This is a genomic window from Azonexus sp., assembly GCF_030824335.1.
Lineage (GTDB): Bacteria > Pseudomonadota > Gammaproteobacteria > Burkholderiales > Rhodocyclaceae > Azonexus.
In genome coordinates this window covers 1-55,490 of the sequence record NZ_JAVBXX010000010.1, presented here as the reverse complement: position 1 = coordinate 55,490, position 55,490 = coordinate 1, and the positions used below count along the sequence as shown (strand labels likewise).

Genomic DNA, 55,490 nt, shown 5'->3' with positions numbered 1-55,490 from the left:
ACACCGTCTGGTGAGGGAATCTCGACGCTCAATTCCGGATGCAGGGCAAGCAGCGTGTCGAGTACCCAGGGATTGGCCTCGTAGGTGAACTCGCGCGCTTCCAGCGGTGCGCCGGAGAAGGCTTCGACAAACAATGCGACGGCAGCCGAGCGGCTGACGCCGTATTCGCAATGCACCATGACCGACATCTCGAACGGTGCTGCATGCACTTCACTGACAAAATCATCAATGCTTTTGGCCAGCGAACGATTGAACAGGCCGGGCAGCATCGGCTGGTATTCATCGGCCGGGATGGCATCGAAGAAGGAAAGGCGCAGCACGTGCCGGAACAGCGGGTCGAGATTGGCTTCCGGGGTGGTTGGGTCGGTAATCGAAATGACCGCCATGTAAGGATTGCCATTCAGCGATTCAGCCAGCTTGCGGGAGGTAAACAGAACTCGGTTGATGGTCATTTTGCGGTCGACAGGTGATTTATCGGATTTTTCATTCCATGAACACCGGGTCCGAAAAAACCAGTGTGCCGTCCTTGCGCATCATCAGATTATCGGCCTTGATCAGGTCGGGCAGGGCGCCGTATTCGCCGGAGAAAGTTTCCAGCGCCTGCAGCGACTGCTGCACGGTATCTGCCCAGCCCATCGGTGTAACAGCCAGATGATGCAGGGCAATTCGCCCCATGTCCTGGGCCAGATTGCGCCACATCATGCAGGCATCGAAATACGAGGTGGAAATCTTGGTCGCTACCTCGGCGGCATCGCCGGAGCCGGGTAGCGGATAAAGCCGTTCAACTTCGACCACATAAAACGGGAATCCGCGGCTGGAGCGGCCCACTTTGCCATGGTCGGCGAAAACGATCGGGAAGTGCCGGCCGGTCGGACGATCCGGTGCCGTGTAATAGGCATAGTCAGTGGGTGAGGAGAGCACCTTGTACACGCGTTCCTGACCATCGACCGTGTCGGCCTCCAGAACGATGGTGCTCTCACCCCGTCCGATTTCCGGTCTGCCGTTGAGCAGCGGGTGGTCGGGTACCGGGTCGGTGATGATGCAGGCTGGATTCTCGTCCATGTTTGCTCCCTAGCTCGCCAGTTTTCATACGAGCATACCGCAAGTCGGGCGGGCTTGCCCCGACTTGCGGCCTTCGGCTTAGGCGACGATATGCGCACCGCCATCGACATAGACAGTCTGGCCAGTCATGCCCGAAGAGCCTGAGGTACACAGGAAGGCGGTCAGTGCACCGACTTCCTCGATGGTCACGGTGCGGCCGAGCGGCGCCTTCTGGGCATCGGACTCGAGCAGGTTGTTGAAGTTGGCAATGCCCGAAGCGGCACGGGTCATGATCGGGCCGGGCGACACGGCAAAAACGCGGATGCCCTTGGGGCCGAGGTCGTAGGCCATGTAGCGGACGGCCGACTCAAGTGCTGCCTTGATGATGCCCATCACACCGTAATTGCGTACGACGCGCTCGGCGCCGAGATAGGACATGGTGATCAGCGAACCGCCGTGGGCCATCAGCGGCTCGAGGGCCTTGGCCATGCGCAGGAAGCTGTGGCAGGAGACGTTCATTGCGGCATCGAAGCCTTCCTCGGTCGCATCGATGACGCGCCCGTGCAGGTCGTCGGCGTTGCAGAAAGCCATCGAGTGAATGGCAAAATCGAGTTCGCCAAAGGTTTCGCCACATTGGGCGATGACGCTTTCCAGGCTGCCTTCTTCGGCGACGTCGAGCTTCAGGAACAGCTTGGCGCCAAGTCCTTCAGCTAGCGGCTGGGTGTACTTGGCGGTTTTTTCATTCTGGTAGGTGATGGCGATTTCGCCACCCAGCGCGACGATGGCTTTGGCCACGGCGTAGGCAATCGACTTGTCATTGGCAACGCCGGTGACCAGGCCTTTTTTGCCGGCGAGGGGGAGATGTGAGGAGTTTTCTGTTGTGCTCATGCCATTTTCCTTGGTTTTGATTTTGCTGCGCTGCGGGAAGCTGGTAAGCGGCTTTCCGTAATCGAAAGATAGATTTTATGCTGTGCTGCAACATGATTCTTGCACATAATTGTTGCGCTTTGTTGACGGCGATCCGTATCCGGATTTGATCTGAGACAAAAAAACTTCACCCAGCGGTGCTAGTCTGCACAAAGATACTTCTTGCTTTTGGGAGCGAATGTGACCGCTAGCGCCAGATTGAACGAAATTGTTCGAGCCGTCGTCGATAGATACGGATGCGATTCATCCTGCATGGTGCAGATACTGCGCGAGGTGCAGGAGGCGCTGGACTGGATTTCGCCGGAGGCCATCGACCTGCTGGAAGCTTTATTGCAGGTGCCGCGCACCAAGATCGAAGGTGTCGCCGGCTTCTATTCCTTCCTCTATCTTGAGCCGCGCGGGCGTTACCGGATTCTCTTTTCCGACAACATCACCGACCGCATGCTCGGTAACCAGGCATTGCTGGAGCGCTTGTGCAACAGCCTGTGGATTGAGCCGGGCAAGGTGTCGGAAGACGGGCTGGTCAGTGTCGATCATACGTCGTGTACCGGCTTGTGCGACCAGGGGCCGGCCTTGCTGGTGAATAATCTGGCCATCGGGCGGTTGACCGCAGAACGCATCGACCGGATTGCCGAACTGGTGCGTAGCGAGACGCCATTGGTCGACTGGCCGGCCGAGTTTTTCCTGATCGAAGATAACATCCAGCGCGCCGACATCCTGCTCGCCAGCGACATCAAGCCCGGCGATGCCTTGCGTGCCGCGCGGGCACTGGCTCCGGACGAAGGTTTGCTGGCCTCCAACATGCGCTCCTGGCGCGAGGGCCTGCCGACCGGACTGGGCGGGCCGGCGGCGGTGCTCGACGAAATCAAGCGGGCCAATTTGCGCGGCCGGGGCGGCGCCGGGTTTACGACGGCGCTGAAGTGGGAGGCCTGCCGCAACGCCCCGCTGAAAGCCGGGCAGCAACGGATCGTCGTGTGCAACGCGGATGAAGGTGAGCCGGGTACTTTCAAGGATCGTGTCCTGCTCACCCGTCAGGCCGATCTGGTCATCGAAGGCATGACCGTAGCGGCCTATGCCGTTGGCGCCACGCGCGGCTTCATCTACCTGCGCGGCGAATATCGTTATTTACTCGATGCGCTGAATGCCGTGCTGGCGCGCCGGCGGACAGAAAACCTGCTGGGGGCGAACATCCTGGGCATCCCCGGTGCCAATTTCGATATCGAAATTCATCTCGGTGCCGGCGCCTATGTCTGCGGCGAGGAATCGGCGCTGATCGAGTCGCTCGAAGGCAAGCGCGGTACGCCGCGCAATCGGCCGCCTTTCCCGGTGACCAACGGCTATATGGACCAGCCGACCATCGTCAACAACGTCGAAACCTTCGCTGCCGCAGCACTGATTGCACTGCACGGGGGCGACTGGTACGCCGCCATCGGTACCAAACATTCGGCCGGTACCAAGATTCTGTCGGTCTCTGGCGACTGTGCCCGGCCCGGTATTTACGAGTATCCCTTCGGCGTCACCGTGCGCCAGGTGCTGGAAGATTGCGGCGCCAGCGATACGCAGGCGGTGCAGGTCAGCGGACCGTCCGGTGTCTGCATCGCGCCGGCCGAATTCGATCGCATCATCGGCTTCGAAGATATTCCGACGGCCGGCGCCTTCACGATTTTCGATACGTCGCGCGACATGTTCGAGGTGGCGCGCAATTACGTGCATTTCTTCCAGCATGAAAGCTGTGGTTTCTGCACGCCGTGTCGCGTGGGGACTTCGTTGCTGAAAAACCTGATGGATAAATTGCACAAGGGTTGCGGTTCGCCCTACGACTTTGCCGAGATCGAGAAGCTGAACCAATTGTTGCAGTCCATGAGTCACTGTGGCCTTGGCCATACGGCCTGCAATCCGGTGCTCGACACGATTGCCCGGTTCCGTCCGGCCTACGATAAACGCATGATGCAGCAGGATTTCACGCCGGCTTTCGATCTCGATCAGGCGTTGTCGCAAGCGCGCCAGATGACCGGTCGCGACGATGCTGCCGCCCACCTGAGTACCGAACACGGAGGTGCCGCATGAGCCAGACTTTCAGCCTGGATGGTCAGAGCATTGCCTTTGAACCCGGGCAAACCATCCTGCAGGCCGCAGAAGCGGCCGGTGTGTTCATTCCGCATCTTTGTTATCACCCGGAATTCAAGCCGCATGGCTCGTGCAAATTATGTACGGTGAAGGCCAATGGCCGACAAACGGCGTCATGCACGATGCGCGCTGTGCCCGGCATGGTGGTTGAGAGCAATACCGAGGAAATCAACGCCGAACGTCGGGCGCTGACCCAAATGCTGTTCGTCGAAGGCAACCATTTCTGCCCGTCGTGCGAAAAGAGCGGTAATTGCCAATTGCAGGCAACGGCCTACCACTTGGGCATGATGAGTCCGCATTACGACCATTTTTTCCCGAATCGTGCGGTCGACGCGTCGCACCCCGAGGTTTTGCTCGACTTCAACCGTTGCATCCTGTGTTCCCTGTGCGTGCGCGCCAGCCGCGATGTCGATGGCAAGAATGTCTTTGCCCTGTCGGGACGCGGCATCAAGACGCATCTGATCGTCAATGCGAAATCCGGGCGTCTGACCGATACCGACTTCACACTCGACGACAAGGCAGCGCAGGTTTGTCCGGTCGGCGTCATCCTGAAAAAGCGCCAGGGCTTTGCTGTGCCGATTGGCGAACGCAAGTACGACAAGGCGCCGATTTCAGCGATGACCGAGCAGAACAAACTGACGGAGGAGGGCTGACATGAGCGAAAAGAAAAAACTCAAGGTCGCGACCACCTCGCTGGCCGGTTGCTTTGGCTGTCACATGTCCTTTCTCGACATCGACGAACGGCTGTTCACGCTGCTCGAATACATCGAGTTCGACCGCTCGCCGCTGACCGATATCAAGCACGTCACGCCGGGTACGGATATCGGCATCATCGAAGGCGGGCTGTGCAATGCCGAGAACGTCCATGTGCTGCGCGAGTTCCGGGCCAACTGCACGACGCTGATTGCCATCGGCGCGTGTGCGATCAACGGCGGTTTGCCGGCACAAAGGAATCATCTGCCGCTGACGACGATTCTGGAAGAGGTTTATCACACCAGCCCGGGGGTTCGGAACGGCATGATCCCGAACGACCCGGAGTTGCCGCTGCCGCTCAACCAGGTGCACCCGATTCATGAAGTGGTCAAGATCGATTACTTCATTCCCGGTTGCCCGCCGTCGGCTGACGCCATCTGGAAAGTGCTGACCGATCTGCTGGCCGGCAAGGAACCCAGCCTTGAACATGGCCTGATGCATTACGACTGAGGTAGCAAATGACTTACAACCTGGAAACCGCCCAGCATCCCGAAAACCTGCGCCGCGTGGCGATTGACCCGGTATCGCGGGTTGAAGGGCATGGCAAGGTCACCATCCTGCTCGACGACCAGAACAAGGTGCATCAGGTGCGCCTGCACATTGTCGAGTTTCGCGGCTTCGAAAAATTCATCCAGGGCCGGCCGTATTGGGAAGTGCCGGTCATGGTCCAGCGGCTGTGCGGGATTTGTCCGGTGTCGCACCATCTGGCGGCCTCGAAGGCGCTGGACATCATCGTCGGTGCGAAAAAACTGACGCCGGCGGCGGAGAAGCTGCGTCGCCTGATGCATTATGGCCAGATGTTGCAATCGCATGCGCTGCATTTCTTCCATCTGTGTTCGCCGGATTTGCTGTTCGGTTTCGACAGCGACATCACCAAGCGCAATATCGTCGGCGTGGCCATGGCGCATCCGGAAACCGCCAAGCGCGGCGTGCTGCTGCGCAAGTTCGGCCAGGAAGTCATCCGCGTCACGGCCGGCAAGCGAGTCCATGGTACGGGGGCGGTGCCGGGCGGCGTCAACAAGTCGCTGACGATTGCCGAGCGCGACGAGTTGCTCAAGGATATTTATCACATCGTCCAGTGGTCACGCGAAGCGGTGCACATGATCCAGAAGGTGCACACCCAGGACCCCGGCCTGTACAACAGCTTCGGTATCTTCCGCTCGAATTTCATGTCCATCGTCGGCAACAACGGCGATCTCGATTTTTATCATGGCACCCTGCGCGCCCGCGACGACAACGGCAAGCTACTGTTCGACCATGTCGATTACCAGCAGTACAACGATTACATCGAAGAAGAAGTCCGGCCGTGGAGTTACATGAAATTCCCGTACTTCCGGTCTATCGGCAAGGAGCATGGCTGGTACAAAGTTGGTCCGCTGGCGCGGGTGCAGAACTGTGACCAGATATCGACGCCGTTTGCCGAACACGAGCGCAAGGAATTCATCGATTACGCCGGTGGTACGCCGATGCACGCGCCATTGGCCTATCACTGGACGCGCATGATCGAGATGCTGCACGCGGCTGAGGTGATCAAGGAGTTGCTGCACGACGACGATCTGTTGTCGGACGACCTGATGGTCAAGGGCGAGCGTCAGATGGAAGGCGTTGGCGTGATCGAAGCGCCGCGCGGCACGCTGTTCCACCACTACCAAGTGGACGAGAACGACATCGTGACGATGGCCAACCTGATCGTTTCGACCACCAACAACAATCAGGCGATGAACGAGGCGATCCGCCATGTAGCCCGTCGCTATCTGAACGGCCGCGAAATCACCGAGGGTTTGCTCAATCACATTGAAGTGGCGATTCGTGCCTTTGATCCCTGTCTGTCGTGTGCGACGCACGCCCTGGGCAAGATGCCGCTGACCGTCGAACTGGTCGATGTGGAAGGTGCCGTAGTGCACAGCTTGAGTCGTGATTGAGTTGTGGCCGAGTCTCTGATGCTGGCGCCGGTCGCGATTTTCTTCGTCGGCAATCCGAGCCGGGGCGATGACGCCCTCGGCCCGCTGTTGTGCGGTCAACTGGCGAAATTTCTGGAAAATGCCGGCTTGGCCGAGCACTTCGAACTGCTTGAGGATTTCCAGCTGCAGATCGAGCATGCGCTGGATTTGTCCGGCCGTCGTCTGGTGCTGTTTGTCGATGCGGGCGAACGCACGCCGGCGCCCTTTGTTTTTCAGCAAATCCAGCCGTCGACCGCAATCGCGCATACGACGCACGCCTTGTCGCCGGAAGCTGTCTTGCAGGTTTACCGGCAGACCGAAGGCGAAGCTCCGCCGCCAGCTTTTGTGCTGTGCATTCGTGGCGAGGAATTTGAACTGGGCGAAGAACTCAGCGCGGGGGCCACACAACACATGGCAGCCGCGCTGGCATTTCTGACCGAGCTATGTCGCCAGCCCGATCCGGCGGCCTGGCTGGCGAACTGCCAGCCCTAGGCCTTGGGCGATAAACCCTTAGCGATAGACCAGCACCGGCACCTTGGAGTGGGTCAGCACCTTGTTGGTCTCGCTGCCCAGCAAAAAGCCGCTGATCCCACGCCTGCCGTGCGAAGCCATGAAAATCAGATCGCAGCCCGAAGTTTCGGCGGCATTGATGATGGCTTCGTAAGGAATGTCGCTGGTCGCGGCAATGGTGCTGCATTCGACGCCGGCTTCCGCACACCAGGCAGTGACTTCTCCGAGATATTCGGTGGCCTGCTGATCAGCCATTTCGGCAAATTTGTCCGGCGTGGTCGGATCGATCAAGGCACCTTCGCCAAAGTAGGCAATCGGATACTCCGGCTTGGCGTAGAACGCTGTAATGCGGGCACCGTTTTCCTTGGCAAAGGTGATGGCGCGTTGCGCCGTGGCGCGGGAAAGTTCCGAACCATCGGTCGGAACGAGAATGTGCTTGAACATGCTTTACCTCCTGAAATGGTCTGCTGGCGTTGCTTTCCGCCTGCTTGAGGTTCATGCTACGCCAAGTCTTGAGGATTTTGAACATGCGACTAGGCTTTTTCGGTGCGGCCGGTGAAGTGACCGGTTCCTGTACGCTGGTGGATACCGGCGAGTTCCGCTTTCTGGTTGACTGCGGCATGTTTCAGGGTGGAGCAGAAGCGCGACAGAAGAACGAACGCGCGCTGAATTTCGGCTTCGATGTGCGTCGGCTGGATTTCGTTCTGCTGACGCACGCCCACATCGATCATTCGGGGCTGTTGCCCCGTCTGAGCATGCTCGGCTATCGCGGTCCGGTTTATACGACACCGGCGACCAAGGCCTTGATCGAGGTCTTGTTGCCCGATAGCGCACACATTCAGGAAAAGGAAGCCGAGTGGCAGTTGCGCAATCGGCATCGGCGCGGGCGCAGCGAACGCGGCATTCAGCCGCCGCTCTATTCCGTGGCCCAGGCGCTGGCTGCCTTGAAACTATTGCACACGGTGAATTACGGTGAAACCCTGCGGCCGGTCGAGGGGATCAGTGTGCGGTTTCACGATGCCGGGCATATTCTCGGTTCGGCTTCGTTGGAGATTTCCGTCAATGCCGGCGGTCGACCGCGAAAATTGGTCTTTTCCGGTGATCTCGGCATGCCGGACCGGCCGGTGCTTAACGATCCGGAACCGCCACCCGGCGAGGCCGATGTGTTGTTGATCGAATCGACCTACGGCAATCGTCAGCATCGTCCATTTGCCGAAACCGAGGACGAAATTGTCGCGGCTTTCGAACGTACCCGGGCGGCTGGCGGCAACTTGATCATTCCAGCGTTTGCTGTTGGGCGTACGCAGGAAATTCTTTATCTGCTGGCTGGCTTGGTCCGACGCGGTCGCTTGCATCCACTCAAGGTCTATGTCGATTCGCCGATGGCCAATTCGGCGACCCGCATTACGCTGGAACACCGGGAATTGCTCGATGCGGAAACCTGTGCGCTGATCGACTGGCAGCAGGCACATCCAGAAAAGATGCACATCGAGTTCGTCGCCGATGTCGAGCGCTCGCGGCAACTGAACGACATTCGCCACGGTGCCGTGATCATCTCGGCCAGCGGTATGTGCGATGCCGGACGGATCAAGTATCACCTGCGCGAAAATCTGCCGCGCAGCGAATGTACCGTCCTGATCGCCGGTTTCCAGGCGGCTGGCACACTAGGGCGCAGGCTGGTCGATGGCGCACGCGTAGCCCGGATCTTTGGCGAAACGGTGGCGGTCAGGGCAAAAGTCTGCACGGTGGGTGGCCTGTCGGCACACGCCGATCAGGATGCGTTGATTGCCTGGTTGAATGGGTTTCACCAGCCGCCGGGAAAAGTTTTCGTCGTCCATGGTGAGGCCGGTGCATCGGCCGATTTCGCACAGGCGATCAAGGACCGTCTCGGCTGGTCAGACGTGCATCTGCCACAACCCGGCGAGTTCATCACGCTGTAAGATAGCAAAAGCCTTATGGATCGGAGAAATTGCAATGTCCGGAAGTTCTGTCGCCAAGCATGGCAGTATTGATACCAGCACTCAGAGTCTCGTCGAGTCCTTGACCAGTTCGGTCAGCAAGGCGGTTGATCCATTCGGTGTCACCACCTCGCTGCTCAATGCCCAGGTTGCCTGGCTGATGCATCCGCAGGAACTGGTGCGCACCATCAACGGTTTGTCCGATGATCTGCTGGCGCTTCAGTCGCACGTCATGCGCCGGGCCATGGGAATTCCATCCGAAGACGTGATCCAGCCGAACCCCGACGATGCCCGTTTTGCCGACCCGATCTGGACCAATTCGGCGACTTGGGACATCACCAAGGAATGGTACCTGGCATTCACCCACCGTCTGCAGGACATGTATTTCGAAACACCGGGTTTGTCCACCAAGGAGCGTCGGCGGGCTGCCTTCTGGCTGCGCGAATGGCTGAACATGGTCGCACCGACCAATTTTTTCTGGTCGAATCCGGCCGCCATCGAGCGTTGTGTCGCCACGCAGGGCGAAAGCCTGAAGCAGGGCTGGGAAAACTTCCAGCGCGACGTCAAGGCCAAGAACATCCTGATGGTCGAGCCCGATGCCTTCGAGGTCGGCAAGGACCTGGCGACGACCCCAGGCAAGGTGGTGTTCCGCAACCGCCTGGTCGAACTGATCCATTACACGCCGACCACCGAAAAGGTGCGGGCAACGCCCATCGTCATCATCACGCCGTGGATCAACAAGTTCTACATCCTCGATCTGAATGCCAAGAAGAGCATGCTGAAGTACCTGACCGATCAGGGCTTCTCGGTTTTCGTGACGAGCTGGAAAAATCCGACGCCGGACATGTCCGAAGTCCGCTTCGACGACTACCTGCTGGAAGGCGTCAACGAGGTGGTGCGCGTGGCCAGCGAATTCTGCAATGTGCCGAAGGTGCATCTGGTCGGCTACTGCATCGGTGGCACGCTGGTATCGACCTACATGGCCTGGGCGAACAAGCGTTTTGGCAAGGACAAGGTGCCGGTGGCGCACTGGACCCTGTTTACGACCCTGACCGATTTTTCGCATCCGGGCGACATTGATGTGTTCATCGACGAGGCCTGCATCGGTGCGCTGGAAGAATCGATGGCCAAGAAGGGCTATCTCGATGGCAGCGAAATGGCGACTTCCTTCCGCCTGCTGCGTTCGAATGGCCTGATCTGGAGTTACTGGGTGAGCAGTTACCTGCTCGGCCAGCCGCTACCACCGTTCGACGTGCTGTACTGGAACGTTGATGCGACGCGCATGCCGCAGGCGATGCATTCCTTCTACCTGCGCGAGATGTACCTGCACAACAACCTGATCAAGCGCGACAAGCTGACGATTGCCGGCGAGTCTATCGATCTCGACCGCATCGTCCAGCCGCTCTACGCCGTGACGGCCGAGGACGACCATATCGCGCCGTGGAAGCAGTGCTACCGCATTCGCAAGTATGTGAATGTCGCCGCGCCGGTACGTTTCGTCCTGTCGACTTCCGGGCACATTCTGGGCGTGGTCAATCCGCCGGTTAATCCGCCCAAGCGGGCTTACTGGATTGCCGAACCGGAACGCAACGAGCATTGGGAACAATGGCTGGATCGTGCCGAGAAGAAACCCGGTACCTGGTGGGAAGACTGGACGGCATGGTTGGGGGAAAGGACCGGTGAACTGGTCGAAGCGTATCCGGCCGCCAACCGCAAGTTCCCCGCGCTGGCCGATGCACCCGGTACCTACGTGCTGGAAAAATGAGCCCGATGAACCCGTCGATTGCAGCAAAAGAACCGCAGGCCGGGATTGATCTGTTGCGCATTGTGCGCATTAACGAAGAAATCAAGGCAGTTGTCGGTGTTGCGTTCAAAATCAACATCATGGCGCTGAATGCCATTTTCCTCGCCAAGCGGGCCGGTACGGCAGCGCTTGGCTTCGGCGTGCTGTCCAACGAGTTGCGCACCTTTTCCCAGGATTTGCGCAGTTGCATGGGGGCGCTGACGGTATTGATCCATCGCTGCGTTACCGAGGTTTCCGTTGTTCTGCAGGACATCCGGAAAACGCGTTTGCTGAGCGAGGCAGTCAGCTTGTCGGCGCTGAGCAAGTTGAACCCGGTGGTGGTTCGACGTGAGCGGGAGAATATCGAACATCAGGAGCGTCTGGCCGCATTGCGGCGCCAGTTGCTGCGCGCGCTCGACGATGCCTTTCAACTGGTCGAATTGGGTGGCGTGCTGGCCAAGTCAGCCAAAATCGAAGCCGCTTACGGGCAATCCTTTGCCGCTTCGCTGGCTCAGGTGTCCGGTGAGTTTGACGGGGTGGTCGAGGAAATACGCAATTCCTTGCTCGCACTGCGGCATTCCGAGTTTTTCAAGTAAATTCATTACAGTCCGGGGGCGGTGTGAAAAAAACAAATACCATTTTTCAGGATGGCGATCATAAGTGGGTGGCCATCGTGCGCGATCCGGATCGCCCCGGGCATCTGGTGGATACGAACGAGTATCTGGTAACGCATGGTGGGCAGGGGATGTTGCTTGATCCAGGTGGCGCAGAGGTTTTTCCTGCGGTGTTTTCCGCACTCTCCGGCGAGTTCGATCCCTCTGCCCTGAGTGCTGTATTTGCTTCGCACCAGGATCCGGATATCTGTTCGTCGCTGGCGCTGTGGCTGGAATTCAATCCGGGCATGCGTTGCTACGTCAGTTGGCTATGGGAAAGTTTCATCCCGCATTTTGGCGGAACGAAAGAGACCTTTGTCACGATTCCCGATCCGGGCATGGATATTTTCCTCGGTGGTTTGAGCCTGCAGGCAGTTCCGGCGCATTACTTGCATTCTTCGGGTAATTTCCATTTGTATGATAAGCAGGCCAAAATCCTGTTTTCCGGTGATGTCGGTGCCGCCTTGCTGCCCGCCGGACAGGATGCTTTGTTTGTCGAAAATTTCGATACCCACATCCGTTATGCCGAAGGTTTTCATAAACGCTGGATGGGTTCCAACGACGCCAAGCGGCGCTGGTGTGAGCGCGTTGCGTCCATGGAGATCAATCTGCTCTGCCCGCAGCACGGGGCGATTTATCAAGGGAGCGATGTGCAACGCTTCATCAACTGGTTTGATGAGTTGCAGGTTGGTGTGCTGGGGAGCTAGTTTCCGCCAGCGGCTTTGATACCGATCAAGGCTCCGGCGGGTGTGGCAGGCAGAAAATGCCCTTACTCCTCAACTTAGCCGGATAGATAAAATGACCATTCGAGATTTCCTTGCAACAGATCATCGCCATTGCGACGATCTGTTTGCCGCTGCCGAACAATCGGCCAACGCCGGTGACTTGGCTGCTGCCGGTGCATCATTCGGACAGTTTCGCGCGGCCATGCTGCGGCATTTCGCGACGGAAGAACAAACGCTGTTCCCTGCTTTCGAAGCACGTACCGGCATGAGCATGGGGCCGACCCAAGTCATGCGCATGGAACACGGACAAATGCGCGAATTGATGGATGCGGCGGCAGGCGCCTTGCAGGCGGGAAATACCGACGATTTCTTCGGCCAGACCGAAACCCTGTTGATCATGATGCAGCAGCACAACATGAAAGAAGAAAACGTGCTTTACCCCATGTGCGACCAGCATCTGGCAGACGGCAGTGCCGCATTGATCGAACGCTTGCGTAGCGAATTGAAGGAAGTTTGATGGATTTTCCTGCCGAACGCATCGTCGACGCACGCTACATGGAGCCGCCACAGCCGTTTGTCGCAACGATGGAGATGCTCGATACGCTACAGCCCGGTGAAGAGATGTTGCTGCTGCTGTATCGCGAGCCGCATCCGCTTTACAGGGTGTTGCAGCAAAACGGACACGACTGGAAAAGCGAATTGCGCCCGGATGGAACGTTTGCCGTCGTGATTACCTGCTGAGTCTTGCTGATGCAGGCCTTGCTGTCTTTTGACCAGAGCCCCCCCCTGACGGCGCCGCTGCGCTTTCTTCTGACGGCGCCGCTGTACGGTGTGCTGGCAGGGGCTTTGCTGATGATCGAAGGTGCTGATTTGCTGGCATCGCGCTGGACGCCGGCAGCGCTGGCAGCGACGCATTTGCTTACGCTGGGTTTCATGTTGCAGATCATGCTCGGCGCCTTGATCCAGATTCTGCCCGTAGTCGCTGGCGCCAATCTGGCGCAGCCGGCCCGGCTGGCCGCTCTGGTTCATCCACTCCTGAATCTTGGCTGTTTGTTGCTGGTGGCCGGCTTCCTCGCGGCTGCGCCGGGTCTGTTGCAAGCGGCCGGGGTGTTGCTGCTGCTCAGTATCGGTGGTTTTTTGTTCGCCGCTGCACGGGCTTTATTGCATGTGCCATCGACCAGCCCAACCATTCGGGGACTGAAGCTGGCTTTGTCCGGCCTGTTGGTGACAGCTGCCCTGGGGCTGGTTTTGCTGCTGGCCTTGAGCCGGGGCTGGTCCTTGCCGTTGATGCCACTGACCGATCTGCACGCCGGCTGGGGTTTGGCCGGGTGGACCGGTATCCTGCTGTCGGCCGTGGCGTATGTCGTTGTGCCGATGTTCCAGCTTACGCCTGGTTACTCGGCCCGCTCAGGGTGGGCCTTCCCCTGGCTGATCATTTTCCCCTTGCTGCTCTGGAGTCTGGCGTTCTGGTGTGACTGGGTATGGCTGGCGGCAATCAGCCAATTTTCTCTGGCACTGGTCGGCATCGCGTTTTGCCTGCTGACGTTGCGCTTGCAGTCACAGCGACGGCGGCCACGCCCCGATGTCACGCTGCATTACTGGCAATTGGGGCTGGGATCGTTGATTTCTGCCTTGTTGATGCTGTTGACCGCAGCAATCTGGCCCGCACTGTCGCAACTGCCGATGTGGTCACCACTGTTCGGCGTGCTGGTGCTGGTTGGCGGATTCATCGCCTTTATCAACGGCATGCTATACAAGATTGCGCCGTTTCTCGCCTGGTTGCATTTGCAGAACAGAGGTTCTTCTGGCGGTAGCTTGCCGGCCATGAACAAGTTTCTGAGCGAAGCCGAGATGCGCCAGCAGATGCGCGTCTTTTTTGCCGCGTTTGGCTTGTTGACCGCAGCATGCTTGTGGCCCGAAGCGCTAGCACGTCCTGCCGGCCTGGTTTTCATGCTGGCCAATGCCGGCCTGGGCTGGAATCTGTGGCGTGTTGTCCGGCGTTATCGCCGGTTTTGCCTGCCCGTCAACACGGTGCCGGCCGTATGAGCTACCTTGTCCTGAAGCATGTACACGTGACTTGCGTGCTCCTGAGCGGACTCGGTTTCATCTGGCGGGCCGGTTTGATGTGGCTCGAGTCGCCAGCCCTGAACCATCGCCTGGCGCGGGTGTTACCGCATGTGATCGACTCCCTGCTGCTGGGCAGTGCGCTGCTGCTGGCCTGGATGAGTGGGCAATATCCATTTTCCGCCGACTGGCTGACCGCGAAATTTTTTGCCCTGCTCGCCTATATCGTATTTGGTGCCATCGCCCTCAAGCGCGGGCGCACGCTGGGCATGCGCCGGGGTTTTGCCATCCTGGCCTTGCTGACCTACGCCTATATCGTCAGCGTTGCCGTACAGCGCAGCCCGTTGGCCGGCTGGTAGGCCGGCCACCCCAATTCATAGTTTGCCCAGTTTGCGGTACAGCGTATTCCGGCTGATACCCAATTGACGGGCCGCTGCAGAGATGTTGCCGCCGACGGACTCCAGCGTGCGCAACGCCGCCAGACGGCCAATTTCTTCCAGGCTGCCGGGTTCGTTGTCCAGCGGGGCCGGTGCCCAGGGGTCCCGGCCACTCATCAGGGGGGTGGCATTGCCCGGGCTGAGTGGGGCTTCGAAGAGTTCCTCGGGCAGGTGACTTTCGGTAATCAGCGTTTCACCCTCATCAAGCAAGGCAATGGCGACCCGAACGACATTGAATAGCTGGCGAATGTTACCGGGCCAGTTATAGCGCTCAATGGCCTGCATGGCACTTTCCGAGAAGCGGATTGGCGTGCTTTGGCGAACTTCCTCTGCTGCCAGTTTAGCCACCAACTGACGGATATCGGTACGTTCGCGCAGGGCCGGGAGGGTGACGCTCAGACCATTCAGCCGGTAATACAAATCCTCGCGGAAACTGCCACGGGCCACTTCCTCACGCAGGCGGCGGTGCGTTGCACAGACCAGAGAAATATCAACCTGGATGGCACGCGTGCTGCCCAGCGGGGTGACGCTACGCTCCTGCAGGACGCGCAGTAGCCGGGCCTGCAGGTTGAGCGGCATATCGCCGATTTCATCGAGGAACAAGGTGCCGCCATGCGCCTGCTGGATCTTGCCTGGCGCTCCTTCCTTGCGGGCACCAGTGAAGGCGCCGCCCTGGTAGCCGAAAAGCTCCGACTCGATCAGCGTTTCGGGAATGGAGGCGCAATTCAGGGCAACAAAAGGTTCGGCATGGCGCGGCCCGCTGTTGTGGAACGCCTTGGCAAACATTTCCTTGCCGGCGCCCGATTCGCCCTGGATCATGATCGGGATGTCGCGTCCCAGCATGCGGCGAACGCGGTCGATTGCAGCTTGCAAACGGGGGTCGCCGGTATTCAGGGTATCCAGTGTCAGCAGCGGACGCGGCGTAGCCTCCGGGCGTTGTGTCGCCGGACGTGCACTTGGGGGGTCGTCGAAAACGCGCCCTGCGGAGGCCGCCGCAGGCAATCGGCCACGCAGTTGCAGGCTGACCATCCGGCCGTTGATTCGCGTCTCTAAACTGCCTTGCGGGTTCAGGCGTTGACGGTCGATCAGGCTGGACAGCGCGGATTCGAAGACCATGGAAAAATCACGGCGTACCGCGTCGACCCGGCGAATGCCGAGAATTTCCAGGCCGTTGTAGTTGATTGCCAGTACCTGTCCATCCGGTGTCACGGCTGCCAGTCCCTCTTTGGGACTGCCCAGATAATCGGCACGGCCATGGAAGCTGACGATGATGTCGTTGGCGTGCAGCGATTCGAACAAGCGCTTTTCGGCAATGGCCGTAGACAGTCTGGCCAATCCGAGCGTGTGCCGCTGGGTGGCGCGATAATCGCCGGAAATGTCGAGTACGCCGATCAGGCGGCCATCCGGCCCGAAGATCGGGCTGGCGCAGCAGGTCAGGAAACTGTTGTGATTCAGGAAGTGTTCGGCCCCCAGAACCTCTACCGGCTTTTCTTCGGAGAGAGCGGTACCGATGGCGTTGGTGCCGCGCTGGTTTTCATCCCAGGAGGCACCCGCACTCAGGGCGATGCGGTCGGCACGGTCGACAAAATCGGGATCGCCGACCGTTTCCAGCAGCAGACCGCTGGCGTCGGCCAGGATGACCATGCTGCCCGACTCGCGAATCTGCTCGTAGACATGCTCCATGATGGGCCGTACTTGCTGCACCAGGTAGCGATTGCGTTCCTGTTCGGTTTTCAGGGCCATGCGATCAAGCGACTCTGCGCCGGGTTGGGCGTGATGTTCGGTCAGCCCGAAGCGTCGGCAACGTTCCCAGGAGCGAAGAATCATCGGGTCCACCAACCCGGCCGGCAATTCGCCGCGATCAAAAAATATTTGTCGGGCTTCTTGCAGTCGCGGACCGTGAACGCCGGTCAAGATTTGTAGTTGTCCCATCGTCTCTCCAGTGATTTGTAATATTTATTATTTTTGTACTGTTTAATAATTTAACACATTGCTTAATTTATCAGCAATGTGCAGCACAGTTTCTGTCTTCCCATTCGCAAGGGGCGTGCCAGGAACCCTTGTGGCGATGTTGCGGGATCGTCTGCGCCAGAACGTTGCGAGTATTGATTTGAGCTTGGGCGAATTGTACTGGCACGGGGATTGCAGACGAGTCCGCTTACAAGCAGTCAGTCACAATAACCAAAGGAGCCCTCTGTGAAGCATTCAATCAATCCTCTTGCCGCGCTGTTTGCCGCGCTGGCTTTCGCACTGCCTGTGCCGCATGCCATCGCGCACGGTGATGTCGTACCGCAGGCGGTGGATATTACCGGTCTGAAAAATCTTGGTAACGACTGGCAGGCAGCCAATCCTTACCGCCAGGACAAGACGGCAATCCGGATCGGCGATTCGGCCTTCAATCAGAACTGTGCGCGCTGTCATGGTCTCGGGGCGGTTTCCGGCGGCATTGCCCCGGATCTACGCTATTTGCCCAAAGGCGACGAAGGCGACGAAATCTTCATGCAGCGTATCCGGAAAGGCGCTGTGCGCGATGGTCGTGTTTACATGCCGCCGTTCGAAGGAACGCTGAGCCAGGAAGCCATGTGGGCCATCCGGGCCTGGCTGGAGACCGTCCATGAAGAATGATCGTCGTCGCTGGCTCAAGGCGCTGGCCGCCTTGCCCATCGGTTTTGCTCTACCGGCCTGGGCCGAGACGCTGGATCTCATTCGTCAGCGCGGTCGCTTGCGTGTTGCGGTCTACAACGATTTTCCGCCTTATTCGCTGCCGGGCGGCAAGGGGATTGATGCCGATATCGGGCGGGCCATTGCCAGCCGTCTGGGGGTGACGGCTGAAATCGTCGGCTTCAATGCCGACGAGGACATGAATGACGATCTGCGCAACATGGTCTGGAAGGGGCATTACCTCGGGACCCAACCGGCTGACCTGATGCTGCATGTGCCGGTCGATGAAGTTTTGGCCCGCGCCAATGACAAGGTACGCATTTTCGGTGCTTATCACCGCGAGACGCTGGCGCTGGCTCGTAATCCGGAGCGTGTGCCGGCCGTGTCGGGTTCGGCCGCCGTGGCTCTTGAAGTCTTTACCCGGGAAAAAATCGGCGTTGAGACTGCGTCGCTGGCCGACTCGTTTTTGCTCGGCGTGCTGAACGGGCGTTTGCGTGAAAACGTCGTGCATTTCACCAGTGTGACCGATGCTGGCAAGGCCCTTGCGCAAGGCAGCATTTCGGCCATTCTGGCGCCGCGTGCCGAGCTTGAATCGGCGGTGCAGGACAAAAGCCGCTTCCCGCTGGATGCCGTGCGTTTTGCCGAGTTGCAGGTGGATAGCTGGCCGGTGGGTATGGCCGTCAAGGCCGAGGAACAGGCGCTGGCAACGGCCATCGCCAGCATTGTCGCCGAGCTGAAACGGGATGGCAGCATTGCTGCGATCTTCCGCCAGTACGGTGTAACTCACACGTCTGCTTGAGGCCATCATGCGACTGAAAATGCTCTCCCTCTTGCCCCTGCTGTTTGCCGGCACGGTCATCGCAGGGCCACTGGCTTACGTCCCGAATGAAAAGAGCGCCAGTATCAGCGTCATCGATACGGCGACCGACCAGCGTCGTGGCGACTTCCCGGTCGGTCAGCGACCGCGCGGCATCGCGCTGGATGAAACCCGTCTTTATCTGACGGATGGCAAAACGGGCAGTCTGCTGGTGGTAGACAAGGCGACGGGTAAGCTGGCGCGTTCGGTGCCGGTCGGCGATTCGCCGGAGGGGGTGAGTATTTCCCGTGATGGCAAGTTGCTGGCCGTGGCCGTCGAAGACGACAACAGCATCCTGTTGCTGAGTCTGCCGGCGACTCAGGCGCTGGCACGCATCAAGGTCAGCGGGCGTAATCCGGAACATGCCGTATTCAGTCCGGACGGCCGCTGGTTGTATGTCAGTGCAGAGGAAGCCGAACAGGTTGACGTGATCGATGTCACGGCGCAACGCCAGGTCGCCAGCATTCCAGTCGGTCTGCGGCCACGCGGGATCGGTTTCCTGCCTGATGGTAGCCGCGCCTACGTGGCCAGTGAATTGGCCGGCAAGGTCTACGTCATTGACGTTGCCCAGCGCCGGACGATTGCCGAGATTCCGGCCGGTCAGTATCCAAACGGGATTGCCGTGCATCCGGATGGCAAGCGGGTCTTCGTGTCGAACGGGCGTGACGCCTCGGTGATGGCCATCGACGTGGGCAGTAATGCGGTGATTGCGACGATTCCGGTCGGCAAACGCCCCTGGAACATGGCATTGACGCCGGATGGCGGCAAGCTTTACGTCGCCAATGGCCGGTCAGGCAGCGTTTCGGTGATCGATACGGCAAGCTTGCAGAAGCTGCGTGATATCGCAGTGGGTGAATTGCCCTGGGGGGTTGGCATTCAATGAGCCAGCCACGCTATACGCTGACGGCGATGGCCTTGCACTGGGGGCAGGCCATCCTGATCGTCTGGTTGCTCTGGCTGGGCTGGACGATGACCGACCTGCCGAAGGGGGCGGAGCGCAGCGCCGCCTACGGGCTGCACAAGTCGCTGGGCTTGCTCGCCTTGTTGCTGGTCGGCCTGCGCCTCGCCTGGCGTGCGCGTCATCCGGCACCGCCGGCCATAGGCCAGGGCCGGGAGGCTTTTCTGGCCAAACGCGTGCACGGCGGCTTGTATGTTTTCCTGCTGTTGGCACCGCTGGCCGGTTATCTGGCTTCGGCTTTCACGCCTTATGCAGTCAAATTTTTCGGTATCGAGTTACCGAAATTGTTTCCGGCCGATGAGTCGTTGAACGCCCTGTTCAAACAATTGCATCTGATTGTCGTCTGGGGCGGAGCCGGCTTGATCGCATTGCATCTGCTCGGTGCGCTGAAACATGTTTTTTTGCGTGACGGGACATTGAGGCGAATGTTGCCTGGTCGGCGTGATCAATAATTGAACACCTGTTGTTTTGTGGAGCACCCGGTGCTCCACAATATTTTTGAAATGCTCCGGCTTGCCCGCCGATAATGATCCCTCCCGCACAATTAAGTGAGGCCGAGATGATCAATCGAGCGTTCCATCATTTGTTTGTCTGCTGTCTGAGCTTGTCCTGTGTCGCAGCACAGGCTGCGCCGCTACCCATAGGCAGTGAAAAAGCGAGTTTTCGCGTTGAGCAGGTGGCTGGCGGCCTGGTGCATCCGTGGAGCCTGGCATTTTTGCCGGACGGCCGTTACCTGGTGACTGAACGGGCTGGACGCCTGCGCCTGCTGGCCGCTGACGGTACGCTTGATCCGCAGCCGGTAAGTGGTGTCCCTGCCGTGGCGGCTGTTGGTCAGGGTGGTTTGCTTGATGTGGTTTTGCATCCGGAGTTTGCCGCAAATGGCTGGGTCTATCTGAGTTATTCGGCCGCCGGGGCAGGTGGCGTGGGGACGGAAGTGGCACGCGGGCGCTGGGTGTCGGATCGTGCTGGCAATCGTCTGGAGGGCCTGCAGGTCATTTATCGGCAACAGCCGAAATCGAATGGCGGCGTCCATTTCGGCTCCCGTCTGGTGTTTGATCGGGCGGGCTTTCTCTACATCACCCAAGGGGATCGCGGCGAGATGGCCCGCGCCCAGAAACCGGATGATCTGGCCGGCAAACTGGTGCGCCTGCATGACGACGGTCGCGTGCCGCAGGACAATCCCTGGCAAGGCAAGCCCGGTGTGCGGCCGGAGATTTTCAGCCTGGGCCATCGCAGCGTGCAGGGGGCGGCCCTGCATCCGGCGAGCGGCGAGCTATGGACGCATGAACATGGCCCGCAGGGGGGCGACGAGATCAACGTGGTGCGGGCCGGGCGCAACTATGGCTGGCCGACCATTACTTATGGGGTCAACTACGGTTTTGGGACGAAAATTGGTGTCGGTACTCAGCAGGCCGGTCTGGAACAGCCGCTGCATCAGTGGACGCCATCAATCGCACCGTCCGGTATGGCCTTCTATACGGCCGATCGTTTTCCGGCCTGGCGCGGCAATCTGTTCGTCGGGGCGCTCAAGTTCCAGATGCTGGTTCGGCTGGAGCTCGACGGCGAGCGCATACGGCATGAAGAGCGTTTGCTGGTCGGGCAACAGGGGCGTATCCGGGATGTCCGGCAGGGGCCGGATGGTTTGCTCTACCTGCTGACCGATGCGCCAGATGGCAAGTTGCTGCGTCTGACGCCGGTAGGTGGCAAGTAAATCAGCCCTGAAGGAAAGGCTGGCTTGCGTGATGCAGCAAAGCCAGCCTTGGGGGGGGGCTTATTCCAGCGAGAGAATCCAGGCGACGGCGGCCTTCAGGTCGTCATCGCTGATCTTGTCGGCCGGGTGCGGCAGCATCGGTACATTGCCCCAGTTACCCGAACCGCCGTGACGAACCTTCTCGAACAGTTGCGCGGGCGCTTTGCTGTCGCCCTTGTACTTGGCGGCAACTTCTTTGTAAGCCGGGCCGACGCGCTTGCTATCGACGGCATGGCAGGCCACGCAGCGGGCCTTCTTGACGATGGCTTCGCTCGCGCTGACCGGCGCGGCGTTGATCAATAGTCCAGCCGCCAGCAGCGGCAACATCAGTTTGGTGAATTGTTTCATGATGATTCCTTGCAATGTCAGACGAGTCCGGCGGCCTGCAGTTCGCGCCATTCGCTGTCGGTGAACAGTCGCGAACGGGTGTGGAAAGCCTTGCCGGTATTGCCTTCGAGTGAAAAAGTACCGCCCTGGCCATCGATCACATCGATGATCAATTGCGTGTGCTTCCAGTATTCGTATTGCGAGGCGCTGATATAGAAAGGCACATCGCCGATATCACCCAGATGCACGTCGTAGGGGCCAATGGTCAGGTCGGTGGGCAGGTAGCAATTGGCTGCGCTGTTGTCGCAGCAACCACCGGATTGGTGGAAGAGCAGGGCGGGGCCGTAGCGCTGTTTCAGGAGCGCGATCAGTTCCAGCGTAGCCGGGGTGGCAATAACGCGGTCGACCATGGTTTTCTCCTAAAAAAGGGGGGCGGTTGCCCGCCCCCTAAGAGTTGCCCGCAAACTGGGCCAGTGGAGGAGATACGCGGTTTAGAAGAAGCCCAGCTTGTTTTCGCTGTAGGAAACAAGCAGGTTCTTCGTCTGTTGATAGTGGTCCAGCATGACCTTGTGGGTTTCGCGACCGATGCCGGATTCCTTGTAACCGCCGAATGCTGCGTGTGCCGGGTAGGCGTGGTAGCAATTGGTCCATACGCGGCCGGCCTTGATGGCGCGACCCATGCGGTAGGCGACGTTGCCGTTGCGGCTCCAGACGCCGGCGCCGAGGCCGTACAGGGTGTCGTTGGCGATGGCCAGGGCTTCGGCTTCGTCCTTGAAGGTGGTCACGGCCAGAACCGGTCCGAAGATTTCTTCCTGGAAGATGCGCATCTTGTTGTGGCCCTTGAACAGGGTCGGCTGGATGTAGTAGCCGCCGGCCAGGTCGCCTTCGAGGATGGCACGGGCGCCGCCGATCAGGCATTCAGCGCCTTCCTGCTTGCCCACGTCGAGGTAGGACATGATCTTGGTCATCTGCTCTTGCGATGCCTGGGCACCCATCATGCAGTCGGTGTCGAGCGGGTTGCCCTGCTTGATGGCGGCAACGCGGGCCAGCACGCGTTCCATGAACTTGTCGTAGATCGATTCCTGGATCAGCGCGCGGCTCGGGCAGGTACACACTTCACCCTGGTTGAAGGCGAACAGCACCATGCCTTCGATGGCCTTGTCGAGGAAGCCATCATCCTTGTCCATCACGTCGGCGAAGAAGATGTTCGGCGACTTGCCACCCAGTTCCAGCGTGGCCGGGATCAGGTTGTTGGCAGCGGCTTGAGCGATGACGCGGCCGGTGGAGGTCGAGCCGGTGAAGGCGATCTTGGCGATGCGCTTGCTGGTGGCGAGCGGCATGCCGGCTTCGCGACCGAAACCATTGACGATGTTCAGGACGCCCGGCGGCAGCAGGTCGGCGATCAGTTCGGCCAGGATCAGGATGGAGATCGGGGTCGATTCGGCCGGCTTCAGGACCACGCAGTTACCAGCACCAATGGCCGGGGCCAGTTTCCAGGCCGCCATCAGAATCGGGAAGTTCCAGGGGATGATCTGGCCGACGACGCCGAGCGGCTCGTGGTAGTGGTAAGCGACGGTGTTTTCGTCGATGTCGGACAGGGCGCCTTCCTGCGAGCGCAGGCAACCGGCGAAGTAACGGAAGTGGTCGATGGTCAGCGGGATGTCGGCGTTCAGCGTTTCGCGGATGGCCTTGCCGTTATCGACGGTTTCGGCGTAGGCCAGGGTTTCCAGATTGGCTTCCAGGCGGTCGGCAATCTTCAGCAGCAGGTTGGAACGTTCGGCGACACTGGTCTTGCCCCAGGCATCAGCAGCAGCGTGAGCGGCGTCGAGGGCCAGCTCGATGTCTTCGGCGGTGGAACGGGCGGCCTTGGTGTAAACCTTGCCGGTCGTCGGGGTGACCACGTCGAAATATTCACCCTTGACCGGGGCGACCCACTGGCCACCGATGAAGTTGTTGTACTGAGCCTTGTAGGCGATCTTTGCGCCAGCGGCGCCGGGAGCTGCATAAATCATATTTGTCTCCAGTATTCTTGAACGAAGTTGCGAACGGGGTAACTCAAGGCCGGCAGATTCGGTTGTTTCGTGATGACGACCTGCCGTGACTCGTGCCGTCTTATGTGCATGCCGTGTGCCAGCCATGCCAATTCTGCGGTCAACCGGATAAAACGACTAATTTTCAAAGGCTTGGGTTTTGTATGCCGGGTTCGTTGTTGTCTCTCGCGGGCAGTCGCGTGATCAACGGCTCAACAGGTGTTCAGCAATGGAGCAGTCGCTTGCTGTCGGCTTGCCTTTGGTTGGCGGGCGCCTGTATGCTCGTTATCCATTATCAAGGATGACTCCGCGTGCCTTCCTTCTTGAAACGCCATCAGGCCATGCTCTTGCTTGGCTTGCTCTGCCTGCTGGCCGACCTGCTGCTGGTCGCCGATCTGCGTCGCAGTCATCACGAAACGCTCAGCAGTGCCGAGCAGGCGTTGCAGCAAGCCGTGGAAGGTGCCTTGCGGCGGACGGAATCGCAACTGGACAAGGTAGACCGGACGCTCTCCGGTATCGCCGAGGCCGTGCATTTTCATGGTCAGCCGCTGCGCATCGACGATCTCGAAGTGCATCGGCTGCTGGTTCGACGCCATGGCATTACCCCTTCGCTTAACTGGCTTTCTCTGATTGCACCGGATGGTTCTTTGGTGCTGCATAGCCTGGCCTTCCCCGCGCCACAAATCGACTTGCAGGATCGCCCGCATTTCCTCGCTCACCTGGATGTACCGGATGCCAGTCTGCTGTTCATCGGCAATGCGCAAAACGGTCGGACAACGCAACAGCCGTTCATCCCGGTCAGTCGGGCTATCCGCAACCGCGTTGGAGAATTGGTCGGTGTGGCTTCTGCCGGTATTGCCCCGGATCGATTTCACGAAGCCATATTTCTGGCACCGTCGCCGACTCATGACATCAAGGTCTTGCTCGATTCGGGCCATGCGCTGGTGTGTTCGGCCATCCTGCCGGATTGTCTGACTAACAGATGGTCGTTGCCCGACGAAGCTGACAAGACCATCCGCCAGCTCCGCTCGGCGCGCTATCCGGTTCACGTCATCGGTCGCCTGGATCGCCAGGCCACGCTGGTTTCCTGGCAAGGCCATACGATCACCACCCTGGTTTTCGGTTTGCTGGCCAATGGCGTGATTTTGCTGCTCGGCCATATTGCATTGCGTGAGTTCCAGCGCCGGCAAGCCGCTGCCGAGGCGCTGCGGCAGAACAACCAGATGCTGGAAACCCGGGTCGCCGAGCGTACTGCCGAGTTGTACGAAAGCGAGGCGCGGACCCGGGAAATCCTGCTGGGTACGCCGGTTGCCATGTTGTTGGTCAGCGAAGATGGCAGCATCGTGATGAACAACAAGCATGCCGAAACCTTGCTTGGGTCCGGTGAGGACAGCCTGGTCGGCCGCTTGGTCGAGGAGTTGGTACCTATTCCCATGGCCGCAACTCACGCCCAATTGCGTGCCGGCTATCACGCTACACCGGCCAATGGCCGGATGAGCGCTCGTCGTGATATCGAGGCCAGAGCCTTGAATGGCAGGACCTTGCCGGTCGAAATCAGCCTGAGTACGCTGCACTTCGATGGCGAGCCTTTCGTGATCGTCGCCCTCAACGATATTTCCGAGCGCAAGCAACTGGAGCAAAGCAACCTGGCGCTGTTGCATCGCCTGGAACTGGCGGTGGAAGCGGCCGATATCGGCATCTGGTCCTTGAATTTGCAGGACAACAGTTTGCTCTGGGACGAACGCGTGCGCCGCTGGTACGACGCACCGCCGGACCTGGCCGATGCCGATCTCGACTATGCCCTCTGGCGCAGCCGCGTTCACCCGGATGACATCGTTGCCTCCGAGGCCCGCCTGGCCTGGGCTCAAGTCAATCCAGGTGTACAAACCGATGAGTTCCGGGTGCTTGGCCGCGCCGGCGATATCCGTCACATCCAGGCGGCTTACGTTCTGGAGCCGGGGCGCGATGGCCGCCCGAGCATGATGATAGGCATCAATCGTGATATCACTGCCCAGCGGACGCTCGAAAGCTCATTGCAAGCTGCCCGTGAAAGCGCTGAAATCGCCAGCCGCGCCAAAAGCGAGTTTGTCGCCACGATGAGCCATGAAATCCGCACGCCGATGAATGCCATCATCGGCATGACCCAGGTGGTGCTGGAGACCGACCTCAATCCGGTCCAGAAGGATTATCTGCAGAAAGTACGCCGCGCCGCCCGGACCTTGTTGCGCATCCTCAATGATGTGCTGGATTACTCCAAGATCGAGGCCGGTCAAATGCCCATCGAGACGACCGCCTTCCCGCTGCTTGAGCCCATCCGCAACGTCGCCAGCCTGTTTGAACTGCCCTGCCAGGAAAAGGGCTTGGCCTGGAGTATCAGCCTGGCCCCCGATTTGCCGGCCAATGTAGTCGGTGATGCCTTGCGGCTTGAGCAGATATTGATGAACCTGATCAGCAACGCGATCAAATTCACCAGTGCCGGCCGGATCAGCCTCGCCGTCAGCGCGCTGCCAGTAACGGCAGCGGGGCTGCCGCTGCGTTTCTCGGTGTGCGATACCGGGATTGGTCTGGAACCGGCGGCAATCGCGCAGCTATTTTCTGCCTTCGTCCAAGCCGACAGCTCGATCAGCCGGCGTTTTGGCGGCACCGGGCTGGGCCTCTCCATCGTCAAGAACCTGGTCGACTTGCAGGGGGGAACGATCACGGTGGATAGCGTACCGGGCGAGGGGAGTTGCTTCCACATCACCCTGGTTTTTGCCGAATACAGCGGGTCGACCGCAACATTGCCCGAATCGCGGGAAAGCCTGTCCGGCGCAGCGCCCAATGCCCTCCAGCCCACGCTCGTACAGCCCGCCACGCCGGCCATTCCGCTGGCGCCGGCACAACAGGCCCGGCTGGCGCCCGAACTTGCCGAATTGGCCATTCAACTGGCCGGCAACAAACTGGCGGCCCGTGCCCTGCTGCACGACATTGAAAGTCAGTTGGCGGAATCCGGTAGGATGGATGCCTTCCAGAACGTCAGCCATGCCACGCGACAGCTACGTTTTCGGGAAGCCGAAGCGGCCCTGGCCGAATTCCGAACCCGGTTTTGCCCCGACCTGGAGGCCAACTGAACATGCTGACATCCCTGCGTCCCAACCTGCTCATCGTCGACGACGTTGCCGACAATATCGAACTGCTGGCCGCCTGCCTGCAGGATTTCTGTGAATTGCGCTTCAGCCTGTCCGGACCGGAATGCCTGGCGATGGTCCAGGAGAGCCCCCCCGACCTGATCCTGCTCGACGTGATGATGCCGGGCATGGACGGCTATGAAGTCTGCGATCTGCTCAAGCACGATCCCAAAACCCGCGAGATTCCGGTTATTTTCGTGACGGCCCGTACCGATGCCGAAAGCGAGAGCCGGGCGCTGGCCGGTGGCGCCATCGACTTCATCCACAAGCCGATCAATCGCGACGTGGTCCGGGCACGGGTCCGCCGAACCCTGGAGCTGGAAGAAGCCAAGGGAGAATGCCTGAATGCCCGCAACACCCTGGCTCAGCAGGTAGAGGAGCGCACCGCGGCACTGCGCGATGCCCTGAGCCGGGCCGAAAAAGCGAACGAGGCCAAGAGTGATTTTCTCGCCAACATGAGCCACGAGTTGCGCACGCCGCTCAACGGCATCCTGGGCATGGCCAATCTGCTGGGACGCAAGTTGCAGGATGCAGCGCTGCTGCCCTACGTCACACACATCGATACCTCCGGTCAACGACTGCTCAACGTGGTCAACAGCATGCTTGAGGCGGCCTATCTGGATGCCCGGCGTTATCAGGTCGATGCCCAGGATTTCAACCTGCTCTCCATGCTGGAAACCTGTGAGCGGCGGATTCAGCCGAAGCTGCAGAAAAAGGATCTGCTGCTGGTCCGTGAAATCGACCCGGCCTTGCCGCTGGGATTACATGGCGACCCTTTGCGCATTGCCCAAGTGCTCAATCATGTACTCGACAATGCCGAAAAATTTTCCGAGCGCGGTTGCATCACGCTGCGCTGCCGCAAGCGTGGCGATAGCGGGCACGGCATGCTGGTGGTTTTCGAGATCGAGGATCAGGGGGCCGGCATCTCGACCGAGCAACAGCAGCGCATTTTCAATCTCTTCGAGCAGGGCGACAATTCTTCGACCCGGAAATTTGGCGGCTGTGGCCTGGGTTTGGCCATTTCCCGCTGTTTGGTCGAGTTGATGTCCGGTCAATTGACGCTCAGCAGCCAACCCGGCCAGGGGTGCCTGGTGCGCATTGTGCTGCCTCTGGAAATGGCGCGTGGCACGGTGAGCGAGGTCGTCGGTCCGCCGGCCGTCGCGTCGGTGCAGCAGACGTTGAACTATCTGCAGCGTCTGCTTGCCGAAGACGACGTTGCTGCGGTTGGCGTCTGGCAGGGACTGCGTTCCTTGCTGAATGTGCCGGATGTCGCCGTGCTGGATGTCATGGATTCGGCCATTGAAGCTTACGATTTTGACGCGGCCCGACAGGCCTTGAATCGTATTCTGGTTGACTGCCCCCGATTCACGATGGATTGCGCACCAGGCGCCCGATGATTTCACCGGATAAAAATATGTTGATCACCGACTTCGCACAGGAACTGCCGGCCCGCCTCAAGGAATTGCAGACCTTGTGGCAAGGCCATGAGCGGGGTACCCAAGCCAGTCTGTTGCGCATCAAGACGATCGCCCACGAACTGAGTAGTCTGGGGGCCGCACATGGTTATCTGGCGCTGGCCGAAGTGGCTACCCTCGTTGAGGACAATGTTGGCTCGATGCTGGAAAATTTCGGGCATAACGACAGCGCTCGGCAACACGCCCTGTATCAGCATCTGAACGCCCTGGGTGCCATGCTGGCCCGTCCGCAGCCGGACAAGCCGCTGGTGCCAGGCGTGCCGATGGCTAGCGGCGCTGACCCACTGGCACGCCGCATCGCGATCGTCGACAGCGATGCCGACTTTGCCCAGTTCCTTGCCGCCGAAATCGCCCATTTCGGCTTTGCGGTTGACCATCTGGCATCGGCCCAGGATTTTCGCGCCTACCTCGCGACTCACACCCCTGACTTGGTGGTCATGGACATGCTGCGTCCTGAAAACCAGAAGGGGCTGCAAGTCGTCGAACAGAGTTACCTGGCGCCGGGGAACTCGACACCCGTCATTTTCATCAGCGCACACGACAGTCTGGAGAGCCGGTTGGCGGCGATCCGGGCTGGCGGCCATGCCTTTTTTCGCAAACCGTTCAAGGTCACTGATCTGCTGGATACGGTGGACCACGTGCTTGGGCTGGAGCGGCGCGCGCCGTACCGGGTCTTGATTGTCGAAGATGCCCCCTCGCTGGCCCGACTCTATGCCAGCACGCTCACCGGCGCAGGCATGATTACCGAGGTGCTGACCCAGCCCATGGCACTGCTTTCGGCGCTGGATCGTTTCTGCCCGGACCTTATCCTGATGGACATTTACATGCCGGAGGTCAACGGCATCGAGTTGGCTCAGGTGATCCAGCAACATCGCAGCTATCTCGGCGTGCCGGTCATTTTCTTGTCGGCAGAACGCGATCCGGCCAAGCAACTGCTCGCGCTGGGGCAGGGGGGCGACAACTTCCTGACCAAACCGGTGGAACCCGACAACCTGATCAAGGCAGTGACCATCCGGGCCAAGCACTACCAGTCGCTACGCGCGCTGATGTTGAAGGACAGCCTGACCGGTCTGCTCAATCACGCCCGCCTGCTCGAACAACTCGACCATGAGATTGATCGCGCGACCCGGCGCGGCAGCCCGCTGTCGGTCGGGCTGATCGATATCGATCATTTCAAGATGGTCAACGACCGCTGGGGACATGTCGTCGGAGACAACGTGATTGTCAGCCTGGCCCGCCTGCTGCGCGAGCGACTGCGCGTGGTGGACATCATCGGCCGCTACGGTGGCGAAGAGTTTCTGGTCGTTTTGCCCGACACGGCGCTGGCCGATGCCGTACGTGTCCTGGACGACTTACGCACCCGTTTCGCCGCCCTTCACCAGCATGCCCGTGAGTCGGTCTTCCAGGTAAGCTTCAGCGCCGGGGTGGTTGAATTTTGCCCCGCACAGGGTGTTGATCGCAATATCGTCGAACAAGCCGATAGCGCGCTGTACAGCGCCAAGAGAGCCGGGCGGAACTGCGTTTTTACGACTGCTGGTATGGCGGGTTGAGTCCTTCTCACCCCGGAAAGCTACAATTGACCGACCCAAAATTCCCGCCCCGCGTAGCTGGGTGGGAATTTTTTTAATTAAATTTTGAGTCAGAACAGCAACATCTGGTTCGCCGCAACCTTTTTTCCTGAAAAAGTGGCATGCCGACCAGGAGGCGAATACCGGCGAATTGTTTTTCCGTGACGGTCATGCAGCGAATGGGGCCGGCGGGGGGAAGGCTGTCGACCGGACGACCAGGAAAAAACCAATCCTCGCTGAATTGTTTTTTCTTGGTCGCCGGGAACTATTTTTGCGCAAGGTGTACCAGTACATTTAAACTGGCAGCCTTACTGAGATCGTGGAGTGCGAACGTGCCAATCATTTCAATGTTCTACGGCATAATCATCCGCCTGTACTTGATCGACAATCAGCATCATAACTTGCCCCATATCCATGCCAAATATGCGGAATTCGAGGCGTCCATTTGTCTCGGAGACGGTGAAATTCTTGCGGGTGAATTGCCCCGCAAACAATTAAGATTGGTGCAGGCTTGGATAGAACTTCATCGCGACGAACTGGTGGCAGACTGGGAACTCGCAGTTCTTGGCGAAACCCCCTATAAGATCGAACCGTTGTGAGCTTGCCATGTACTGGGATGTAAAAACCGTCAAAGCGCTGCCGAATTTCCGGGTTTATTTCGAAATCGAAGATGGGCGCAAAGGGGTCTTCGACTTGAGCCCCTATTTAGATCGCGGCGTTTTTCGTGAACTGCGGGATGTGCATTATTTCAATCGGGTGGGGATTCAGTTTGGTGCGATAACTTGGCCTAACGAACAAGATATTGCTCCGGAAACCTTATTGGCTGAAATGCTGCCAGTGGAATCAGCTGTGTGTGAGGCTGTGCTTCATCAGGTGCATGGCGATCAAGCGGCGTATTCGCGCTGAGTTTTTGTGCTGCTAGCGCCTCGTTTGTAAAGCTCTTCAAGGCTTTAACCACTTGGCAACAAGGGCAAACAACTTCTCGGGAATCACCGGTTTGGCCATGAAGTCGTTCATTCCCGCCGCCATGCATTGCGTCCGGTCTTCAGCGAAAGCGTTGGCGGTCATGGCGATAATCGGCAAGTCAGGCTGCTTCAATTCGGCGCGTATCCTTCTTGTCGCTTCCAGGCCGCCCATTTCAGGCATCTGCATGTCCATCAGCACCAGGTCGTAAATTTTGCTGTTGAGCATTTCCAGTGCCTCCAGACCGTTGTTGGCGACATCCACTTGCAGTCCGACTTCCTCCAGGAGTTCCCGGCCGATTTCCTGGTTCACCGGGTCGTCCTCGACCAGAAGGAGTTTGCGTCCGGCATAGGATTTGACCAGCAGTGCTGCCGAGGCGTCGGTTTCCACAAACTGCGCAACATGAGCCGGGGCAGTGACCGATGCCTGCTTCAGCACGGCCGTGAACCAGAACTTGCTGCCCTGGTTGGGCAGGCTTTCCACGCCGATATCGCCGCCCATCAAGTTGGCCAGCTTCTTTGCGATGGCAAGGCCAAGCCCGGTGCCGCCGTATTTTCTCGTGGTCGAATTGTCTGCCTGCTCAAAGGGCGTAAACAATCTGGCGATTGCTTCCGCGTGAATTCCAATCCCGGTGTCTTCGACCTCGAAGCGCACCAGGGTTTTTTGCTGGCCAATATCCTGCGTATGGGTGCGGATGGTTACCCGCCCATGTTCGGTGAACTTGATCGCGTTGCCGGCATAGTTCAGCAGCACCTGGTGCAGTCGGGTTGGATCGCCCAGCAGACGCAGGGCGGAGGGTTCGATTTCGGTCTTTAGTTCAAGCTGTTTCTCGGCGGCTCGGTTTTGCACCATGGAGATTACGTCGGCGACCACAGCCTCGATTTTTACTTCCCGCTCCTCCAGGATCAATTTTCCCGCCTCGATTTTCGACAACTCAAGAATGTCATTGATGATTTCGAGCAGATGACGATTCGCTGTTTCTATCTTGTTCAGTTTGTCAGTTACTTCATCCGAGACACCCAAACGGCGAATCAGGAATGCCATACCCGAAATGGCGTTGAGTGGTGTCCTGATTTCATGGCTCATGTTTGCCAGGAATGCGCTTTTGGCTACATTGGCCGCTTCGGCGGATTCTCGCCGCACGCGATTACGCAGCGACTGAATGCCGAAAGACACATTGGTCGCCAGTTCTTCGAGCAGCGTGACTTCTTCGTTGGCGAAGGCGTTGGCATCGCTGGAATAAATCATCACGGCGCCAAAGCATCGTCCATCGACCAGCAACGGCAGGGCGATGCTGGCGCGATAGCCGTGTCGAATTGCTGAATCACGCCACGGCAGCATGGCGGGATTATTCAGAATGTCTGAATTAACCTGCGCCTTGCCTGTCCGGATCGCTGTACCGCTGGGGCCGCGCCCGGCTTCCCGTGATGCGTCCCAGGAAATGTGGATGTCGTCCAGATAGCCTGTTTCGCATCCGTAATACGTTTCCGGCCGCACGCGCTTTTCTGCATCGTTTTCGGCAATGCCCACCCAGGCGAAAACATAGCCGCCCGTTTCGACCAGCAGGCGACAAATATCCTCGAACAGTTTTTTCTCATCCTCAACCCGGACCAGAGCGAAATTACACTGGCTCAGCAGACGCAAGGCACGGGAGAGTCTTTTTTGTTCCTGCGCTGCGTGCATCCGTGATGTGATGTCCTCGAAGACTGTAGCAAAACGGTTTTTCGCATGACAGAAAACGGAGATTGAAAATGCCTTCCCCATAGGCTCAAACCATTGGTCAAAGTGGTCTGCATTTTCACTCAGCGCAACGCGGGCGTAGATATCCAGAAATGGCGGTGGTTGCATGCCATAGACCTCACTGGCCAAGCGCCCGACCACCCGGTGCCGGGCCAGTCCGGTCAGCGACTCGAACATCGGATTGACTTCCAGGATGCGGTAGTCGACAGCCCGTTCCTGGTTGTCGAAGACCATTTCATGGATGGCCAAGCCCTCCGACATCGACTCGTAGAGTGAGCGGAAGCGATGTTCGCTGTCTCTCAGTTCGGTGGTCGCCGCATCGTTTTGGCGATAAGCACGGGCCAGCACAACGGCAACGGCGATCAGGCTGATGCAGAAAATCGAGGCCAGCAGCAACGTGATTTTGACTTCCGTGTACCAGTCGGTCAGAAACTCGTCGCGGGCAATGCCGGTATTGACATAAAAACGGTATTTTTTGTGCTGCTGGTAGGTGTGGACTCGGGAAGTGCCGTCAATGCAGGTACTTCTGCTGATGTAGGTGCCGCCCGATGGGCCGGCATCGAGCGCAGCCCGGAAGTCGGTAGAGATGACGTTTGATTTGATCGCCGTCTTGCCACCGACATCGGGGTGGCGCGCGATGATGCCGAGCTTCTCATCCCTGAGTGCCACAGAGCCTTTTTGCCCCAATTTGACGGCTTGGAAGCGTGCCATGAAGTAATCAAGTTTGACGTTGGCAATGATTACGCCGGCGAAGCTGCCGTCTGCGTGGGACAGACGGCGGGAGAATATGACGCCCCACTTGCCACTGATTTTTCCCTGCAAGGGTTCACTGATGAGCAGCCCGGCATTCTTGTCGTTCAAGTGCTGTTGAAAATAACTCCGGTCGGTCATGTCACTTCCCGGCGGTGCTTTTTCGCCGTCAAACCCGTGGGTGATTTCACCGTGTTGATTCCCTATGCGGATGGATACCAACTCAGGGTGCAGTGCCAGATGAAATTTGATCTGTTCATCCATGTAATGCCTGGATGCCCGTTTGTGCTTTTCCCAATGTGAAAAATCGGAAACCAGGGTCAATAGTGCCCGGTCGACTTCGTCAAAAATCCCGCCGATCTGGTTCACCACCAGCAGGGTGACATTCTGCGTGGCGGTTTCGGCGCGTTCCTGGTGGTTGTCGAAGCTTCGTTGCAAAGACCAGGCAGCCAGTAGCGCAACAATGAAACACAGCGTCACGACGATGGCCGAAAGCTTGCCTACGTATCGCTGGTAGACACTCATCGCGCCAGGTCGTTTGAGTTGCATTGTTGTTGCTCTGAGTTACCGATGCCAAGTGGAAAAAAAGACCGTGTTTCTTGCAAACAAGAATACTCCACCGTTTTCATCACCGCACCTGAAAACCCGAAAAAACAAAACCGGCCACGCGGGCCGGTTTGCTTGCCGTTATTGCGGTCAACGCCTATTTCATGGCCAAAATCCAGTTCACCAGCAAGCGGGCGTTGCCTTCGGTAATGGCGACCGCGTTGGGTGGCATGGACAGACCGCTGACCTTGCCTTTCCAGTGGCTGCTGTACGGGTTGGAGCCTTCAAGGACGACGCGGGTGAGGAATTCGGTGGCGCCGGGTTTGCCGCTGTATTGCTTGGCGACATCGAGCCAGGCCGGGCCGATGGGTTTCATGCCGTCCGGGCCGGGTTTGCCCGATTCGATGCTGTGGCAGGTCATGCAGCCGCTGGTCGAGGCCAGTTTCTGCATGTTGGTATCGGTCTTTGCATCGGCCAGGGCGAGCGGGCTGAGCAGACTGCAACTCAAAAGAGCGATCAGACGGGAATGGCGAAGCATGGGTATTCTCCTGTTGGGGTGAGGTCGTTGGGGGCTTGTTCAGGTGCCGAGGGCGTGCTGGATATCCACCAGTCCGTGCCGGGCAGCCAGGTGCAGCAGTTTGAAATCGTTGTCGGCGTCGAGTTTTTGCCGAATCAGGGACAGGTAGTTCAAGACAGTTTTCGGACTGAGGTGCATGGAATTGGCGATCCGGTTGGCTGACTCGCCATGTGCCAGCATGCGCAGCACTTCGAACTCACGCGGGGTCAGGTGGGTCAATGCGCCGTCGCCGTCGATCGCTTCCTCGGCCAGCACCTGGGCGATCTCCGGCGAAAAGACGCGCTTGCCGGCGGCAATGCGCCGGATGCCGTCGATCACCTCGTCGGGTTCGCTGTATTTGGTCAGGTAACCAAGCGCACCGCTGCGCAAGGCCTGGGTGACGTGTCCGGCGCCGTCATGCATGGATAGCACCAGTATCTTCAGCATGGGCTGACGGACCAGCATGCCGCGGATGGCTTCAATCCCGCTGCTACCGCGCAGGCTCAGGTCGACCAGCGCCACGTCGGCCACCGTGCGCAGCACCAGGGCGTTGGCCTCATCGGCACTGGCCGCTTCGCCGACCACCTGCATGCCAGGCTCGGCATCGAGCAAGCGCCGATAGCCGTTACGGACGACGGCGTGATCGTCAACCAGAATGATGCGAATCATGTTGTGTCTCCTTTTTTTCTGTTTTTTCAAGCGGCAAACTGGCGTCAACTTGCAGGCCCTGACCTGCCGCGCCGGTGATGCTCAGGCGACCGCCGATCATCTCCAGTCGTTCGGTCATCCCGAGCAGGCCGCTGCCCATCCGCGGTGGTGCCGAATCCGGCAAGCCTTTGCCGTTATCTCTTATGTTCAGGTGCAAGCCTTCATCGTTGATGTCGACGTTGATCCAGCAATTCCGGGCGTCGCTGTGGCGTACCACATTGGTCAGGGCTTCCTGGGTCACCCGATAAGCGATGAGACAGACTTTTTCGCTCAGGCCGGGTAGTTGTGCCGGCATGGATAACTGGAAATCGATGGTGGCGGCCCGTTGTTGCCAGCTACTGACCAATTCGCGCAAGACATAAGTCAGTTCGGTGGCATCAAGGCCGTGTGGTCGCAGTTGTTTAAGCATGTTTTTCAGTTGGATGTTGCCGTTACGGAGATCTCGCCGCAGGTCAGCGGCGCATTCGGCGACGCGTACCGGATCAAGCTGGCTGGCATTGCGCTCGATGAAGGCGGCGGTAACGCCAATCGCGGTCAGGGTCTGCCCCATCTCGTCGTGCAATTCTCTTGCCAGGCTTTGTCTTTCTTCTTCTTGCACGGTGATCAGCAATTGGGCGAGCTGATGCTGGGCATGGCGCGAGTCGGCCAGCGCGCCGGCCAGCGTGTCGATGGCTTCGGCCACCCGCGTGAATTCCCGCAGCGCAAAGCCGGGTAGCGCCGCATCGACTTCACCGCCGGCCAGCCGTTGCAAGCCGGCTTCCAGTTCGCGCACCGGTGCCAGGGCACGGTGTGCCGACCACCATGCCACGAGCAGAGTTGCTCCAGAAAAGAACAACAGGGTGATACAAAGTCGAACAGTGTCATCAAATCGCTCATCGATTTCCGAGGCCGGATTGCTCGTGATGCGCAGGGTGTGTTCGCCGATTTTCATCGTTTGCCCGGCATTTTCCGGGCTGCTGATCCCGAGCCAACGACTCAGCCAGCCGAGCTGCTCCGCTGGCGGGCTGGCGTCCTCCGCCGCTTGAATGGTCAGATGGCGCAGGGCTGCGTTTTCCAGCAGGGCCGTGAGTTCATCCCTTGCCGGTGCAGGAATCCGGCTGGCTTGCAGCAGCACGGCAAGCAGTTGTTCGGAGGCGCGGATTTCGGCTTCGACGTCTTGCCGTAACGAATACAGGTTGACCAGCATGGTCATCGCCACCAGTCCGCCGAGCAGCATGCCGAGTGCCCAAACCAGTCGTTTTCTTAAATCCATGCGCTACCTGCCTCATCTGTCTTGTCATCGATAGAGCAGGTTTCGTACCGCCTTCCCGAAAAGCTCGGGAAAAACTCCCGGATTGCCGGTGTCGTTGTCCCGAGACATGGCTTTGCGCTACGGCCGATACTCGGCTCGCCTGCTCATCAACTCAGGCCGGCCCGAAGCTTCGGGAACGCAAGGACACCCTTCTGGAGACGAAAGAAAACATGAAATCAATCCGGTTCAATCACCGCCAGACCCTTCTCGCCGCATTGCTTGCGGCCACCTTCTGTACGCCGGCAATGGCGGCCAAGACGGTGAGTTGGGAGGATATTCTCAACGACGACAAGACGACGCAGGATGTGCTGTCTTACGGTCTTGGCCTGAAGGCGCAGCGGTTCAGCCCGTTGACCAAGATCAATACCAAGAACGTCGATCACCTCGTGCCGGCCTGGAGCTTCTCCTTCGGCGGCGAAAAGCAGCGCGGTCAGGAAGCGCAGGCGCTGGTGCACGACGGCGTGATCTACGTCACCGCGTCGTATTCGCGCATTTTTGCGATTGATGCGCGCACCGGCAAACGCCTCTGGGAATATGAAGCCCGCTTGCCCGACGACATCCGTCCGTGCTGCGACGTGGTCAACCGCGGCGCCGCGATCTACGGCAACAAGATTTACTTCGGTACGCTCGACGCGGCCATCGTCGCGCTCGACAAGGACACCGGCAAGGTCGCCTGGCGCAAGAAGTTCGGCGATCACAAGGTCGGCTACACGATGACCGGCGCACCTTTCGTCGTGAAGGACGAGAAGAGCGGGAAGGTCTTGCTGGTGCATGGTTCCTCGGGTGACGAATTCGGCGTCGTCGGCTATTTGTTCGCCCGCGATCCCGAGACGGGGGAAGAAGTCTGGGCGCGGCCGATGGTCGAAGGTCACATGGGCCGCTTGAATGGCAAGGACAGCACGCCGACCGGCGACGCCAAGGCGCCTAGCTGGCCGGAAGGTCCGGATGGCAAGAAGGTCGATGCCTGGAATCACGGCGGCGGTGCGCCGTGGCAGACGGCCAGCTACGACGTGGACAAGAACATGGTGGTCATCGGTACCGGCAACCCGGCACCGTGGAATACCTGGCACCGGACCAAGGAAGGCGACGATCCGCGCAACTGGGACAGCCTGTTCACCTCCGGCCAGGCTTACGTCGATGCCAACACTGGCGAGCTGAAAGGCTTCTTCCAGCACACGCCGAACGATGCCTGGGACTTCTCCGGCAACAACTCGGTGGTGCTCTTCGAATACAAGGATCCGAAAACCGGCAAGCAGGTCAAGGCTTCCGCCCACGCTGACCGCAACGGCTTCTTCTTCGTCACCGACCGCGAGAAGCTGTCGTCCGGTGCCGGCTACCCGAACAAGCCAACCTCGCTGATCGGCGCCTGGCCGTTTGTCGATGGCATCACCTGGGCCTCCGGTTTCGACCTGAAGACCGGCAAGCCGATCGAGAAAGACAACCGTCCGCCGAAGGTCAAGGAAGGCGCCGAGAAGGGGGATTCAGTCTACGTTTCGCCGCCTTTCCTGGGCGGCACCAACTGGATGCCGATGAGCTTCAGCCAGCAGACCGAACTGTTCTACATCCCGGCCAATCACTGGGCGATGGATTACTGGACTGAAAAACTGACCTACAAGGCCGGTTCCGCCTATCTCGGCCAGGGTTTCCGCATCAAGCGCCTGTTCGACGACCATGTCGGCATCCTGCGTGCGATCGATCCGAAGACCGGCAAGGTCGCCTGGGAGCACAAGGAGAAATTCCCGCTCTGGGCTGGCACCATGACCACCGCCGGCGGCCTGTTGTTCACCGGCACGTCGGACGGCTACGTCAAGGCTTTCGACGCCAAGAACGGCAAGGAACTGTGGAAGTTCCAGACCGGCTCCGGCGTGGTTTCCGTGCCGATCACCTGGGAAATGGACGGCGAGCAGTATGTCGGCATCCAGTCCGGCTACGGCGGTGCTGTGCCTTTGTGGGGCGGCGACATGGCCGACCTGACCAAGCAGGTGACGCAGGGCGGCTCGATGTGGGTATTCAAGCTGCCGAAGTCGCTGAAGAACTAAGTCGGCAATAACCGTCATCCCCGTATTTGCGGGGGTGACGGTGTTTCTGTTGATCGGAATCACGATGCGTTTCTCTCCCTTGCTTTTTGCCCTGCTGAGCCTGTCGACCGCAACATTCGCTGCCGAGCCGATTGAGCCGCTGGTGATCAACGGTTGCGGCATCTGGCCGCATGCCCGTTGCCCAGGGGCCGACCTGCGCCACGCCAATCTGGCGGGCAAGAATCTCGCCGGTGCCGACTTGAGCGGTGCGCAACTGGCCCGTGCCGATCTGCGCGGGGCCAACCTGGCGGGCGCCAACCTCGACGGGGCCGATCTGACCGGGGCGCGCCTGGGCAAGGTCAGCGCGCCGACGGCGACTTTTCGCGGCGCCAAACTGATTGGTGCCGATCTGGAATTCGCCCGCTTGTTTCGCGCCGATTTCACGGGTGCCGATCTGACCGCAGCCAATCTGGAAGCCGCCAAGGTGAATTTCGCCTGGATGGCCGGCGCCAAACTGACTAACGCCAACCTGCAGGAAAGCAAGTTTTTTACGGTCAACTTCCGTAAAGCCGATCTTTCCGGCACCTATCGCCGCTTCGCGGTATTCCATGAAGCCGATTTCGAGGGCTGTACGGCTTGCCCGACCGACTGGTGATTTGCATGCGCAAAATGATCTCCCCGCTGTTCGCTGTCCTGTTCGCCTTCCTGCTCTCCAGTTCGGCCATCGCCAACGAAGTTGCCGTGGCGCCGAGCGTCGAACCTGCCGGCTTGCCGGTGCTCGGTACGTCATGGCTGGAGGGCAATCCCTACCGGGGCAATGCGCTCGCCATCGACATCGGCCAGCAGGCCTACAACCAGGCCTGCGCCCGCTGCCACGGGGCCGATGCCAGTACCAATGCCGCACCGGCACCCGACCTGCGCAATCTCAACCGCTATTGCCGGCGCATCGGCGATGCCGAATTGCAAGCTGCCTGCCTGCGCGACAACGACGCCTATTTCGCCAAGACCGTGCGTCAGGGGAAGGTCATTGTCGGCATAACGCACATGCCGCCGTGGGACGGTGTGCTCAAGCAGGAACTGGCCTGGGCCATCCAGACCTTCATCGAATCCCGCGTACGCCGGGAGCCGTAGTGAATTTTTGCGGTCAACCCGGAAAGCAGGCAAAAAAACGGCGCGCTGGCCGAAGCCAGTGCGCCGTCTGGAGCGGGCGATGCAGCGCCCTTGGTGGAAATCGTTTAACGCTTGTGCAGCTTGAAGACCCAGACGGAACCGCCCTGTTCGAGGAAGTTCACGCGCTTGGCCACGTCGCCGCCCCACAGCGGCACAGCGCCGCCCCAGCCGGTCGTCACGGCGATCATCTGCTCGCCATCCTGTTCCCAGCTGACCGGCGGTGCAACGATGCCGGTGCCGGTCTGGAAGGACCACAGCTCCTTGCCGGTCTTGGCGTCAACACCCTTCAGGAAGCCTTCCGGGGTACCGTAGAAAATCAGGCCGCCAGCCGTGGTCAGCACGCCACCCCAGAGCGGGGCGTAGTTCTTGTTTTCCCAGACGATCTTGCCGGTGGCCGGATCGACTGCGCGCAGCACGCCGATATGGTCATCGTGGATGGCCTTGATGGTGAAGCCGGCGCCCAGGTAGGCGGCGCCCTTCTTGTACGAAACCGGCTCGTTCCAGATATCCATCGACCACTCGTTGGCCGGCACGTAGAACAGGCCGGTCTGCGGGCTGTAGGCCATCTGCTGCTGGTTCTTGCCGCCGAGGAAGGACGGCGCCGAGAAGACAACCTTGCCCTTCTTGCCGTCAACACCTTGCGTCGGGTCGCCGGGGCGGCCTTCTTCAATGTAGTTCGGACGGCCGGTTTCCAGGTTGAAGCCGGTGGCCCAGGTGATCTTCTTGACGAAGGGGAAAGCGTTCAACAGCTTGCCGTTGGTCCGGTCGTTGACGAAGAAGAAGCCGTTACGGTCAGCCTTGCCGCCCGCCTTGATCACCTTGCCGGTCTTCGGGTCCTTGTAGTCGAAGGAAACGAATTCGTTCACACCGTCAAAGTCCCAGCCGTCGTGCGGGGTGTTCTGATAGTGCCAGCTGATCTTGCCGGTATCGGCGTCGATGGCGACGGTGGACGACGAGAACAGGTTGTCGCCCGGACGCAGGTGGCTGTTCCACGGGGCCGGGTTGCCGGTGCCGGCGAAGATCAGGTTGGTTTCCGGATCGTAGGTGGCGCCGTTCCAGGTCGCTGCACCGCCGGTCTTCCACAGGTCGCCTTCCCAGGTGGCGTTGAGCGTGCCGGAAATGCCGTTTTCGATTTCCTGGCCGTTTTCGTAACGGTAGCCCATGTGACCTTCGACGGTCGGACGGGTCCAGATCAGCTTGCCGGTCATCGGGTCGCGTGCATCGATCCGGCCAACAGCGCCGAATTCGCCGCCGGAAACGCCGGTGATCAGCTTGCCCTTGGCGATGATCGGGGCAGCAGTGGCAGAGTAGCCGGCGGCGTAATCACCCAGCTTTTCCTTCCAGACCACTTTGCCGGTGTCCTGGTTGAGGGCGACCAGTTGAGCGTCGAGCGTGGCGAAAAAGACCAGGTTGCCGTACAGGGCGGCGCCGCGGTTGATCACATCGCAGCAGGGCATGATGCCGTCCGGCAGGCGGTGTTCGTACTTCCACAGTTTCTTGCCCGATTTGGCGTCGACCGCAAAAAGGCGGCTATACGAGGCGGTGACGAACATCTTGCCGTTGTGGATGACCGGTTGCGATTCCTGGCCGCGTTGTTTTTCGCCGCCGAAGGACATCGACCAGGCCGGCACCAGATCCTTGACGGATTTGGTATTGATCTGGGTCGATGGGCTGAAACGCTGGCCCTGGGTGCCGAGGCCGAAGCTGACGACATCGCCGGTGGTCTTGGCATCGTTGAGGATGTCGGCATCGGTGACGGTGGCGGTGGCTGGGCTGCCGGCGAAGGCCAGGGCGACAGCCAGCGCGAGACCGAGTCGGTGACGCTGGGGGAGGGAATGACGGTGCATTGATAGTCTCCTTGTGTGAGTATGAATTCCGCACGCATGCACAGAACCTTGCCGTGGTCCGGTGCGGAAAGCCAAACGGTGGCTGCGCCAATTGCCGTGGAGCAGCCGCCGGTGAGTAGCGCCGTCTGCAAGGCCTGTGCCACACCTTGCGGGATGGCCGCAAGGCCGCCATCCATGCGGCCGGGCGGGGAATTCCCGGGGGCCGGGCAATGTGTGCCATGTCGCAGGTCGGTCTGCTGCAAATGGATACAGGTGTTCCACAGTTGCACAGTTCGTTTGTTGCGGTCGACCGGCGGTTTCGACGTAAAACCCCGATTCCTTGATGGCTCGGGCCTTGGCGGGGGTTGCACGGGTTTGGCACGGCGCTTGCACTCTCTTCAGACAAACAGCCCACAGGGCGATTGGAGAGAGACACCATGAAATTCCCGATGACCATCGCGGCGCTTGCCTTGGCTGCCTTGATGCCGGCGGCCGATGCGGCTGCCCTCAGCGAAACCGGCGATCCGCTGGCTTCGGCCCGCTGGGGCGAGATGGAAAAAAGCTTCCTGGCCGGCGCTCCTGTGTTGTTCGACCCGCGGGTCAAGGTGATTGCCCCGTCGATGGCAGAAGATCCGTTGCAGGTGCCGGTAACGGTCGATGCGACGCAATTGGGCAAGGTGGTCGAGGTGCTTGTCTTCGCCGACTTCAACCCGATTGTGCAGGTGTTGCGTTTCTATCCCGAGCACGCCTCGGCCTACCTCGGTTTTCGCGTCAAGCTGCAGCAATCGACCCCGGTGCGGGCGGCCGTCCGCACGGCGGACGGAATCTGGCATGTGGGCGGCACCTGGGTGAATACCGTCGGCGGCGGATGTACCGCGCCAGCCGGTAGTGCGGCAGCCAAGGACTGGCAGCAGCGCCTGAATGCGGTCAGCGGCCGGCAATGGTCTACCGGGCCGAATGCCGGTCGGCTGCGCCTGCGCATCGAACATCCGATGGACACCGGGCTGGTGGCCGGCACGCCGGCCTTTCATCTCGAGGAGATCGATTTTCACGATGCCGCCGGTCAGCGTCTGATGCGTTTGCAAACCTTCGAGCCGGTCAGCGAGAACCCGGTCTTCACCTTGCAGGCCGGGGAGAATGCCGGTGCGGTCGAAGCCAGCGGCCGGGATAACAACGGCAACGCCTTCCGGGCAAGGATTGCGCCATGAAATATTGCGCCATGAAACGCCGGCTCGCTTTCCTGCTGGCCGGCCTGAGCGGCCTGTTGCCCGGTTTGCTCCCGGCGGCCGAGTTCGATTACGCCCTGCAGGCCCGCAAGGTGGCCGATGGCGTGTATGCCTTCATTGGGCGGACCGAAGATTTCACGATGGAAAACGGCGGCAATATCGTCAACACCGGTTTCATCGTCGCGCCGGCCGGCCTGATCGTGATCGACAGCGGTCCCTCCTTGCGTTACGGCCGGCAGATGCGCCAAAGCATGACGGCGCAAACCGGTAAATCGCCGGTGATGCTGATCAACACCCATCATCATCCGGACCATTTTTTGGGAAATCAGGCCTTTGCCGATCTGCCGATCGGTGCCTTGCCGGCAACCGTCAAGGGCATCGCCGAGGAGGGTAATGCCTTTGCCGAGAACCTGTTTCGCCTGAGCGGCGACTGGATGAAAGACACCGAAGTGCAGGTGCCGAACAAAACACTGGCCGTCGGGACGAGCGATATTGCCGGCCGCCGCTTGCGCCTGATCGCGCTGGATGGCCACACCGGGGCCGATCTGGCGGTTTATGACGAAACCAGCGGTGTCCTGTTTGCCGGCGATCTGGCCTTCAACCGCCGGGCGCCGACGACGCCGCACGCCGATGTAACGCGCTGGCTGGCCGCGCTCGATACGCTGGAAGCCATCACCCGCGAACCCGGCTTCACCGCATTGGTGCCGGGACACGGAGAGGTCAGTCGCGATGCGCAGCCCATCCGCCAGACCCGCGCCTGGCTGACCTGGTTGCAAGGTGCGCTGCGCCGTGCCGCACAGGCCGGACAGGACATGAACGAAGTGCTGGAACTGCCGGTCGCGCCCGATTTTGCCCAATGGCCGCAGGCCCGGAGCGAATATCGCCGTTCCGTCGGCCATCTGTTCCCGGCCGCCGAGCAGGGCGTGCTGGAAGGCCGCTACTGAGATGGCTTCGACCGTGCACCGGGTTTATTGCCTGCCGCCTGCGGTCGACCGGCGTTTTTCGCTGATTTTGGCGGCGTCCTTGCTGTTGCACGGGGCGCTGCTATTCACGGCATCGACGCAGCAAACCTCGCATGAGCGAGTTTCGCCACCCATCCAGGCGAGCTTGCGTTTGATTCCTCCCGTCGAACCCGAAGCATCTGTCGCTGCCATGCCGGCAGCGGTGCTTCCAACGAAGGTCCGGCAGCCAGAGCCGCCCCGGAAGATGTCCCCCACTTCCCGCGTGCCAGAGGCTGCCGGGCCGGCCCATGTGGTGCAGCAAGGGCCGGCCACTCCGACCAGTCAGCCGGCAATCGCCGCAGCGGCGCCGCCATCGCCGGCGACCCTTCAACCGGTTCCGGCCGTGTCTGCCCCGGTGCCGCCATCCGCAACCGCTGCGTCATCGGCTGCTTCTTCGTCCGATTTGCTGCTGGCTTATCGGCGTCAACTAAGCGAATTGCTCGCCCGGCAGCAGGAATATCCGCGCGTTGCCGCATTGCGCGGCTGGGAAGGCGAGGTTCGACTGCGTCTGCAGGTGGCGCGCAAGGGCCAGTTGCTCGCGGTTCATCTCGAACATTCCAGCGGCTTCGATGTGCTGGACAAGCATGCGCTGGCGATGCTGGCCGGTTTTGGCACGCTGCCGCCTTTTCCCGAGGCGCTCAATGACAGCGAACTCCAGGTGGTCATCCCGATCAATTACAAACTGAGAAAAACGACATGAAGAGACAAAGACAATTTGCCCGCCCCTCGCGTAGCCTGCTGGCTCTGACCCTGAGCGGTTTGTTCGGTTCGGCGCTGGCCGCTGACCCGGCGATCCGGCTCGAAACCCTGGAGATCGTCGGCAACTCGCCGCTGGCAGGTATCGGTATTCCCAAGCTGCAGATTCCGGCCAACGTTCAGTCGATTAGCGGTCAGCAGATCGACGAACAGGAAAGCATGAATCTGCCGGAGTTCATGGCTCGCCAGTTGCCCAGCGTCAATGTCAATGAAGTGCAGGGCAATCCGTTCCAGCAGGATGTGAATTATCGCGGTTTCACCGCGTCGCCCTTGCTGGGCACGCCGCAGGGCTTGTCGGTTTACCTCGACGGGGTGCGGGTGAACGAACCCTTCGGCGATACGGTCAACTGGGATTTGCTGCCGCATACGGCAATCGCCGGCATGGACCTGATGCCCGGTTCGAACCCGGTGTTCGGTCTGAATACGCTGGGCGGGGCATTGGCCATCCGTACCAAGAGCGGCTTCAGCCATCCCGGCGGGCAGATCGAAGTGTCCGGCGGGAGTTTCGACCGGCGCAACCTTGGGCTGGAATATGGCGGTCATAGCGGTTCGCTGGGCTGGTATGTGAGCAGCGATCTGTTTGCCGAAGATGGCTGGCGCGATCATTCCAAATCCGATGCCCGGCAGTTTTTCGGCAAGTTGTCGCACAAGAGCGCGAGCGGCGAGGCCGATCTGACGCTGAGCCGTGCGGTGACCAAGATGACGGGCAATGGCCTGCTGCCCGAATCGATGTATGCCCAACGTCGGGCGCAGATTTTCACCCACCCGGACCAGACGCGGAACGACCTGACCCAGATCGCCCTGAGCGGCCGTTTCTGGCTGAACGACAAACAGAGCCTGTCGGGCAATGTCTATCATCGGCGCAACACCACGCGCACCTTGAACGGCGATGCCAACGACGATTTCGAGGATGGCCCATTCGATGGCATCTCGGATCAGGATTCCGGCGCCAATAATCGCACCCGGACAGCGCAGCGCGGCACGGGGGCGTCACTGCAATGGAATTTGCTGGGCGAACGGCACCAGTTGACGCTGGGGACTTCGCTTGACCAGGCGCGGGTGAGTTTTGCCCAGACCCAGCAGATCGGCGTGATCGATGCGTCGCGCGGTGTCTCCAATACCGGCGCAGAAGATGTGGAAAATGCGCTGCGTGGCACGACCCGTACCGCCAGCCTGTTCGTCACCGATACCTATGCCCTGACGCCGGCCTTGCACCTGACGGCATCGGCACGCTACAACTTCAGCCATGTCACGACTTTCGACAAGCTGAACCGCACGGCGCCGAATCTCGATGGCGATCACCATTACCGCAAACTGAATCCGTCGCTCGGCCTGACCTGGCAGATTGCGCCGGTATTGAATGCCTATCTGGGCGCCAGCCAGGGCAACCGGGTGCCGACACCGATCGAGCTGGGCTGCGCCGATCCGGCCAATCCTTGCACCCTGCCCAATTCGATGGCCGCCGACCCGTATCTGAAACAGGTCGTCGCACGCACGCTGGAAGCCGGCCTGCGTGGCAAGTTGCCGGGCGATATCGGCTGGAACGCCGGGGTGTATCGGACGATTTCCAGCGATGACATCCTCTTTGTCGGCACATCCACCAGCGCCGGCTATTTCACCAATTTCGGCAAGACCCAGCGGCAGGGGCTGGAACTTGGCCTGAACGGGCGCCAGGGCCGCTTCGACTGGTTTGCCAACTACAGTTACCTGCACGCCAGCTTCCGCTCCGACGCCTGCATGCTGGCCGAGAACAACAGCTCGCGCGGCACCGACGCAGCGTGTACGGCCAATGGACAGGACGATGAAATCCATGTCGGCAAGGGCGACTATTTGCCCGGCCTGCCCAAGCACAGCGTCAAGTTCGGCCTGAGTTGGCGGGCCACCGACTGGCTGCGTATCGGCGGCGATGTGCAGGCATTTTCCAGCCAGTACGCTCGAGGCAATGAAAACAATGCGCACCGTGCCGGGACGACGACCGATGCCTTCGGCAAAAGCCGGACCTTCAACGGTTCGGGCAAGCTTGCCGGTTACGGCATTCTCAATCTGAATGCCGAGGCCAGGCTTGATCGGGACTGGCAGGTTTTTGCCCGGGTGAACAATGTGTTCGACAAGCGTTATGCCACTGCCGCTGCGCTGGCCGAGAACCCGTTCAACAGCGCCGGCAGCTTCCAGAGCGATTCCGGCGACTGGCAACGCGAAACCTTCGTCGCGCCGGGCGCCCCGCGTGCGGCCTGGGTCGGCGTGCGCTACCGCTTCGGCGCTCGCTGAGACTGAGTCCGATGTCGATGCGCCCCTTCCGTCTGCACACCCGCATCAGCCTGGTGTTCACCGGGCTGGCGGCCAGCCTGTTGCTGGTACTGGCCGCGCTCTGGCTGCATGGGGCGCGGCAGGGCATTCACGAAGAGGTCGAAGCGGCCAGTCGTGTTTCCGAGCAATGGCTGGCCGCGTTTGTCGCGCAGCAACCGGCAGTCGGGGCGGAGGCGCTGCTTGCCGTCGTTCGTCCGCTTGGCCGCATCCGGGCCAATGAACTGCAACTGCTCGCTGCCGATGGCAGCCTGCTCTATCGCTCGCCACCGCCGACCTACAAGGCCGGCCGTCAGGTACCCGAATGGTTCGTTGATTTGCTGCATCCGGTCTTCGAGCAACGCAGCCTGACGGTTGGCGACTTGCGTCTGGTCCTCGTGCCGGATGCTTCGCGTGCGGTGATCGACGCCTGGGACGATCTGCTGGCGATGGCCGGCTGGGCGCTGGCCCTGCTCGGTTTGCTTTATGTCGCCGCCGGCAAGGCGCTGGCCTGTGCGCTGCGTCCGCTGGAACAGGTGATGCAGGCGCTCGACCGCACCGGTCGCGGTCGTTTCGACACCCGTTTGCCGGTATTTTCGACGCCTGAACTCGGGCGTTTGTCGCGTGCCTTCAATGGCATGGCCGACCGGCTGAATGCTGCGGTCAACGACAATGTAAGGCTGGAAACCGAGCGCGAAGTTGCCGAGCGCATGCAGGCCGGGCTGGAGCAGGAGCGCCGGGTGATCGCCCGCGAATTGCACGACGAACTGGCGCAGGGCATCACCGCCGTGCGTGCGCTGGCCGGCGCCATCGCCCAGCGCACGACCGAACAGCCGGCGCTGTACAGCCCGGCACAAAGCATTGTGGCGGTTACCGGCGAAATGCAGCAGGGCGTCAAGGCCATCCTGCATCGTCTGCGCCCGCCGGCGGGCGACAGCCTGGGTCACGCGCTGGAACGATTGCTGGACAACTGGCGCGCTCAGCATGAAGACATCGCCCTGCATGCCGAACTGGAACTCGGCACCCGACCACTGGCCGATGAAACCGCCCAGACGGTCATCCGCATCGTCCAGGAAGGTTTGACCAATGTGGCGCGTCACGCCGCCGCCAGCCGCGTCGATCTGCTGATCGTCCGGGGCGCCGGTTATCTGCAACTCAGCCTGCGCGACGATGGTCGCGGTCATCCTGGCGGCGTATCACCCCAGGCCGGCTGCGGCCTTGGCCTGGCCGGCATGGCCGAGCGCGTTGCGCTGCTCGGCGGTCGTCTCGAATTCACCCGGCCGGCAGGCGGCGGCTTCGGCCTGCACGCCTGTCTGCCCGATCAAGTTTTGTTGGAGGAAGTGCCATGAACCAGACCCTGCACGGTGTACGTGTCCTGCTGGCCGACGATCACGCGGTCGTCCGCCTTGGTTTTCGCCTGCTGCTCGAAGGGGCAGGGGCCTGTGTGATCGGTGAGGCCGAGAGTGGCGAGAACGCCATTCGCCTGTACGCCGAAACGATCCCCGACCTGTTGATCATGGATGTCTCGATGCCAGGCATCGGCGGCCTTGCCGCGCTGGAGCGCTTGCTCGTCTGGGAGGCGAAAGCCCGCGTGCTGATGCTGTCGGCGCACCACGACGACATCGTGCCGGTGCGCGCCCTGCGTCTCGGTGCCGCCGGCTACCTGTGCAAACGCGCCGCGCCGGAGGAATTCCTGCGCGCCGTCGGCCAAGTGGCGAACGGTCGTCGCTATCTCGACCCGGAACTGGCGCAAACGGTTGCGCTGGCCCAGTTGTCCGGCTCGGCCAACCCGGTCGACACGCTGACCGAAAAGGAACTGGCCGTTTTCCTGAAACTGGCCGAAGGCCGCTCGGTCAACGACGTGGCCGCCGATTTCTGTCTCAGCCCGTCCACAATCGGCACCCACCTTTATCACATCAAGCAGAAACTCAATGTGCAGAACGCGGCCGAACTGACGCTGGTTGCAGTGCGGAATGGGTTGATCGAGGCTTGAACGGCGGCGATTTTGTCTGCCGTAGGATGGCGCGCTTTCCCACGCCGCCATCCCCGTTTTTTCGATGAATTCGCCGCATCCCACCGCCAGCGCTGCCGCTTTCGACCTGCAGCGCGCCCTGCTGTTGCGTATCGTCGTGTTCGGCCTGGCGGTTTCCCTGCTAATGCTGGGGGTGCATGGCTGGCGCGGCTACCGGCAGGCGCTGGCCGACCTGCCGCCCAGCGGGGCAATCGTCCAGCAGCTGCTCAATCAGGACCAGCCCCGGCTGGCTGACACCTTCAACCGTGAGGAGATTGCTGTCGACCTGGCGGTACTGACGCCGCTGGCCAGACGCCTGGCCTTTTGTGTCGAGGTGGACGACGTGCGCGGCCACGCCATTGCCCGGGCTTGCCCGACGCCGCATCCGCCGCTGGCTGGCAGCGCCCGGGTCGGGGATTGGCTGGCCGCCTTGGCCGGCGAGTCGGGGATTGCCCGCCATCCCCTGCTGCGGCCGCCCGGCGTGTTCGTCGGCGAGATCCGGGTGTCGCCCAACTGGGCGGCGGAACTCTCCGGCTGGCTCGGCGCGCTCGGTATGCTGGCGCTGGCCTGGGCGGCGCTCGCCGTGCTCGCCGTCGCGCTGGTGGCGCCGGTGCGGCGGGCCTTGCGGCCGGCCGACCGCATTCTCGCCGCCATCGGTCAACTGGAGGCAGGCGACACTGCCGTTCGCCTGCCGGCGTTCGAATTGCGCGAATTCCGGCGCATCGGCGAGGATTTCAACAGCTTGGCCGGCCAGCTTGGCGCCACCCGCGTGGCCGAGCGCCGCTTGGCCACCAGCCTGCTCGACGCGCGTGAGGCTGAACGTCGCCATCTGGCCCGCGAACTGCACGACGACATGGGCCAGCACCTGACCTCGCTGCGTGCCGAAACCGCCTTCCTGCGCCACGGCGCGGGCGAGGCCCCGGCGCTGCGTCCGAGCCTGGCGGCCATCGAGAGCAGTCTGGCGCAATTGCACGAGAGCGTGCAGGACATCGTCCACCGCCTGCGCCCGCCGGGGCTGGATGCCTTCGGTCTCGGCGAATGCCTGCGCCAGCTGGTACGCGAGGAACAACGGCGGCCGGATGGCGTGGCCGTTGCCACGACCCTGAACTTGCAGGGCGATGTCGAGGCGCTGCCCGGCGAATGTGCGGCGCACGCCTACCGCATCGTCCAGGAAGGGCTGACCAACGCGCTGCGCCATGCGCGCGCCAGCCGGGTGGCGGTGTCGCTGAGCTGCGTGGCCGGCCGGGTGCTGGTGGAGGTGATCGACGATGGCGAGGCCGAACCGGCTTCCGGCGAACGTCGCGGCGGTCGCGGCCTGATCGGCATCGCCGAGCGCGTTGCGGCTTTCGGCGGCAGCGTCGAGCTGGCGCCTTTGCCAGCGGGCGGCATGCGCCTGGCCGCTGTCTGGCCCTTGCCCCCGATGGAGGTGGCGGCGTGATTCGCCTGCTGCTGGTTGACGACCACGCGGTGGTGCGTCAGGGCTACCGTCGCCTGCTCGAGCAGCAGGGCAACATGGTGGTGGCCGGCGAAGCGTCTACCGGCGCCGAGGGGTTACGCCTGTGGCGTGAATTGCAGCCGGACGTGGCGATTCTCGACCTGGCGCTGCCCGACATCGGCGGTCTCGAACTGTTGGCGCGCATCCGCCAGCGCGACGCGCAGGCGCGCCTGCTGGCCTTCAGCATGCATCGCGACGTGTTGTGGGCGGTGCAGGCGGTGCGCGCCGGCGCCTTGGGTTACGTGACCAAGAGCAGTCCGCCGGAAGTGTTGCAACAGGCGGTGCGCGAGGTGGCCGGCGGGCGGCGTTTCTGCAGCCCGGACCTGGCTGCCGAACTGCGCGCTGCGTTGCGTGAGGCCGAGCCGCCGAACGCTGCCGACAGCCTCAGCCCGCGCGAGCTGGAGGTGCTGCGCCTGCTGCTCGCCGGTACGTCGGTGCCTGAGATTGCCGCCGCCCTGTGCCTGAGTCCGAAGACGGTGCACAACACGCATTACCAGATCAAGACCCGGCTGGAAGCAGCCAACGATTTCGAACTGGTGCGCATCGCCCGCCGGCTCGGTCTGGGCGACTGAGCCGGCGGCTGTTTCAGGCGGCGACCGGGAAAAAGGCCAGGGTCAGCAGGAACAGCGCGCTGTACAGGCCGATTTCGGCGGTTTCCGTCCACGGCTGGATGCGCTGGATGGCGCCGATGATGTGCAGCAGCACCATGCTGGCGAAGATCAGCGTGAGGATTTCAAAGACGGTGACCAGCGCCGTGCCATCGAGTGCTGCGCGCAGCATCAACACCTCGACGATCAGGATGAAACAGCCCAGACAGCGGCCGAAATAGACTGCCAGATCGGTGTCGACCGGCAGCCGCCAGCGCATCAGCGCCGCCCAGCGCAGCGGGGCGAAGGTGATGGGCAGCGCGAACGCGAGGGTCGTGACGATGCACAGGCCGAGCAGGAAGGTTTGGTTGGCGTGTTGCCAGATGCCGATCATGGGTTCTCCTTGGGGGGGTTGAAAGCGGTGTTCCGGTTGAATCGTTCGAGGTATTCGGCGGCCTCGGTCACGCCCTCGGCGGCGGCCCGGCGTAGCCAGCGGCGCGCTGCCGCCAGGTCGGCGGGCACGCCGCGTCCCTCAGCCAGCGCAACGCCCCAGTGATAACGGGCCAGGCGGGCGTGGGCGTCGTTCTCGATCTGGGCGCCTTGTTCCATCAGGCGGGCGGCTCGCGCCTCGTCGCGCGGGATGCCGATGCCGGTTTCGAGAATCTGCGCCAGCCAGATCATCGAATAGACATCGTTCCAGCGCGCGATGCAGTCCTCGAAGATGCGGATGGCCGAGGCATGGTCGCCGGTCTTGTCGGCGGCGTAGCCGTAGAGGCATTTGAAGCGGTGCGGGCTGTCGATGTGGGCGCGGTAGCTGAGGTCGCCTTCGTCGGGCGTTTCGGCACCACAAGCGGTGCTGCCCAGAATCAGGCCGGCGAGCACGGCCAGGGCTGCTGTCAGCCGACGTGGTTTCCCGATTGTCGGGCGATGTTGCATGAAAATCTCCACCGTTGAGGTGGAGCGAGTCTAGGCGGCGGGAGGGGAGCCAGTCCCGGGCAAATCGCCCGATCTGGGCCGAGTTTCACGGTCAACCGCCGTTTTTGCCCAAAAATGGCCGTCGACCGTGAGATTCAGCCCTTGATCGCCGCTGCCAGTCTCTGTGTGGCTTTTCGCGCAGGCCAGGGGGAATGATGGGGTGGCCGTTTAGCTCCCCGTGCGCTGGACACTTCGCGAAGTGTGTTGTACATTAAAATGTACATATACGGAGGCCTTAAATGGATGCGATGACCTACACCGCCGTTCGAGCAAACCTCGCCAGCATCATGGACAGGGTTTGTAACGACCACGAAGCTTTGATTATTACCCGCAATGGTGAGCAATCCGTGGTGATGCTTTCCCTTGAGGATTACAAAGCGCTTGAGGAGACCGCTTATCTCTTGCGTACCCCGGCTAACGCCAAACGACTTCTCTCGGCAGTTGCACAACTGAACGCCAGCAAAGGCACCGAGCGGGAACTGTCACAGTGAAGCTGATTTTTGCGGCTGAGGCATGGGAAGACTACCTCTACTGGCAAAAACAAGATAAGCGCATGGTTGAGCGGATAAACAAGCTGATTCGTGAAACCCAACGCGAACCCTTTGCCGGTGTAGGAAAACCGGAAGCATTGAAGCACGCGCTATCGGGTTTTTGGTCACGCCGTATAACAGACGAACATCGCATGGTATATCGCGTTGAAGGGGATGCACTCCAGATTGCTCAGTTGCGGTTTCATTACTGAGATGCCCTGCCTTGGACGTAACCGGGCGACAAAAAGCACAGCTTTTTGGCGGTCCGGTTAACGAACTTGTGGTGCATGGCGCGACTGGGCCAATGCAATGGCAGCCTGGATAGCAGCGCGAGCTTGCGGACTGTTCTTCCAGCAAGTGGAACCGACGATAGCCGAGGCTTGAGAGACGATATCCAACGCATTGGCTTTGCTCAGATGGGCCAGTGATTCAAATCCCATTTGTTCGAGGCGAGCCACCACCGTGGGGCCAACACCTTTCACGCCGAGCAACGCCTTACGTTCTTCCGGTGGGAATGGCATGGGGGGGGTCCATTGATGCGTAACGTACAAGGTAAGGGGCGGCCCGCTTGCGGGACGTCCCAGCGGCCGAAGGCCGCGCCTTGACCGTAATGTTAGGTTGCATTTCGCGCCAACCGCATGTGAATGAGTGCAACCCGATTTCCATTTCTGTTTTTTCGCTCCTCGACGGTATACGGCTGAAACCCAAGTTTTGGGTACAGCAGCAGGCCAGCAACGTTTTGATTGAAGCAGGATACTGTCACCTCGGTTGCCAGATGTTTCGAGAAAGCAAGGTTCGTCATTTGCTCGATGAGATACCGGCCGATGCCGCGCCCTCGGGCTAGCGGGGAAACGATGACGTTCCCAATGGAGCAACTGCCGCCAGTTTCCCAACGGTAGAAATTGGCGAAGGCGACGACTTCACCGTCAAGTTCTACGACAGTTGAGTTCGAGCGCTGCGCAATCGACTCCTGCAACAGCGATGGTGCCAACGGGAATTCAGCCTTTGGAAACATGAAGAATAATTCGTCTTCGCTTTGTGGAAAACCGCAAATGGCTTGTATGTCTTTCCCGGCGACTGGGCGATGAGTCAGCGACATGTTTCAAGCAACCTAACGTTTGAATTCACCGGCCTGCGCGGCTTTTCGCGCAGGTCCGGTGGAATGATGAGTTAGCCATGCGGCGTTCTCGGGAATTTCAATAGTTGCGTGAGGCCGGCAGTGATGCCGAACACCTCCAGAAAAAACCCCAACACAATAGCTAGCAACATCAGCGAAGGAAGAAACTGTGCGATAAACGCAGTCCAGTACAGCCCCCACGTACCCGCCCTGACAAAGCCGGTGACTTTGAACATCTCTGGCAACTGCAATACCGTCAAGCGATAGTCATTTCTAGTGTGATTTTCGACGTCGGTTGTAATCGAAGAATACCTATCTTGTAGTTCGGCTAATTTCTCCTTGCCAACCTGTCCTCCTGCAGCTTCCTTCTCTCTGCGGAGTTCTCGAATTAGCTCTTTGATGTTATCTCCGCAGTCGTTCAATTGTTCGCTACGTAAGTCGTAGCGAGCAGTGCCAATAATGACTGAGTAAACCAGAATGGAGACGGCTAGGAAAATTTGTATCGCGTTCAGCAATCGGTCTGGCAATGCCAATTGCGCATCAGCAAGTTGCATTAGTGGAATGAAGATCAAACCAAGAGACAAGATTGTCGTTGTGAAGAACGTGAATTTTCCTTGTGCTCTTAGGCGATTTGACGCGTTATAGCGATTCACTGCCGTTGTTTTCATTGTTGCATCTAGGCGCTCAGTTTCATTTGCGCGGGCTGTTTCGCGAGGAAAACGCGATAAGGCCCAATCAACTACCTTTTGCATCATGTGCTCCAATGAAGATGGCTAACGTTTAGCTTGAGGGGCGCGAAAATAGGCGGCGAAGCCGGCTGTTTTTGCGTCCCACTCGAAGCGCCTGTTAGGCGTTGTTGTTAATCCACTTCCGTTTGTGTGAAGTGCGCGCAAAGTAACAACTCCCCAGTTGACTCAGCTTTGTTAAGAGGTACGCGATAAGTATCTAAGAGCAGTTGCTCGCAGTACTTTGCTTGGCGATTTGGCATCTCAAGGAATGTCCAGTAAACGAGCATTTCTGCCGAAAAGTCCTTTCCCTTCCAGTGGGCTAGCAGTCGCTTCCCAATCTGACCCTTTCCCACATACAGCGCTCTCATGTGGAACATGCTGTGGATTTCGCAGTAGTCGTCCTTATGCCATAGCACGTATGCGCCAAATGCATCCTTGGCTATCCAGTCCTCGAGAAGTTGCTGATCGCTGATTGTTTTGTCGGTGTACCAGCCGATGTTGGAGTGGCACACATCGTGTAGACGCCAAGTGAAGCGTGTCTCTGCTGCAACAGCAGCATCAAAGTCGAGTGGTGTCTCCAAACACTCGCAGGAACAGCATGAGTAGCAGGACATGATTGCCGACGCCTAACGTTCAAAGTAACCGGACCTGCGCGACTTTTCGCGCAGGTCCGGTTGACTGCAGTGTTAGGCCTTCGAGGTTCTTAGCCATTTGTCTGCTGACTCGTGGGAAGTAGTGGGCTCAGAATGGACGCCATTAAATCGGCTTGAATCTGAAGCATCTCGTCTGCTAGCTGGTACATGCTGGTAAGCGAAACAGGTGTTGGCTTTTCAAGACGCTCATATCGCTCGATGAACAACTTGCCAACCGCCGGGGTTCCATCTTCATGGATTGTCCAAACCTGGTGCACGTATACAGCTCGTCGATTAAAGGCCTCTTTGATTCTTCCACTGATGGAAGCCGCCTTATCTTTCAAATGAGGAGCCTTGCATTCAATCAGCGCCTTCAGCGTTTCTGTCAGCTCGCTTATGCGAGCCTTACCCGTAAACGCCCGGCCCGCGATGCTGTCCAAGCCAGCGATATGCCAAATAACGGTTCGTATCATGACTTCGATGCTCGACGAAATCACAACGATTTGACCGATCGCCTCTTGATACGCCCTGGGCGGCCATGTCCAATTTCGTTTGGTGGAAGCTGACCTTAGGATATCGAGCACAAGTCCATCTTGCGGAGGCATGGCCGCGATTTCCTGCGCCTCCGTCGGCGTTATTGGAATCATGTCGTCGCTGACATAAGCGTCCTGCGAACCGTCGACCTCGAACGCAAATACTTGCCACTTCTCGGGAATGCGCTTCTTGTAGTACTTCATAAAGGCCTAACGTTCATCTATGGACTCCCCCGATTTGCAAGTAATAAGTTGTTGGTTCTTTGGTAACAGGCTGCAGGAATCTATCCGGCCTACTGTGATGCCCGTCGGCACCGGCCCTGATGACATTCGCTCCG

At 60.1% G+C, this 55,490-nt stretch carries 56 protein-coding genes (1 of these 56 running past the window's edge); 36 read left to right on the top strand and 20 right to left on the bottom strand.

Features of this window, described 5'->3' with window-relative positions:
• From RCI20_RS06675 to fabI, 3 genes are all read right to left on the bottom strand, one after another.
• Positions 1 to 452, bottom strand: the 5' portion of a protein-coding gene (locus tag RCI20_RS06675) for a hypothetical protein (protein WP_306603795.1). The gene continues 31 nt to the left of window position 1, outside the view; 452 of the gene's 483 nt are visible here — the first part of the coding sequence; its start codon is at positions 450 to 452; the stop codon falls past the left edge of the window.
• 31 nt (positions 453 to 483) lie between these two features.
• Positions 484 to 1,062 (bottom strand): hypothetical protein, encoded by a 579-nt coding sequence (locus RCI20_RS06670; RefSeq protein ID WP_306603794.1) that lies wholly within the window; start codon positions 1,060 to 1,062, stop codon positions 484 to 486.
• Between the two features lie 78 nt (positions 1,063 to 1,140).
• Positions 1,141 to 1,929 carry an enoyl-ACP reductase FabI gene (gene fabI / locus RCI20_RS06665; protein WP_306603793.1) on the bottom strand — a complete coding sequence of 263 codons (789 nt, stop codon included), beginning with the start codon at positions 1,927 to 1,929 and terminating at the stop codon, positions 1,141 to 1,143.
• 237 nt (positions 1,930 to 2,166) lie between these two features.
• Here fabI and RCI20_RS06660 point away from each other — a divergent pair, with 237 nt between their 5' ends.
• Genes RCI20_RS06660 through RCI20_RS06640 form a run of 5 tightly spaced genes read left to right on the top strand, consistent with a single transcriptional unit; the run spans position 2,167 to position 7,280 of the window.
• A complete protein-coding gene (locus RCI20_RS06660; protein ID WP_306604016.1) occupies positions 2,167 to 4,035 on the top strand; it encodes an NAD(P)H-dependent oxidoreductase subunit E in 1,869 nt (622 codons plus the stop codon).
• Positions 4,032 to 4,748 carry a 2Fe-2S iron-sulfur cluster-binding protein gene (locus tag RCI20_RS06655; protein WP_306603792.1) on the top strand — a complete coding sequence of 239 codons (717 nt, stop codon included), beginning with the start codon at positions 4,032 to 4,034 and terminating at the stop codon, positions 4,746 to 4,748. Before RCI20_RS06660 ends, RCI20_RS06655 begins: the two co-directional genes overlap by 4 nt.
• 1 nt (position 4,749) lies before the next feature.
• Positions 4,750 to 5,298, top strand: a complete 549-nt coding sequence (locus tag RCI20_RS06650) for an NADP oxidoreductase (protein ID WP_306603791.1) — start codon at positions 4,750 to 4,752, stop codon at positions 5,296 to 5,298.
• Positions 5,299 to 5,306: 8 nt separating this feature from the next.
• Complete coding sequence (locus RCI20_RS06645; RefSeq protein WP_306603790.1) at positions 5,307 to 6,770, top strand: Ni/Fe hydrogenase subunit alpha; 1,464 nt, start codon at positions 5,307 to 5,309, stop codon at positions 6,768 to 6,770.
• Between the two features lie 18 nt (positions 6,771 to 6,788).
• Entirely contained in the window at positions 6,789 to 7,280 is a 492-nt protein-coding gene (locus RCI20_RS06640; protein ID WP_306603789.1) for a hydrogenase maturation protease, read from the top strand.
• A gap of 18 nt (positions 7,281 to 7,298) precedes the next feature.
• On the opposite strand, the gene RCI20_RS06635 is transcribed toward RCI20_RS06640, so the two are convergent.
• Positions 7,299 to 7,742, bottom strand: coding sequence for a universal stress protein (locus tag RCI20_RS06635; protein ID WP_306603788.1), 444 nt, complete (start codon positions 7,740 to 7,742; stop codon positions 7,299 to 7,301).
• An 83-nt stretch (positions 7,743 to 7,825) separates the two neighbouring features.
• Between RCI20_RS06635 and RCI20_RS06630 the strand changes: the two genes are divergently transcribed.
• From RCI20_RS06630 to RCI20_RS06595, 8 genes are all read left to right on the top strand, one after another.
• Positions 7,826 to 9,238 (top strand): MBL fold metallo-hydrolase RNA specificity domain-containing protein, encoded by a 1,413-nt coding sequence (locus tag RCI20_RS06630; RefSeq protein WP_306603787.1) that lies wholly within the window; start codon positions 7,826 to 7,828, stop codon positions 9,236 to 9,238.
• 34 nt (positions 9,239 to 9,272) lie between these two features.
• Positions 9,273 to 11,021: an alpha/beta hydrolase gene (locus RCI20_RS06625; protein ID WP_306603786.1), complete on the top strand. Its 1,749-nt coding sequence runs from the start codon at positions 9,273 to 9,275 to the stop codon at positions 11,019 to 11,021.
• Entirely contained in the window at positions 11,018 to 11,635 is a 618-nt protein-coding gene (locus tag RCI20_RS06620) for a chemotaxis protein (RefSeq protein WP_306603785.1), read from the top strand. Before RCI20_RS06625 ends, RCI20_RS06620 begins: the two co-directional genes overlap by 4 nt.
• Before the next feature lie 23 nt (positions 11,636 to 11,658).
• Positions 11,659 to 12,399 carry an MBL fold metallo-hydrolase gene (locus RCI20_RS06615; protein ID WP_306603784.1) on the top strand — a complete coding sequence of 247 codons (741 nt, stop codon included), beginning with the start codon at positions 11,659 to 11,661 and terminating at the stop codon, positions 12,397 to 12,399.
• 91 nt (positions 12,400 to 12,490) lie between these two features.
• A complete protein-coding gene (locus RCI20_RS06610) occupies positions 12,491 to 12,934 on the top strand; it encodes a hemerythrin domain-containing protein (RefSeq protein ID WP_306603783.1) in 444 nt (147 codons plus the stop codon).
• A complete protein-coding gene (locus RCI20_RS06605; protein ID WP_306603782.1) occupies positions 12,934 to 13,158 on the top strand; it encodes a DUF2249 domain-containing protein in 225 nt (74 codons plus the stop codon). Before RCI20_RS06610 ends, RCI20_RS06605 begins: the two co-directional genes overlap by 1 nt.
• Before the next feature lie 9 nt (positions 13,159 to 13,167).
• Positions 13,168 to 14,463 carry a hypothetical protein gene (locus RCI20_RS06600; RefSeq protein WP_306603781.1) on the top strand — a complete coding sequence of 432 codons (1,296 nt, stop codon included), beginning with the start codon at positions 13,168 to 13,170 and terminating at the stop codon, positions 14,461 to 14,463.
• Positions 14,460 to 14,840, top strand: coding sequence for a SirB2 family protein (locus RCI20_RS06595; protein WP_306603780.1), 381 nt, complete (start codon positions 14,460 to 14,462; stop codon positions 14,838 to 14,840). Before RCI20_RS06600 ends, RCI20_RS06595 begins: the two co-directional genes overlap by 4 nt.
• Positions 14,841 to 14,855: 15 nt before the next feature.
• On the opposite strand, the gene RCI20_RS06590 is transcribed toward RCI20_RS06595, so the two are convergent.
• Positions 14,856 to 16,850 carry a sigma-54-dependent Fis family transcriptional regulator gene (locus RCI20_RS06590; protein ID WP_306603779.1) on the bottom strand — a complete coding sequence of 665 codons (1,995 nt, stop codon included), beginning with the start codon at positions 16,848 to 16,850 and terminating at the stop codon, positions 14,856 to 14,858.
• Positions 16,851 to 17,114: 264 nt separating this feature from the next.
• On the opposite strand from RCI20_RS06590, the gene pedF reads away from it, so the two are divergent.
• From pedF to RCI20_RS06565, 5 genes are all read left to right on the top strand, one after another.
• On the top strand, positions 17,115 to 17,543 hold the full coding sequence (gene pedF / locus RCI20_RS06585) for a cytochrome c-550 PedF (protein WP_373691485.1): 429 nt from the start codon (positions 17,115 to 17,117) through the stop codon (positions 17,541 to 17,543).
• Positions 17,533 to 18,378: an ABC transporter substrate-binding protein gene (locus RCI20_RS06580; protein WP_306603778.1), complete on the top strand. Its 846-nt coding sequence runs from the start codon at positions 17,533 to 17,535 to the stop codon at positions 18,376 to 18,378. Before pedF ends, RCI20_RS06580 begins: the two co-directional genes overlap by 11 nt.
• A 7-nt stretch (positions 18,379 to 18,385) precedes the next feature.
• A complete protein-coding gene (locus RCI20_RS06575) occupies positions 18,386 to 19,318 on the top strand; it encodes a beta-propeller fold lactonase family protein (protein WP_306603777.1) in 933 nt (310 codons plus the stop codon).
• Entirely contained in the window at positions 19,315 to 19,845 is a 531-nt protein-coding gene (locus tag RCI20_RS06570; RefSeq protein WP_306603776.1) for a cytochrome b, read from the top strand. Before RCI20_RS06575 ends, RCI20_RS06570 begins: the two co-directional genes overlap by 4 nt.
• 107 nt (positions 19,846 to 19,952) lie before the next feature.
• On the top strand, positions 19,953 to 21,104 hold the full coding sequence (locus RCI20_RS06565) for a PQQ-dependent sugar dehydrogenase (RefSeq protein ID WP_306603775.1): 1,152 nt from the start codon (positions 19,953 to 19,955) through the stop codon (positions 21,102 to 21,104).
• A 60-nt stretch (positions 21,105 to 21,164) separates the two neighbouring features.
• Here RCI20_RS06565 and RCI20_RS06560 read toward each other — a convergent pair whose 3' ends face one another.
• The 3 genes from RCI20_RS06560 to RCI20_RS06550 all read right to left on the bottom strand — a co-directional run bounded on the left by RCI20_RS06560 (position 21,165) and on the right by RCI20_RS06550 (position 23,482).
• Positions 21,165 to 21,491, bottom strand: a complete 327-nt coding sequence (locus RCI20_RS06560) for a c-type cytochrome (protein WP_306603774.1) — start codon at positions 21,489 to 21,491, stop codon at positions 21,165 to 21,167.
• Positions 21,492 to 21,508: 17 nt separating this feature from the next.
• The gene (locus RCI20_RS06555; protein ID WP_306603773.1) at positions 21,509 to 21,880 is read right to left on the bottom strand and encodes a DUF779 domain-containing protein; all 372 of its coding nucleotides are present in this window, start codon (positions 21,878 to 21,880) and stop codon (positions 21,509 to 21,511) included.
• 81 nt (positions 21,881 to 21,961) lie between these two features.
• On the bottom strand, positions 21,962 to 23,482 hold the full coding sequence (locus RCI20_RS06550; RefSeq protein WP_306603772.1) for an aldehyde dehydrogenase family protein: 1,521 nt from the start codon (positions 23,480 to 23,482) through the stop codon (positions 21,962 to 21,964).
• A gap of 329 nt (positions 23,483 to 23,811) precedes the next feature.
• On the opposite strand from RCI20_RS06550, the gene RCI20_RS06545 reads away from it, so the two are divergent.
• The 5 genes from RCI20_RS06545 to RCI20_RS06525 all read left to right on the top strand — a co-directional run bounded on the left by RCI20_RS06545 (position 23,812) and on the right by RCI20_RS06525 (position 30,616).
• Complete coding sequence (locus RCI20_RS06545; RefSeq protein ID WP_306603771.1) at positions 23,812 to 26,610, top strand: ATP-binding protein; 2,799 nt, start codon at positions 23,812 to 23,814, stop codon at positions 26,608 to 26,610.
• Between the two features lie 2 nt (positions 26,611 to 26,612).
• On the top strand, positions 26,613 to 28,064 hold the full coding sequence (locus RCI20_RS06540; protein ID WP_306603770.1) for a hybrid sensor histidine kinase/response regulator: 1,452 nt from the start codon (positions 26,613 to 26,615) through the stop codon (positions 28,062 to 28,064).
• Positions 28,065 to 28,081: 17 nt separating this feature from the next.
• Positions 28,082 to 29,692 carry a response regulator gene (locus tag RCI20_RS06535; protein ID WP_306603769.1) on the top strand — a complete coding sequence of 537 codons (1,611 nt, stop codon included), beginning with the start codon at positions 28,082 to 28,084 and terminating at the stop codon, positions 29,690 to 29,692.
• Positions 29,693 to 30,042: 350 nt separating this feature from the next.
• Positions 30,043 to 30,309 (top strand): DUF4160 domain-containing protein, encoded by a 267-nt coding sequence (locus RCI20_RS06530; protein ID WP_306603768.1) that lies wholly within the window; start codon positions 30,043 to 30,045, stop codon positions 30,307 to 30,309.
• 7 nt (positions 30,310 to 30,316) lie between these two features.
• Positions 30,317 to 30,616: a DUF2442 domain-containing protein gene (locus RCI20_RS06525; RefSeq protein ID WP_306603767.1), complete on the top strand. Its 300-nt coding sequence runs from the start codon at positions 30,317 to 30,319 to the stop codon at positions 30,614 to 30,616.
• Between the two features lie 36 nt (positions 30,617 to 30,652).
• Here RCI20_RS06525 and RCI20_RS06520 read toward each other — a convergent pair whose 3' ends face one another.
• The 4 genes from RCI20_RS06520 to RCI20_RS06505 form a co-directional block, all read right to left on the bottom strand.
• Positions 30,653 to 33,712, bottom strand: coding sequence for an ATP-binding protein (locus RCI20_RS06520; protein ID WP_306603766.1), 3,060 nt, complete (start codon positions 33,710 to 33,712; stop codon positions 30,653 to 30,655).
• A gap of 154 nt (positions 33,713 to 33,866) precedes the next feature.
• Positions 33,867 to 34,247 carry a c-type cytochrome gene (locus tag RCI20_RS06515; RefSeq protein ID WP_306603765.1) on the bottom strand — a complete coding sequence of 127 codons (381 nt, stop codon included), beginning with the start codon at positions 34,245 to 34,247 and terminating at the stop codon, positions 33,867 to 33,869.
• Positions 34,248 to 34,286: 39 nt separating this feature from the next.
• Positions 34,287 to 34,934, bottom strand: a complete 648-nt coding sequence (locus RCI20_RS06510; RefSeq protein WP_306603764.1) for a response regulator transcription factor — start codon at positions 34,932 to 34,934, stop codon at positions 34,287 to 34,289.
• Complete coding sequence (locus RCI20_RS06505; protein ID WP_306603763.1) at positions 34,912 to 36,225, bottom strand: sensor histidine kinase; 1,314 nt, start codon at positions 36,223 to 36,225, stop codon at positions 34,912 to 34,914. The genes RCI20_RS06510 and RCI20_RS06505 overlap by 23 nt, the downstream gene beginning before the upstream one ends.
• A gap of 209 nt (positions 36,226 to 36,434) precedes the next feature.
• Between RCI20_RS06505 and RCI20_RS06500 the strand changes: the two genes are divergently transcribed.
• The 3 genes from RCI20_RS06500 (at position 36,435) to RCI20_RS06490 (ending at position 39,413) form a co-directional block, all read left to right on the top strand.
• A complete protein-coding gene (locus RCI20_RS06500; RefSeq protein WP_306603762.1) occupies positions 36,435 to 38,303 on the top strand; it encodes a methanol/ethanol family PQQ-dependent dehydrogenase in 1,869 nt (622 codons plus the stop codon).
• Between the two features lie 64 nt (positions 38,304 to 38,367).
• Positions 38,368 to 38,937: a pentapeptide repeat-containing protein gene (locus tag RCI20_RS06495; RefSeq protein WP_306603761.1), complete on the top strand. Its 570-nt coding sequence runs from the start codon at positions 38,368 to 38,370 to the stop codon at positions 38,935 to 38,937.
• 5 nt (positions 38,938 to 38,942) lie between these two features.
• Positions 38,943 to 39,413: a c-type cytochrome gene (locus tag RCI20_RS06490; protein WP_306603760.1), complete on the top strand. Its 471-nt coding sequence runs from the start codon at positions 38,943 to 38,945 to the stop codon at positions 39,411 to 39,413.
• A gap of 104 nt (positions 39,414 to 39,517) precedes the next feature.
• On the opposite strand, the gene RCI20_RS06485 is transcribed toward RCI20_RS06490, so the two are convergent.
• Positions 39,518 to 41,299, bottom strand: a complete 1,782-nt coding sequence (locus tag RCI20_RS06485) for a PQQ-dependent methanol/ethanol family dehydrogenase (RefSeq protein ID WP_306603759.1) — start codon at positions 41,297 to 41,299, stop codon at positions 39,518 to 39,520.
• 416 nt (positions 41,300 to 41,715) lie between these two features.
• On the opposite strand from RCI20_RS06485, the gene RCI20_RS06480 reads away from it, so the two are divergent.
• The 8 genes from RCI20_RS06480 (at position 41,716) to RCI20_RS06445 (ending at position 50,622) form a co-directional block, all read left to right on the top strand.
• Entirely contained in the window at positions 41,716 to 42,486 is a 771-nt protein-coding gene (locus tag RCI20_RS06480; RefSeq protein ID WP_306603758.1) for a quinoprotein dehydrogenase-associated SoxYZ-like carrier, read from the top strand.
• Positions 42,483 to 43,448, top strand: coding sequence for a quinoprotein relay system zinc metallohydrolase 1 (locus tag RCI20_RS06475; protein ID WP_306603757.1), 966 nt, complete (start codon positions 42,483 to 42,485; stop codon positions 43,446 to 43,448). The genes RCI20_RS06480 and RCI20_RS06475 overlap by 4 nt, the downstream gene beginning before the upstream one ends.
• A gap of 1 nt (position 43,449) precedes the next feature.
• Positions 43,450 to 44,205 (top strand): energy transducer TonB, encoded by a 756-nt coding sequence (locus tag RCI20_RS06470; protein ID WP_306603756.1) that lies wholly within the window; start codon positions 43,450 to 43,452, stop codon positions 44,203 to 44,205.
• Positions 44,202 to 46,529 (top strand): TonB-dependent receptor, encoded by a 2,328-nt coding sequence (locus RCI20_RS06465; RefSeq protein WP_306603755.1) that lies wholly within the window; start codon positions 44,202 to 44,204, stop codon positions 46,527 to 46,529. The genes RCI20_RS06470 and RCI20_RS06465 overlap by 4 nt, the downstream gene beginning before the upstream one ends.
• A gap of 11 nt (positions 46,530 to 46,540) precedes the next feature.
• Positions 46,541 to 47,893, top strand: a complete 1,353-nt coding sequence (locus RCI20_RS06460) for a HAMP domain-containing protein (protein ID WP_306603754.1) — start codon at positions 46,541 to 46,543, stop codon at positions 47,891 to 47,893.
• Positions 47,890 to 48,537 (top strand): response regulator, encoded by a 648-nt coding sequence (locus tag RCI20_RS06455; RefSeq protein ID WP_306603753.1) that lies wholly within the window; start codon positions 47,890 to 47,892, stop codon positions 48,535 to 48,537. Before RCI20_RS06460 ends, RCI20_RS06455 begins: the two co-directional genes overlap by 4 nt.
• Positions 48,538 to 48,601: 64 nt before the next feature.
• Positions 48,602 to 49,993 (top strand): histidine kinase, encoded by a 1,392-nt coding sequence (locus RCI20_RS06450; RefSeq protein ID WP_306603752.1) that lies wholly within the window; start codon positions 48,602 to 48,604, stop codon positions 49,991 to 49,993.
• Positions 49,990 to 50,622, top strand: coding sequence for a response regulator transcription factor (locus tag RCI20_RS06445; protein ID WP_306603751.1), 633 nt, complete (start codon positions 49,990 to 49,992; stop codon positions 50,620 to 50,622). Before RCI20_RS06450 ends, RCI20_RS06445 begins: the two co-directional genes overlap by 4 nt.
• 13 nt (positions 50,623 to 50,635) lie before the next feature.
• On the opposite strand, the gene RCI20_RS06440 is transcribed toward RCI20_RS06445, so the two are convergent.
• Both RCI20_RS06440 and RCI20_RS06435 read right to left on the bottom strand, forming a co-directional pair.
• Positions 50,636 to 51,031: a hypothetical protein gene (locus RCI20_RS06440; RefSeq protein ID WP_306603750.1), complete on the bottom strand. Its 396-nt coding sequence runs from the start codon at positions 51,029 to 51,031 to the stop codon at positions 50,636 to 50,638.
• Entirely contained in the window at positions 51,028 to 51,573 is a 546-nt protein-coding gene (locus tag RCI20_RS06435; RefSeq protein ID WP_306603749.1) for a sel1 repeat family protein, read from the bottom strand. The genes RCI20_RS06440 and RCI20_RS06435 overlap by 4 nt, the downstream gene beginning before the upstream one ends.
• A gap of 278 nt (positions 51,574 to 51,851) precedes the next feature.
• Here RCI20_RS06435 and RCI20_RS06430 point away from each other — a divergent pair, with 278 nt between their 5' ends.
• Together RCI20_RS06430 and RCI20_RS06425 are read left to right on the top strand one after the other, a co-directional pair.
• Positions 51,852 to 52,103 (top strand): type II toxin-antitoxin system Phd/YefM family antitoxin, encoded by a 252-nt coding sequence (locus RCI20_RS06430; protein WP_306603748.1) that lies wholly within the window; start codon positions 51,852 to 51,854, stop codon positions 52,101 to 52,103.
• A complete protein-coding gene (locus RCI20_RS06425; protein WP_306603747.1) occupies positions 52,100 to 52,354 on the top strand; it encodes a Txe/YoeB family addiction module toxin in 255 nt (84 codons plus the stop codon). The genes RCI20_RS06430 and RCI20_RS06425 overlap by 4 nt, the downstream gene beginning before the upstream one ends.
• Positions 52,355 to 52,411: 57 nt before the next feature.
• Here the strand turns inward: RCI20_RS06425 and RCI20_RS06420 are convergent, their stop codons facing one another.
• From RCI20_RS06420 to RCI20_RS06400, 5 genes are all read right to left on the bottom strand, one after another.
• The gene (locus tag RCI20_RS06420) at positions 52,412 to 52,663 is read right to left on the bottom strand and encodes a hypothetical protein (RefSeq protein WP_306603746.1); all 252 of its coding nucleotides are present in this window, start codon (positions 52,661 to 52,663) and stop codon (positions 52,412 to 52,414) included.
• Between the two features lie 92 nt (positions 52,664 to 52,755).
• On the bottom strand, positions 52,756 to 53,241 hold the full coding sequence (locus tag RCI20_RS06415) for a GNAT family N-acetyltransferase (RefSeq protein WP_306603745.1): 486 nt from the start codon (positions 53,239 to 53,241) through the stop codon (positions 52,756 to 52,758).
• Between the two features lie 71 nt (positions 53,242 to 53,312).
• Positions 53,313 to 54,014: an SLATT domain-containing protein gene (locus tag RCI20_RS06410; protein ID WP_306603744.1), complete on the bottom strand. Its 702-nt coding sequence runs from the start codon at positions 54,012 to 54,014 to the stop codon at positions 53,313 to 53,315.
• Between the two features lie 104 nt (positions 54,015 to 54,118).
• Positions 54,119 to 54,601: a hypothetical protein gene (locus tag RCI20_RS06405; protein WP_306603743.1), complete on the bottom strand. Its 483-nt coding sequence runs from the start codon at positions 54,599 to 54,601 to the stop codon at positions 54,119 to 54,121.
• Positions 54,602 to 54,690: 89 nt separating this feature from the next.
• Positions 54,691 to 55,356 (bottom strand): hypothetical protein, encoded by a 666-nt coding sequence (locus tag RCI20_RS06400; RefSeq protein ID WP_306603742.1) that lies wholly within the window; start codon positions 55,354 to 55,356, stop codon positions 54,691 to 54,693.
• Positions 55,357 to 55,490 lie beyond the last annotated feature (134 nt).

Coding starts and splice junctions, on each gene's coding strand:
- RCI20_RS06540 (WP_306603770.1), top strand. CDS start 26,613: ATGCTGACATCCCTGCGTCCCAACCTGCTCATCGTCGACGACGTTGCC.
- RCI20_RS06555 (WP_306603773.1), bottom strand. CDS start 21,880: ATGGTCGACCGCGTTATTGCCACCCCGGCTACGCTGGAACTGATCGCG.
- RCI20_RS06480 (WP_306603758.1), top strand. CDS start 41,716: ATGAAATTCCCGATGACCATCGCGGCGCTTGCCTTGGCTGCCTTGATG.
- RCI20_RS06420 (WP_306603746.1), bottom strand. CDS start 52,663: ATGCCATTCCCACCGGAAGAACGTAAGGCGTTGCTCGGCGTGAAAGGT.
- RCI20_RS06415 (WP_306603745.1), bottom strand. CDS start 53,241: ATGTCGCTGACTCATCGCCCAGTCGCCGGGAAAGACATACAAGCCATT.
- RCI20_RS06535 (WP_306603769.1), top strand. CDS start 28,082: ATGTTGATCACCGACTTCGCACAGGAACTGCCGGCCCGCCTCAAGGAA.
- RCI20_RS06505 (WP_306603763.1), bottom strand. CDS start 36,225: ATGGATTTAAGAAAACGACTGGTTTGGGCACTCGGCATGCTGCTCGGC.
- RCI20_RS06465 (WP_306603755.1), top strand. CDS start 44,202: ATGAAGAGACAAAGACAATTTGCCCGCCCCTCGCGTAGCCTGCTGGCT.
- RCI20_RS06520 (WP_306603766.1), bottom strand. CDS start 33,712: ATGCAACTCAAACGACCTGGCGCGATGAGTGTCTACCAGCGATACGTA.
- RCI20_RS06605 (WP_306603782.1), top strand. CDS start 12,934: ATGGATTTTCCTGCCGAACGCATCGTCGACGCACGCTACATGGAGCCG.
- RCI20_RS06430 (WP_306603748.1), top strand. CDS start 51,852: ATGGATGCGATGACCTACACCGCCGTTCGAGCAAACCTCGCCAGCATC.
- RCI20_RS06495 (WP_306603761.1), top strand. CDS start 38,368: ATGCGTTTCTCTCCCTTGCTTTTTGCCCTGCTGAGCCTGTCGACCGCA.
- RCI20_RS06600 (WP_306603781.1), top strand. CDS start 13,168: ATGCAGGCCTTGCTGTCTTTTGACCAGAGCCCCCCCCTGACGGCGCCG.
- RCI20_RS06510 (WP_306603764.1), bottom strand. CDS start 34,934: ATGATTCGCATCATTCTGGTTGACGATCACGCCGTCGTCCGTAACGGC.
- RCI20_RS06500 (WP_306603762.1), top strand. CDS start 36,435: ATGAAATCAATCCGGTTCAATCACCGCCAGACCCTTCTCGCCGCATTG.
- RCI20_RS06560 (WP_306603774.1), bottom strand. CDS start 21,491: ATGAAACAATTCACCAAACTGATGTTGCCGCTGCTGGCGGCTGGACTA.
- RCI20_RS06435 (WP_306603749.1), bottom strand. CDS start 51,573: ATGCAACATCGCCCGACAATCGGGAAACCACGTCGGCTGACAGCAGCC.
- RCI20_RS06410 (WP_306603744.1), bottom strand. CDS start 54,014: ATGATGCAAAAGGTAGTTGATTGGGCCTTATCGCGTTTTCCTCGCGAA.
- RCI20_RS06625 (WP_306603786.1), top strand. CDS start 9,273: ATGTCCGGAAGTTCTGTCGCCAAGCATGGCAGTATTGATACCAGCACT.
- RCI20_RS06590 (WP_306603779.1), bottom strand. CDS start 16,850: ATGGGACAACTACAAATCTTGACCGGCGTTCACGGTCCGCGACTGCAA.
- RCI20_RS06650 (WP_306603791.1), top strand. CDS start 4,750: ATGAGCGAAAAGAAAAAACTCAAGGTCGCGACCACCTCGCTGGCCGGT.
- RCI20_RS06470 (WP_306603756.1), top strand. CDS start 43,450: ATGGCTTCGACCGTGCACCGGGTTTATTGCCTGCCGCCTGCGGTCGAC.
- RCI20_RS06405 (WP_306603743.1), bottom strand. CDS start 54,601: ATGTCCTGCTACTCATGCTGTTCCTGCGAGTGTTTGGAGACACCACTC.
- RCI20_RS06565 (WP_306603775.1), top strand. CDS start 19,953: ATGATCAATCGAGCGTTCCATCATTTGTTTGTCTGCTGTCTGAGCTTG.
- RCI20_RS06475 (WP_306603757.1), top strand. CDS start 42,483: ATGAAATATTGCGCCATGAAACGCCGGCTCGCTTTCCTGCTGGCCGGC.
- RCI20_RS06525 (WP_306603767.1), top strand. CDS start 30,317: ATGTACTGGGATGTAAAAACCGTCAAAGCGCTGCCGAATTTCCGGGTT.
- RCI20_RS06610 (WP_306603783.1), top strand. CDS start 12,491: ATGACCATTCGAGATTTCCTTGCAACAGATCATCGCCATTGCGACGAT.
- RCI20_RS06400 (WP_306603742.1), bottom strand. CDS start 55,356: ATGAAGTACTACAAGAAGCGCATTCCCGAGAAGTGGCAAGTATTTGCG.
- RCI20_RS06595 (WP_306603780.1), top strand. CDS start 14,460: ATGAGCTACCTTGTCCTGAAGCATGTACACGTGACTTGCGTGCTCCTG.
- RCI20_RS06640 (WP_306603789.1), top strand. CDS start 6,789: ATGCTGGCGCCGGTCGCGATTTTCTTCGTCGGCAATCCGAGCCGGGGC.
- RCI20_RS06440 (WP_306603750.1), bottom strand. CDS start 51,031: ATGATCGGCATCTGGCAACACGCCAACCAAACCTTCCTGCTCGGCCTG.
- RCI20_RS06620 (WP_306603785.1), top strand. CDS start 11,018: ATGAGCCCGATGAACCCGTCGATTGCAGCAAAAGAACCGCAGGCCGGG.
- RCI20_RS06490 (WP_306603760.1), top strand. CDS start 38,943: ATGCGCAAAATGATCTCCCCGCTGTTCGCTGTCCTGTTCGCCTTCCTG.
- fabI (WP_306603793.1), bottom strand. CDS start 1,929: ATGAGCACAACAGAAAACTCCTCACATCTCCCCCTCGCCGGCAAAAAA.
- RCI20_RS06455 (WP_306603753.1), top strand. CDS start 47,890: ATGAACCAGACCCTGCACGGTGTACGTGTCCTGCTGGCCGACGATCAC.
- RCI20_RS06575 (WP_306603777.1), top strand. CDS start 18,386: ATGCGACTGAAAATGCTCTCCCTCTTGCCCCTGCTGTTTGCCGGCACG.
- RCI20_RS06645 (WP_306603790.1), top strand. CDS start 5,307: ATGACTTACAACCTGGAAACCGCCCAGCATCCCGAAAACCTGCGCCGC.
- RCI20_RS06655 (WP_306603792.1), top strand. CDS start 4,032: ATGAGCCAGACTTTCAGCCTGGATGGTCAGAGCATTGCCTTTGAACCC.
- RCI20_RS06630 (WP_306603787.1), top strand. CDS start 7,826: ATGCGACTAGGCTTTTTCGGTGCGGCCGGTGAAGTGACCGGTTCCTGT.
- RCI20_RS06460 (WP_306603754.1), top strand. CDS start 46,541: ATGTCGATGCGCCCCTTCCGTCTGCACACCCGCATCAGCCTGGTGTTC.
- RCI20_RS06550 (WP_306603772.1), bottom strand. CDS start 23,482: ATGATTTATGCAGCTCCCGGCGCCGCTGGCGCAAAGATCGCCTACAAG.
- RCI20_RS06635 (WP_306603788.1), bottom strand. CDS start 7,742: ATGTTCAAGCACATTCTCGTTCCGACCGATGGTTCGGAACTTTCCCGC.
- RCI20_RS06670 (WP_306603794.1), bottom strand. CDS start 1,062: ATGGACGAGAATCCAGCCTGCATCATCACCGACCCGGTACCCGACCAC.
- RCI20_RS06570 (WP_306603776.1), top strand. CDS start 19,315: ATGAGCCAGCCACGCTATACGCTGACGGCGATGGCCTTGCACTGGGGG.
- RCI20_RS06580 (WP_306603778.1), top strand. CDS start 17,533: ATGAAGAATGATCGTCGTCGCTGGCTCAAGGCGCTGGCCGCCTTGCCC.
- RCI20_RS06485 (WP_306603759.1), bottom strand. CDS start 41,299: ATGCACCGTCATTCCCTCCCCCAGCGTCACCGACTCGGTCTCGCGCTG.
- RCI20_RS06450 (WP_306603752.1), top strand. CDS start 48,602: ATGAATTCGCCGCATCCCACCGCCAGCGCTGCCGCTTTCGACCTGCAG.
- RCI20_RS06515 (WP_306603765.1), bottom strand. CDS start 34,247: ATGCTTCGCCATTCCCGTCTGATCGCTCTTTTGAGTTGCAGTCTGCTC.